This is a genomic window from Streptomyces sp. NPDC001714, from assembly GCF_042892755.1.
GTDB lineage: Bacteria > Actinomycetota > Actinomycetes > Streptomycetales > Streptomycetaceae > Streptomyces.
In genome coordinates, this window is sequence record NZ_JBIAUL010000016.1 from 112,229 (window position 1) to 169,627 (window position 57,399).

Here is a 57,399-nt window from a genome sequence, read left to right on the forward strand (position 1 = left end):
GCCTCGGACTTGCCGACCGAGGCCGCGGTGGCGGCGCTGATCTTCACGGAGCCGCCGGATCCGCAGGACGGCTGGGAGCCGACGTAGAGCGGGATGAGCTTCCAGCCGGCCGCGGTGACGGACTTGACCCAGGAGGCGGTGAGGTTGGGCTGGTTGCAGCCGCGGTTCTTGCCGCCGATGTAGACGGCGGCGGCGCCGTAGAAGCCGGTGTTCCAGGCCTTCATCGCGGCGAGCGAGGGCGCGGTGCAGGTGTCGAAGGCACGGCCGGTGAACGTCTTCTGGGCCGGCCAGGTGGTGGCCGCCATGGACGTCTGCGCGGCGATCCCGGCCCCGGCGACCACGGCGGCGCCCGCGACGCCCCAGGTGATGTATCTGCGCTTCTTCGACTGCCGATGGCTGGACATGCCGGAACCCCACCCCTGTGTCTTTGCCGTGCGGCAAGTTGTGCGAAAAGTAGGTGCAGTATGCACCGCGCGGCAACTAGCCGCGCATCTGCCCCAGCCAGTGCAGCGTCCGCCGTACCTCGCCCGCCAGGGGATGGCCGGGGCCGTGCAGCCGTTCCACGTCGAACAGCAGCCGGGTGAGCGTGTCGTGGGCGGCCGGCCGGTCGCCGAGGGCGAGCAGCAGATGCCCGATCCGGCGGCGCACGTCGTGTGCGAGCTGCGGATCGCCGCCCACGTACTGGTTCTCGTAGTACGGCAGCAGCGCGCGGTACTCCGCGAGGGCCGCCGCGGCTTCGCCGAGCTGCTCCAGGCACTGGGCGGTCTCGTAGCGGAAGCGCAGGGCCTGCGGGTCGGCCTGGCCCGCCTCGGCGGCGCGTTCGTCGGCGAGCCGGCGCAGTTCGGGCAGCGCGCGCCGGTACTGCCCGTCGTCCATCAGCGTGGCCGCGTACTGCTTGCGCAGGGTGCGTACGACCGTGGAGCGCTCGCCGTGCTGGTCGGCGGCGACGGGCAGGATCGCGCCCAGGATGTCGACGGCCTGGGTGATGCGTCCCTCCCCGAGCAGCCGCTTGACCTCGTCGACGGCGGCGGCGACATCCGGTTTGTCCGGTACGGCGGCCACGGGGGCGGCGGGCTGGGGCGCGGGCGTCCGCGCCCGGTCCGGCCAAGGGGCGTGCGGGCGCAGGAAAGGACGCGTGGGGTCCAGGGGCGCCCCGGACGGCGTCCCGCGCGCGGGCAGGAGCGAGGCCAGGTTCTCGTAGACCTCCTGCGCGGACGCCGGGCGGTGCTGCGGGTCCTTGGCGAGCAGGCGCAGCACGAGGCTCTCCAGCTGCTCGGGGACCTCGGGACGGATCCGGCGCACGGGCACCGGCGGCTCGTACAGGTGCCGGTGCAGCACGCCGAGCGCCGTGGAACCCGCGAACGGGACCTCTCCGCTGAGCAGTTCGTGCAGCAGCACACCGAGCGCGTACAGGTCGGTGTACGGGCCGACGGCGCCGCCCATCGCCTGTTCGGGCGCCATGTAGGCGGGCGAGCCGATCGGGGAGCCGGTGTGGGTGAGGCGGGTCGTGTCCGTGTCCATGACGGAGGCCACGCCCAGGTCGAGCACGGTGACCGTGCCGTCCTGTTTCACCATCACGTTGCGCGGCTTGAGGTCGCGGTGGACGATCGGCACCGCGTGCACGGCGCTCAGCACGGCGCACAGTTGCGCGGCCACCGCCACCGCCCACTGCCACGGGTACGGGTCGTGCTCCGCCAGGTGGTCCGAGAGGTCGGCGCCGTCCACGTACTGCATGACGAGGAAGAGCTCCTCGCCCTCGCTGCCCGCGTCGTGCACCGTGACGAGCCCGGGGTGGTCGACCTGCGCGGTCACCCGGCACTCCCGCAGGAACCGCCGGCGCAGTTCCTCCGCCTCGGCGCCCGCCACCTTGTCGGGGCGCAGCAGCTTCACCGCCACCCGCCGGTCGAGCCGCTGGTCGTACGCCGTCCACACCTGGCCCATGCCGCCCTGCCCGATGAGCGTGGACAGCTCGTAGCGGCCGGCGACGACACGGCCCGTCGCCACGGTCACCGTCCGCCCTCGTGGTCGCCCTCGCGGTGCCCGTCGTGCTTGCGCAGATAGTCACTGAGCTCGTCGAGTTCGGCGCGCACCTGCTCGATCCGGGCGGGCGCCGGGCGCTGGGGCGGCGCGGGTATCGGTGGCTGCGCGAGCGGCGGCCGGGTCATCGGGGGAACGGAGTGCGGGGGCGGGGTCGGCGTGTGCGGGGGCCGCGCGCCCAGGGGCGTCGCCCCCGTGACGTACGGCGAGGCGGGGGGCGCGTAACCGCCGTACGTCTGCGCCGCGTACGCCTCGCGCTGCCGCTGGAAGTGGCGTACGTCGGCCGCGAGGTAGTAGACGACGGCGCCCAGGAGCGTGCCGAACAGCAGCGTGATCCCGAGGTAGCCGCCGGCGGTGTGCACGTCGTCGCCGGGTTCGCTGCCCAGCAGCACGATGCTGAGGACGTCGGCCACCACCGCCGCCACCAGCAGACCGACATCGACCGACCTGCGGGTCACGACGGCCAGCCGCAGCAGCATCGCCCACGCCAGGAAGCCGGCGCTGAACACCCCGAGCGCCACGAACAGCACACGCAGCAGGACCAGTACGGCGTCGTGCGGCGGCCGCCGCACCGGCTGCGCATGGCCCTGGCCTTGCATGATCGCTCCTGTGTGCCTGAAAAGGGCGTACGTGAAAAGGGCGTACGTGCCCGTCCGGTGCCGTCCGCCCGCGGACGACACCGGTCGTGCGATGGTCGGATCGAGCATATGGCCCGGCACGGACAACCGGTTCGGGTTGTACCGAACCGTTGTCGGACCGACTGCCGGCACACACCGATCGGGGATCAGCCGGGCGCGACGGTCCCGTCGGTGAGGCCGTCGTACATCCCGCGCACGAGGTGCTCCCCGAGCCGGCTCGCGTGGCGCAGCGTCCGCTCGAACTCGTCGAGTGCGCGGAAACGCGCGCCGTAGCGCCGCTGTTCGTCCAGGGGGAGCCGGGGCAGTTGCAGACGGCGCACGTCCAGCCGGGTCGCCGTGGAGGCATAGCTGCTGGCCTGCCGGTTGTTGGCGGTGCCGCGCAGGAAGCCGGCGAGGAACCACGGGTCGAGGGCCGTGCGGTCGGGGCGCAGCAGCACCAGGTTGCGCCCCAGGGCGGCGCCCGCCGTCGCGTCGTCGATCACCCGCGCCACCGAGCCGCCGCCGAGGACCGGTACGACGACATCGCCCGGCTCGGTGAGCACGGCCTCCTCGTCGCTCTCGGGAAGCGTGCCCGAGGGGGCCACCGCGGCGAGGACGTCGTGGTCGGTGAGCACGGGCACGCGCGCGTGACCGCCGTTCCCGCCGGTGCGCAGCACCAGCGCGCCCGCGCGCGCGAGTTCACCGACGGTGGTGAGCGGCCAGCGCGCGGGCGGCGCCTGGTCGGCCGGCGGCGGGGTGAGGTCGACGGTCAGGCGCAGGGTCGCGCCGAGCCGTTCGCGGACCGCCGTGAGCTCCTCCGCGCCGTCGGCCGCGGCGGCCGGGGGCAGATGGCGGCCGGGGGCGAGGTCCACGTCGTCGTCGAGGAGTTCGATGACCGGCACCGAACGGGCCAGCCCCGGCCGTTCCACCGGCCCCCCGTCGCGCGCGAAGGGGCGCCAGGCGTCCAGGACGGCGTCCCGTACCGCCGCCCAGTCCGGACCGCCCCGTCCCTCCCCCGCGAACCTCCCGGTGTCCACGAGCAGCACCTCGGGCGTGGCCGGCGTCCGGTCGGGCCGGCGCAGCACCCACAGGTGCAGCGGGATGCTGTAGGGCGGCGCCGCCCCCGCCGGCAGTGCGACGAGCGCCCGGAGCGCGCCCCGGCGCAGCAGGTCGGCGCGGATCCGGCGCCCGGAACGGCGGGACGCGACGGCCGGCGGCATCAGCAGGACCGCGGTGCCGCCGTCGGTGAGCCGGGCCAGGGCGTGCTGCACCCAGGCCAGCTCGGACTCGGTGCGCGCGGGGAAGCCGTACTCCCAGCGTGCGTCGTACGCCAGCTCGTCGTGGCCCCAGTTGCGCTCGTTGAACGGCGGGTGGCACAGCACCGCGTCGGCGCGCAAATCCGGGTAGGCGTCGGCGCGCAGGGTGTCGCCGGCGGCGCCGTGGACGCCGGCCCGGGAGTGCAGCGCGAGCCGCAGCGCGGTGAGCGCGGCGAGATCGGGGGCGCTGTCCTGGGCGTACAGCTCCTGGGCGGGGCGGACGTCGACGGCCCGCAGCAGGGCGCCGGTTCCGCAGGCCGGGTCCAGCACCGTGCGGGTGGGGCCGGCCAGGTCGGCCATGAGACCGGCGAGTTCGGACGGGGTGAGCGTGTACTGGCGCGGGTTGGCATCCAGGTGCCGGCCCAGCAGGAACTCGAAGGCCTGCCGGGCCCCGGCCTCGGCGGCCAGTTCGGCGGCGCCGCGCAGGAGCGGGACGGAGGGGAGGAGCTGGGGGCCGGTGGGGGTGCGGACGGCGGGCGTGGCGAGGGGGGCAGCGGGGCGTGCGGTGTTCACACCTTCCGTACCGCTGGACCTGTTCACGCCCTCCGCGCCGCCTGGCCTGTTCACACCTTCGGCGGGGTCCGCGGCCCGGCCACTGTGAACCGTGCGCTCCCCCGCCCCGCCGAGACGAGTGGTCAGGACTTCGTCCAGCGCGGCCGGCAGCATCGCGGCCAGGCGCTCGTCCGAGCCGGCGCTCACATGGAGCCAGACGGTGGGGCGCTCGTGGATCAGCAGCAGCGCACAGCCGGCGTGCACCAGCGCTGTCAGCGCGCCGTCGGGATGCCCGGCGAGTTGCTGCCAGACCCGCTCGCGCAGCGGGACCTCGGCGAGTTTGCCCTGCTTGCGCAGCCAGGACTCGACCTCGGCGAGCGCGAAGGACGGACTGGTCTCGGTGCCGCCGACCGGCCTGGGGAAGTCGGCGTGCCGACGGCGCCAGTTACTGACGGCGGCGCGGCCCACCCCGGCGAGCCGTGCGATGCCGGCCGCGGTCACCTCTGTGGCGTTGTCCTGCACGCGGCCTCGCTCCCCTCGTCCCCTGTGTCCACCGAGCCATGTGTGCACCGAGCATACCGACGCACACAAGATCCCCCGCTTCACGGACGTGTACACCTCACTCCTTGTTTGTTGTGTTGACTCGGTTCACAGCCTCTGCTGTTATTGACCCATCGCTTCAACGACTCCCGAAGGACTCCCGATGCGTCTCCCGTCCCGCGCCGTGATGCTGATGGCCGCCGCCGCCCTGCCGCTGGCCCTGACCGCCTGTTCCGCCGGATCCACCGGCCCCACCGCCGACTCCAGCACCGGCACGAGCGCCGAGCCGGCCAAGGCGAAGAACCCCGACTCCGGCCTGCTCACGGGCACCCGGCTGAAGAAGGCACTGGCGCCCGCCTCGGCCTTCCCGTCCGGGCTCACCCTCGAGTCCGACGGCTCCGCGGACAGCGGTGGCGAGTTCCTCTCCCCGGCCGCCAGGAAGGCGGGGAAGCCCGACTGCACCAGGCTGGAGACCACGTCCTGGATCCAGGTGTCCGGCTACAAGGGCGGGGTGTCGTTCGCGCAGAACGGCTACGCGAACAAGACCGAGGAAGTGGACCAGGAGATCGACGCCTTCCAGGGCACCACGGCGGCCGCCGTGATGAAGGCCCTGAGGACCGTGGCCGCCGAGTGCGCCACGTACACGGACACCGACGCGCACGCCAAGGTGAAGCTCACCGGCAGCGCCACGGCCGGACTCGGCGACGAGGCCTACACGATGACGCTGACGAGCGGCTACTGGGAGAACGGCACCACGCTGATCGCGGCTCGTTCCGGCAGCTCCGTGGTCACCGTGCTGTCCACGGCGGGCAGCGACAACGGTGCCGCGTCCGCGCGGAAGGTGACGGCGACGGTCCTGTCGGCGCTGAAGAAGTAGCTTGTTCCGTTCCCGTGAAGGATGCCGATGCGCCTGACGTCCCGCCCCGCCGACCGGGCGGCTGCCGGCGGCACCGCCCTACGAGAACGCGGCGCACGAGAACGCGGCGCACGAGAACGCGGCGCACGAGTCGCCGGCGTACGAGAACCCGGCGTGCCCGGAACGCCGCTGCGTGCCGCGCTCGTTCTCGGTCTGCTCCTCGGGTTCTACGTGCTGGCCCTGCTCGTCCTCGTCGCACTGGCGGTCCTGGACGTCTTCCTGGCCCGCGGGCCTGGCTTCACGGTCATGGCCGTCGAGGGCTACCTCGGCTCGCTGGCGATCGCCTGGTGCGTGGTGCGGGTCGTCCTGTTCAGCCGCGGCCCCGGGGACGGGCCGGACGCGGTACCCGGTGTGTCACTGGCACCGGGTGAGCAGCCGGAGCTGTGGCGGCGCGTGCGGAACCTGGCCGAGCGGGTGGGCACCCGGCCGCCCACGGAGATCCGGGTGGTCCCGGGGGCCAACGCCATGGTGCGGGAGGACGCCCGGTGGCTCGGGCTGGTCGCGGGCGAGCGGCGGCTCTTTCTCGGCGTGGCGCTGCTGATCGGGCTGCCCGAGGACGAACTGGACGCCGTGCTCGGGCACGAACTCGGCCACTACGCGCACGACGACACCCGGCTGGGCGGCCTGCTCCGGGTACTGCACGGCAGGCTGCTGCACACCGCGCACACCTTGCGCCGGCGGGCCGCGCGCGAGGAGGCCGAGGGGAGGGCGAGGGCCGCCGCGCGGGCCGCCCGGCGCCGGGCGGCCGGCAAGCCGCCACCGCCGAAGCGGGAGCCGACGCGAGGCCCGGACCACTATCTGGCCCTGGTCTTCGCCGCGTACGCGCGGCTGTGTCTGCGGCTGACCGAGGCCGTCAGCCGCCGGCAGGAGTACGCGGCCGACCTGGTGGCCGCCCGGGTCGCCGGACGGGACACCACGGCCGCCGCACTGCGCCGCATCCCGGCGCTCGAAGCCGCCGACGACCTCTATCTGCGCGAGTACGCCCTGATGGGCCGGGATGCCGGCCTGCTGCCGCCGGAAGGGCAGTTCTACGGCGGGCTCGCCCTGCTGCTCGCGGACCCCGCACGCCGGGCGGAAGTGGAAGCGTGGGCCCGTGAGCCGCTCCCGGAGGCGACCGGTGAGGAGAGCTCTCCGTACGACAGCCACCCGCTCACGGCCGACCGCATCGCGGCGCTGGAGGCACTCCCCCAACGGCCCGAACTCCCCGAACGGCCCGAACTTCCCGTACTCCACGAACTCCCGGACGGCGGCCGCGCCACCGCGCACTCCCGGCGCCCCGCCCTCGCGCTGCTCCGGGAGCCGGACCTTCTTCTCGCGGGACTGGAACGAGCCGTGCTGAGCCGGGAGACGCTGTCCTGGCGGCGCGTGCCCTGGGCGGAACTGCCCGCGCGAACCCGGCGCGAGAGGTGGACGCGGGAAGCGGGGCCGCTGCTCGGGGCCATGGCCCAGGTGGCCGACGCGAGGGGCTTTGCCGTACCCGGCGTGAGCGCCATACCTGGCGAACCCGGAGTGCCGCACCTCGACCGCCTCCTGGAGCTGGTCGGCCGCGGCCTGCTGTACGACATCGCCGACCGGCTGCCCAGGTCGGAACAGGCCGGCCGGAGCAGCGGACGCGCGGCACGCGAGTTCGCGAGGACGGCCTTCCGCTCGGCCCTGCGCCAGCTGGCCCTGCTCACCGCGCTGGACGCGGGGCTGTGCCGATGGGAGCTGTGCTGGTCCGGGCCCGCGGTGCGGGTGGTGGCACCCGAAAGGTTCGCCGAGGCGCTGGAGGCGGCCCTGGATCGCGCGGTCGCCGAGCCACCCGGCACGGCTCCCCTGCGGGCTCTGCTGTCCGGCGGCGGCCGTGCTCCGACAACGACTTCGACAGCCTCTTCGACCTTCTCCTCGGGCGCCTCGTCAGGCGCCTCGTCGGCCGTCTCCTCCGGCGGCCCCTACCCGAAAGACCCGGTATGAACGTCCTGATCGACATAGCCGGTGCCGGCATTCTCGGCTACGCGCTCGTCACCCTCCCGCGCAATATCCGCAAGGGGCGTGCGCTCCGGGCGGAGGCGAAGGCCAAGGCGCCGGTCAACATCGACCCCGCCAAGTACGGGCTGGTGCCCGCCGCTCAGCTCGACAGCGGTTCCGCCGGCCCCGATCCGGAGGCCGACGCGGTGGCGGCGGCCGCCCTCGCCGGTGACTGGCGGCGAGCCGCCGCCTATCTGGCCGGGGCGGGCCGCGACTGGGACCTGCGGTGGTACCGGCTCGGCATCCTCGTGCACGCCGCCGCCGAGGACGACGCCTGGCTCAAGGCATGGCGGACCGAGTACCCCGGCGACCCGGCCGCCGCCCTGGTGCACGCCGACGCGCTCGTCGTGCTCGCGGGCAAGGTCCGCGGCGCGAACCTGGCGAAGCACACCACGGCGGAACAGTTCGAGGGCTTCCACCGGCTGCTGGCCGAGGCACTGCCCGCCTGCCAGGAGGCCGCCTGGATGGCACCCGAGGACCCCTGCCCCTGGATCGCACAGATCACCGTCGCGCTGGGGCTCGGCTGGTCGCACGACGACTTCCGGGCGCTGTGGGCCGAGATCACCGCACGCGACCCGCACCACTTCGGAGCCCACATGAGCGCCTTGCAGTACTGGTGCGCCAAGTGGCGTGGTTCGCACGAGCTGATGTACGCCTTCGCCGAGCAGGCCGCGGCCACCGCACCACAGGGCAGCCTGCTGCCCGTACTGCGCCTGGACGCCCTGATGGAGCACGCGGTCCGGGAGCCCAAGGCACCCGTGTACAACCAGCCGTTCGTACAGGCGGCCGTGGACGCCACCCTGGACGCCGTGGACCGGGCGCCGGCCGGGCACCACCGGCTGCCGACGGTACGGCACCTGCTGGCGGACACCCTGTTCCAGACGAAGCGGTACCCGGAGGCCGTCGAGCAGTTCCGGGCGGTCGGCGGATACGTCGGCAGCCCGCCGTGGTCGTACTCCGCCAACCCGGTCAAGGCGTTCGTCTTCGCCCGCACCAACACCTTCGTGGCGTGGGAGAAGGCGGGCCGCCCGGCCCCTCCGCCGCGCGGCCGCTCCCTGGGGCGGTGACTCACGCGGCGGGGACGGCGGTTCAGCGCGCCTTGAAGCGTGCCGGAGCGTTGGTCGGGTTGCCGCCCGAGGGGAGTTTCTGGCCCGGGCAGCCGGCCAGCACCTTCTTCATCGCCGCCTTCTCGGCGGCGGTGACCCACAGGCCGTACTTCTTCTTCACGGCGACCTGCGCGGCGACGTAGGTGCAGCGGTAGGACTTGTCGGGCGGCAGCCAGGTGGCGGTGTCGCCGTCGCCCTTGCCACGGTTGGCGCTCGCGTCGACGGCGAGGAGGTTGAGCGGGTCGTTGGCCAGGGCTATGCGCTTGCTGGCGTCCCAGTACTTGGCACCCTTCTGCCAGGCGTCCGACAGGGCGACGAGGTGGTCGATGTCGACCAGGCTACGGCCGCGCCTGTAGGTGACCTCCTTGCCGGAGTAGGGGTCCGGCTCCAGCACGCCGTAGGAGACCTTGCAGTCGCCGTCGGTGTACTTCACGTCCTTCAGGTCGCGCTTGAGTATGTCGTCCCGGGTGTCACAGGAGTTGGAGTCGGTGTCCGCCCAGGCGGAGCCGAACTTGGCGCGGGAGTAACCGGTCTTCGGGGCCCGCCCCTTGACGGTCAGCGAGTCGGCGGCCGTCAGGGCCGCTCCCCCGCCTCCCGAGCCCTGGGCTCCCGAAGCCCCGTTGTTCTGCAGGTCCTTGCAGCCGGCCACGGCGAAGACCATGACGACGGCCATGACCGCCCCGCCCCTCAGACGCGCCACGTGCGCCCCCTCTTCCTGCCCCTGTCCGCCTCCGCACGGGCGGATTTCTGCTGGTCCACGGTAACCGCCGCACGGTTCGCACCAGACAGGGCGTTGAACGACATGTACCCGCAACCCGCCCTTGTCCGCGGCCGGTTGGCACTCCGGGCGAAGCCCGGACCGTACGCCTTCGCGCCCGCTCACTCCCCGCCGCGAACGAATGCCCCCGATGACGCACCTGACACCTTGCCGTGCGCGCACGCCTGCCCGGGCCTGCCGAGAGGGACTTGACCTTGACACCGGCGGCAGTCCGACGATCCCGGCGTGAGCGAGAACATCCGCCCCCAGGACCCCCGTACCGTCGTCGTCACCGGTGCCGGCAACGGCATCGGTGCGCGCCACGGCGCGCGCGTTCGCCGCCGAGGGCGCGCGGTGTGGTTCCGGTCGCTCGCGCCGGCTCACCGATCCGCACGCCCCGCGCCCCCGTCATCCGGTCACGACCCCAGGATCGAGGCGAGGAACTCCCCCACCCAGCTCAGCAGTTCCCGCCCGACCAGCGGCTTGCCGCCCACCTTCGCGGTCTTCGGGCGGGGCACCAGCAGCTGGTGGACGGCCGGCTTGATGACGGTCCCGGGGTACAGGCGCTTGACGCGCAGCTCCTGCGACTCGCGCAACTCCACCGGTGCGAAGCGGATGTTGGTGCCCTGGAGGACGATCTCGCCGACCCCGCACGCGCGGGCGAGCATCCGCAGCCCGGCGACGAGCAGCAGGTTCTCCACCGGCTCGGGCAACTTGCCGTAGCGGTCGGTGAGTTCCTCGCGGACCGCCCTGATGTCGTCCTCCGAGTTGGCGGAGGCGATGGAACGGTACGCCTGGAGGCGCAGCCGCTCGCCGGGCGCGTAGTCGTGCGGGACGTGCGCGTCGACGGGCAGCTCGATCTTGACCTCGAGCGGCGGCTCCTCCTCGATCTCGCCGGTCTCCAGCTGCCGCCGGTAGTCCGCGACGGCCTCGCCGACCATGCGGACGTACAGGTCGAAGCCGACGCCCGCGATGTGCCCGGACTGCTCGCCGCCGAGCAGGTTGCCGGCACCGCGGATCTCCAGGTCCTTCATCGCCACGTACATGCCGGCGCCCATCTCGGTGTGCTGGGCGATGGTCGCGAGGCGCTCGTGCGCGGTCTCGGTCAGCGGCTTCTCCGGCGGGTAGAGGAAGTAGGCGTACCCGCGCTCGCGGCCCCGGCCGACCCGGCCGCGCAGCTGGTGCAGCTGGGAGAGGCCGAAGGTGTCGCCGCGTTCGACGATGAGCGTGTTGGCGTTGGAGATGTCGATGCCGGACTCGACGATCGTGGTCGAGACGAGCACGTCGAACTTCTTCTCCCAGAAGTCGACGACGACCTGTTCGAGGGCCGACTCGGACATCTGGCCGTGGGCCGTCGCGATGCGGGCCTCGGGGACGATCTCGCGGAGCCGGGCCGCCGCGCGGTCGATCGACTCGACCCGGTTGTGGATGTAGAAGACCTGGCCCTCGCGCAGCAGTTCGCGGCGGATGGCGGCGCCGATCTGCTTCTCCTCGTACGGCCCGACGAAGGTGAGCACCGGGTGCCGCTCCTCCGGGGGCGTGGTGATGGTGGACATCTCGCGGATGCCGGTGACCGCCATCTCCAGGGTGCGCGGGATCGGCGTGGCGGACATGGTGAGCACGTCGACGTTGGCGCGCAGCTTCTTCAGCTGCTCCTTGTGCTCGACGCCGAAGCGCTGTTCCTCGTCGACGATGACCAGGCCGAGGTCCTTGAACTTGGTCTCCGAGGAGAAGAGGCGATGGGTGCCGATGACGACGTCGACGGCACCTTCCCTGAGGCCCTCCAGGGTCCCCTTCGCCTCGGTGTCGGTCTGGAAGCGGGAGAGCGCCTTCACGCTCACCGGGAACTGTGAGTACCGCTCGGAGAACGTCCCGAAGTGCTGCTGCACCAGCAGGGTGGTGGGGACGAGGACGGCCACCTGCTTGCCGTCCTGGACCGCCTTGAAGGCGGCCCGCACCGCGATCTCGGTCTTGCCGTAGCCGACGTCGCCGCAGATCAGGCGGTCCATGGGGACCGACTTCTCCATGTCGTCCTTGACCTCGGCGATGGTGGTCAGCTGGTCGGGGGTCTCCGCGTACGGGAAGGCGTCCTCCAGCTCGCGCTGCCAGGGCGTGTCCCCGCCGAACGCGTGGCCGGGGGCGGCCATGCGCGCGCTGTAGAGCTTGATCAGGTCGGCGGCGATCTCCTTGACGGCCTTCTTGGCCCGCGCCTTGGTCTTCGTCCAGTCCGCGCCGCCCAGGCGGTGCAGGGTGGGGGCCTCGCCGCCGACGTACTTGGTGATCTGCTCCAGCTGGTCGGTCGGGATGTACAGCCGGTCGCCGGGCTGGCCGCGCTTGGCGGGGGCGTACTCCACGACCAGGTACTCGCGGGTGGCGCCCTGGACGGTGCGCTGCACCATCTCGATGTAGCGGCCGACGCCGTGCTGCTCGTGCACGATGTAGTCGCCCGATTCCAGGGTGAGCGGGTCGATGGTCTTGCGGCGGCGGGCCGGCATCCGGGCGCCGTCCTTGCCGGCCGCCTTCTGGCCGGACAGGTCGGTCTCGGTGAGGACGGCGAGCCTGAGCGCCGGGTCGACGAAGCCGTAGTCGATGGAGCCGCACGACACGTGCACGACCGAGGGGCCGAGTTCGCCCAGGTCGACGTCGAGGCGGGCCGCGATGCCCTCGCCGCCGAGCACCTCCACGGTGCGGGAGGCGGGGCCGTGACCCTCGGTGACGTACACCGTGCGCCAGCCGTCGGCCAGCCAGCCCTTGGTGTCGGCGAGGGCCTTCGCGGTGTCGCCGCGGTAGGTCTCCGTGGCGTGCATGCCGAGCTTGAGGGTGTCGGCGGCCAGCTCCTCGTCGGCGGCGAACGGCGACACCGACCACCACATCATGTCCAGCTCGCGCGCGCGGTCGCGGACGTCCGCGATCGACCACAGGGAGGCCGCGCCGACGTCGATGGGCGCCTCGCCGCCGCCGGCCGTGGCCGCCCAGGAGGCCTGCAGGAACTCCTGCGACGTGGCCACGAGATCGGCGGCACGCGTCCGCACCCGCTCCGGGTCGCAGACGACGGCCATCGCGCCCTTGGGCAGCACGTCGAGCAGCAGCTCCATGTCGTCGACCAGGACCGGGGCGAGGGACTCCATGCCCTCGACGGCGATCCCCTCGGCGATCTTGTTGAGCAGCTCGCCCAGCTCCGGGTGCTCCTCGGCGAGGGCACGCGCGCGTGCGCGGACGTCCTCGGTCAGCAGCAGCTCGCGGCAGGGCGGCGCCCACAGGCCGTGCTCGGCGACCTCCAGGGAGCGCTGGTCGGCGACCTTGAAGTAGCGGATCTCCTCGACGTCGTCGCCCCAGAACTCGACGCGCAGGGGGTGTTCCTCGGTGGGCGGGAAGACGTCCAGGATGCCGCCGCGGACGGCGAACTCGCCGCGCTTCTCGACGAGCTCCACGCGCGCGTAGGCGGCGGCCGCGAGGGCTTCCACCACCTCGTTCAGGTCGGCGGTCTGCCCGGAGCGCAGCGCCACCGGTTCCAGGTCGCCGAGGCCCTTGACCTGCGGCTGGAGCACGGAGCGTACGGGGGCGACGACGACGGAGACCGGGCCGGTCTCGGGGTCGTCGGAGCTGGGGTGGGCGAGGCGGCGCAGGACGGCGAGGCGGCGGCCGACGGTGTCGCTGCGGGGGCTGAGGCGCTCGTGCGGGAGGGTCTCCCAGGAGGGGTACTCCGCGACGCCCTCGGACGGCAGCAGGGTGCGCAGCGCCGACGCCAGGTCCTCGGCCTCGCGGCCGGTGGCGGTGACCGCGAGGACGGGGCGGCCGGCCTCGCGGGCCAGGGCGGCGACCGCGAAGGGGCGGGCCGCAGGGGGGCCGACCAGGTCGACGTGCATGCGGTTGCCGTCCGCGGCCGCCTTGATCGCTTCCGCGAGGGCGGGGTCCTTGACGACGGCGTCGAGCAGACCGTGCAGGCTCATTGAGGGCGGCTTTCGTCGGGGGGTGGGCAACACGAAGTACCCGGCGCGGGCTGCGACCGGGGGGTCTCCAGCGTACGACTACGCGGGCGCGGGTGCCGGGGCTGTGGATAACCTCCGTCGCCCGGTGAGGCGCCCGTGCGCTCCGGTGACCGTCCCAGGGGGCTCCGCCCCCTGGACCCCCGAAGCCTATGCCCACCCACCACCCGACTCGGTGACCCGAGAAGCGGGACTCGAAAAGCAGAAGACACACCCAAAGCAGAAGACACACCCACCACCCGGCTCGGTGACCCGAGAAGCCGGACTCGAAGGACAAAGACGCGCCCGGCGCCGGAGAGTCCCCCAAGACTCCCCGGCGCCGGGCGTTCCCCCGCAACCCCCGTATGCGGTGGTCTCTCGGGCGGTCGCGGTCAGTCGGTCGCGATCGCGTTCAGGACGTTCATGCGGCCCGCGCGGAACGCCGGGACCAGGGCGGCGAACAGGCCCACGAAGGCCGAGCCGATGAAGACCCCGATGATCGTCGGCCAGGGGATCTCCAGGACCTTCAGACCCTGCAGGGCGAGCAGCTTCTGGGCCGTGGCGCCCCAGCCCATGCCGAGGCCGAGGCCCAGCAGGGCGCCGAAGAGGGCGATCACCACGGACTCCATGCGGATCATGCGGCGCAGCTGGCGGCGGGAGAGGCCGATGGCCCGCATGAGGCCGATCTCGCGGGTCCGCTCGACCACGGACAGCGCCAGGGTGTTCACGACGCCGAGGACCGCGACGATGATCGCGAGGGCGAGCAGGCCGTAGATCAGGTTCAGCAGCTGGCCGATCTGGTCCTTGAGCGCCTTCTTGTAGTCGGTCTGGTCGCGCACGGTGTACTGCGGGTAGTCGTGCAGCGCGGACTTGAGCGACGTGTACGCGGCGTCCTGCTGCCCGTGCTCGGCGGTGGCGAAGACCAGGTCGTCGAGCGGCATCTTGGCGGCCGGCACGTACTTGGCGAGCGTGGCGATCGACGTGTACTTGGAGCCGGCGTCGATGAGGCCGTCGCTGCTGGTGATCGCCCGGACCGTCAGGTGGGCGGTACGGCCGTCCTTGAACCTGACGTCGATCTTCGAGCCGAGGTGGATGTTGTGCGCCTTGGCGAACTTGTCGTGCACGGACATCGAGTCGGGCAGGTAGGCGTCCTTGAGGTCACCGGCGACGGTCTTGGTGCGCAGGTCGGTCGCGTACGTCGGGTCGGCCGCCGTGATGTCGGTGTCCTTGAGCGTCTTGCCGTCGGGCGTGGTGTAGTCGGCCGTGGTGGTGCGGTACTCGGTGACCCTCGCGAGTCCCGGTACGTCCTTGACGGCCTTGACGGCCTGCGGGGTGATCCGCTGGCCGCTGTCGGACTGGATGATGAAGTCCGTGCCGACGGTCTTGTCGAGCTGGTCGGAGGCGGAGGCGACCATGGAGGAGCCGACCACCGAGAGGCAGGCGACCAGCGCCAGTCCGATCATCAGGGCGGCGCCGGTGGCGCCGGTGCGGCGCGGGTTGCGCAGAGCGTTGCGTTCGGCCATGCGGCCGACCGGGCCGAACATCCGCAGCAGGACGGCGCCCAGGACCCGTACGACACCGCCCGCGAGCAGCGGGCCGATGACGACGAACCCGATGAGCGAGAGGACGATGCCGAGGCCGAGCCAGGCCGAGCCCTCCTTGGCCTGCTCGGTGGCCGAGGCCAGGTAGAGGCTGTAGCCGCCCGTGCCGGTCAGCACGAGGCCGATCAGGGCGCGTATGCGGCCCGCCCGGGCGTCGGCGGGGGCGCCGGCGTCGCGCAGCGCGGCCATCGGGGAGACCTTGCCGGCGCGGCGCGCGGGCAGGTAGGCGGCGAGGACGGTGACGACGACGCCGAGGATCAGGCCGAGTACCGGGGTCGTCCAGGCGACCGTCAGGTCACTGGTCGACAGGTGCATGCCCATGGAGCCCATCAGCTTCATCAGGCCGACCGCGATGCCGACGCCCGCGCCGACGCCCAGGACCGAGCCGACCACGCCGAGCAGCAGGGCCTCGACGAGCACGGACCGGTTGACCTGGCGGCGGCTGGAGCCGATGGCCCGCATCAGGCCGATCTCGCGGGTGCGCTGGGCGACCAGCATCGAGAAGGTGTTGATGATCAGGAAGATGCCGACCAGGAAGGCGATCCCGGCGAAGCCGAGCATCGCGTACTTCATGACGTCCAGGAAGCTCTCGACGTCCTTCTGGTTGGCGTCGGCGGTCTCCTTGGCGGTCTGCACCTTGTAGGCGGTGCCGAGTTCGCCGACGACGTTCTTCTTCAGCTGCGCGTCCGTCACACCGGCCGCGGCCGTCACGTTGATGTTCGTGAAGACGCCGGTCTGCCCGACGAGCGTGCGCTGAGCGGTCTTCGTGTCCAGGTAGAAGATCGCGGCACCGGGGTTGGTGACGGTGAAGTCGGCGATGCCGGAGATCCTCGCGGTGTGCGTGCCGACCGCGCTGATCACGCCGATCTCGTCACCGAGCTTCAGGTGGTGCTTGTCGGCGGTGTCGGCGTCCACCATGACCTGGCCGGAGTTCTTCGGCGCCGTACCGGAGGTGATCTTCATGGTGCGGGCGTCGTTGCTGTTCCAGCTGCCGACGATGGTCGGGGCGCCGCTGGACGGCGACAGGCTGTCCTTCTCGGCGTCCACGACGGTCACGGAGGTCGAGAAGACCGTGCCCTCCGCCGCCTTGACGCCGTTCGCGGCGCGGACCTTGCCGACCACCGCGGCCGGCATGACCGGCGGCCTGCCGTTGTCGGAGGTGGTCTCGCCGGTGTCGGAGGCGCCCTTGGCGCTGACCGTCACGTCGGACGAGGTCGCCGCGAACAGTTTGTCGAACGTCGTGTTCATGGTGTCGGTGAACACCAGCGTGCCGCACACGAACGCCACCGACAGCAGGACGGCGACCGCCGACAGGGCCATCCGCCCCTTGTGCGCGAAGAAGTTGCGCATCGAGGTCTTCAGGACGGTCATGACGTACGCCCCCGCGCGTCGAAGTCCTTCATGCGGTCCAGGACGGTCTCCGCGGTCGGCTTGAACATCTCGTCGACGATCCGGCCGTCGGCGAGGTAGAGCACGCGGTCCGCGTAGGAGGCGGCGACCGGGTCGTGTGTGACCATCACGATGGTCTGGCCCAGGTCGTCGACGGAGCTGCGCAGGAAGCCGAGGACCTCCGCGCCCGCGCGGGAGTCGAGGTTTCCGGTCGGCTCGTCGCCGAAGATGATCTCGGGGCGGGCGGCGAGGGCGCGCGCCACGGCCACGCGCTGCTGCTGGCCTCCCGAGAGCTGGGTGGGCCGGTGCTTGAGCCGGTCCGCGAGCCCCACGGTGTCGACCACGCGCCGCAGCCACTCCTTGTCGGGCCTGCGCCCGGCGATGTCCATGGGGAGCGTGATGTTCTCCAGCGCGTTCAGCGTCGGCAGCAGGTTGAACGCCTGGAAGATGAACCCGATCCGGTCCCGGCGCAGCTGGGTGAGCTTCTTGTCCTTCAGGCCGGTGATCTCGGTCTCGTCCAGGTAGATCTGACCGCTGGTCACGGTGTCGAGCCCGGCGAGGCAGTGCATCAGGGTGGACTTGCCGGACCCCGAGGGGCCCATGATCGCGGTGAACTGCCCCCGCATGATGTCCACGTCGACGTGGTCCAGGGCGACGACCCGGGTCTCCCCGGCCCCGTACGCCTTGACGACCTGCCGCGCCCGCGCGGCAACGGCCGTACGCCCTCCAGTACCCCCGTGCCTGGGAATGGTCACAGCCGATGTCACGGTATGTCTCCTAAGTCGGTCAGCGAACGGACGGCCCTGTGCTGTGCGTTGCTGTGCGGTGGTCGGTACGACGACGAGTCTCGCGGCCGGCGGGGTCGCTCCGCGCTGGTGCGAAGCCCCGTCTTGCCCGGGGGAAAACCCCACCCCCGCCGGTTCGGTCAACCGCCCCCCGGCGGCGTAAAGCCAGGTTAAGGACGGGCGGGGTGCCGTCTCGTCCTCCGGCGGTACGAACCCTCCCCGAGCCGTAGTACGGAGAACCCCCTAGGGGACGTCCACCGCCGGGTGGAGTCCTTCTCGGGGTCGGTCTCCACCCACCGCCCCAGGAAGCGTCCACCCTCTCGTCGCGTGAGGGTCAAGTGGCCTCGCCCTCTCACCAGGTGGACGCGGACTCCCGCCGCGCCGGGGCGGGTGGGAAGCTGTTGTGCGCGACATAGATACATGGCGGACGCACGGGGAGGGGATCCGGCGTGGCGAAGGAGAACGCGGAGAAGGAGAACACGGAACCCGCGCTACGGGCAGCGGGGCGGGAGGCCGGGACAGGTCGGCGGGGGGCCGTGGTGGCCGCCCTGATGCTCGCCATGGCGCTGGCGGCGCTCGACTCCACCGTCGTCTCCACCGCCGTACCCCAGATCGTCGGCGACCTCGGCGGCTTCTCGGTCTTCTCCTGGCTCTTCTCCGGCTACCTGCTCGCCGTCACCGTGACCCTGCCGGTGTACGGCAAGCTCTCCGACACCTTCGGCCGTAAGCCGGTGCTGGTCGCGGGCGCCGTGGTGTTCCTGCTGGGGTCGCTGCTGTGCGCGGCCGCCTGGAACATGGCAGCGCTGATCGCGTTCCGGATCGTGCAGGGCCTCGGCGGCGGGGCGCTGCAGGGCACCGTGCAGACCCTCGCGGCCGACCTCTACCCGCTCGAGGAGCGCCCGAAGATCCAGTCGAAGCTGTCCACGGTGTGGGCGGTGTCGGCGGTCGCCGGGCCGGGGCTCGGCGGGGTGCTGGCCGCGTACGCGGACTGGCGGTGGATCTTCCTGATCAACCTCCCGATCGGCGCGGCGGCGCTCTGGCTGATAGTGCGTCACCTCCACGAGCCGAAGCGCGCGCCGCGCACGCCCCCGCGGGTGGACTGGGCGGGTGCACTGGCGGTCTTCGCCTGCGGTGGCGTACTGCTGACGGCGCTGGTGCAGGGCGGGGTGGCGTGGGCGTGGTGGTCCGCGCCGTCGTGCGCGCTGTTCACCACCGGGCTCGCGATGGTGGGACTCGTGGTGTGGATCGAGCGCCGGGCGGCCGAGCCGATCATCCCGGGGTGGGTGTGGCGGCGCCGTACGATCGCGGCCGTCAACCTCGCGCTCGGCGCGCTCGGCCTGCTGATGGTGGCGCCCACGGTGTTCCTGCCGACGTACGCGCAGTCGGTGCTCGGACTCGCGCCGGTGGCCGCCGGGTTCGTGCTGTCGGTGTGGACGCTGAGCTGGCCGGTCTCGGCCGCCCTCAGCCAGCACGTGTACCGGCGGATCGGCTTCCGCGACACCGCGCTGCTCGGCATCGGCGCGGCCGCGCTGATCCTGTTCGCGTTCCCGTTCCTGCCCTACCCGGGGTCGGCCTGGCAGCCGACGCTGCTCATGCTCCTGCTCGGCGCCGCGCTGGGCCTGTTCCAGCTGCCGCTGATCGTGGGCGTGCAGTCCACGGTGGGCTGGGAGGAGCGCGGCACGACGACCGCGTCGGTGCTCTTCTGCCGGCAGACCGGCCAGACGATCGGGGCGGCGGTGTTCGGCGCGGTCGCCAACGGGGTGCTGGCCGCCCGGCTCGGCGGCGCGGGCGACCTCGACTCCGTCACGCGCGCGCTGGACGACGGAACGGCCCCCGAGTCCACCCGGCACGCCATCGCGGACGCGGTCCACGCGGTGTACTTCGGGGCGGCGTGCGCGGCGGCACTGGCGTTCCTGGTGCTCCTGTCGGTCGCACCGCGACGCTTCCCGGTCCTCAAGGACTGACTCCCGTCCCGGAGTTAACGCGGGTAACACCCGAGGTCAGACACGTTCGGGTGCAGTAAGCGCATACCGACCGTCCAGTTGGTGGAAAAGGCCGCGCACCTCGGATACCTGCGAGTAACGTGCGTCCCCCGCTCCCTCCTCTCCCTGCGGTCCGCCGCCACGGACCCGAGCCACGCAAGGAGCACCGGGATGTCCTACGACCCTTCCAGTCCTTCCATCCCTTCCAGCCCTTCGCCGCCGGAACCGGCGCACCTCACCTACCCCTGGCAACCACGGCCGCCCGAGCCGCCGCTCCCCCGCCACGTGCCGCACCGGGAGCCGGTCGGCCACCACAGCGACCTGCGGGTGCTGCGCGGCGCCTACCGCCTCCAGCGGCGCACCGCGACCCTCACCGCGCTCGGCTACTTCACGCTGTTCCTGGTGCTGTCGGCGTTCGCCCCGGGCGTGATGACGAGCACGGTCGCCGACGGCGTACCCGCGGGACTGCTCCTCGCGCTCCTGCAACTCCCCGTCACCTGGCTGGCGATCGCCCTCTACGAGCACACCGCGCGCCGCCACGTCGACCCGCTCGCCGACCGCATCCGCAGGACCGCGGAACTGGACGCCAGGCGCGGGGCCGTACGGTGACCGGCTTCAGCGGCTCCGCCCAGTCCATGGCGCTGGTCGCCTTCACCGCCGTCGCCACGCTCACCCTCCTGCTGTGCGTGCTGACCGGCCCGGACCGCGACGACCTCGACGAGTTCTACACCGGCTACGGCTCCCTCTCCCCGCTCCGCAACGGCCTGGCGATCGCCGGCGACTACATCTCCGGGGCCGGCGTCCTCGCCACCGGCGGCGTGATCGCCCTGTGCGGCTACGACGGCGTCGTCCTCGCCCTCAGCACGGCCCTGTCGCTGCTGCTGCTGATGTTCCTGCTGGCCGAACCGCTGCGCAACGCCGGCCGGTTCACCATGGGCGACGCGCTGGCCCGCCGGATGCCCGGCCGCAGCGTACGGATCGCGGCCTGCGCGGTGACCATCGCCGCCCTGCTGCCGCTGATGCTGGTCCAGCTCGCCGGCGCCGGACAGCTGATGGCCTTCGTCCTCGGCTTCTCCAACGAGACCGTGCAGACCGGCTGCGTCATCGGCCTCGGCGTTCTCATGATCAGCTACGCGGCCATCGGCGGCATGAAGGGCACCGCCCTCATCCAGATCCTGAAGATCGTGATGCTGCTCGGTTCCGGCACCGTGATCGCCCTGCTGGTCCTGCACCGCTTCGCCTGGGACCCGGGCACCCTGCTCGCCGCGGCGGCCCGGGGCAGCGGCGCCGGAACCGCCTACCTGGGCTCCGGCCTCGAGTTCAGCGGCGGTCCCGCCCCCCGCCTGGACATGATCAGCTCGGAGCTGACCGTCGTCCTCGGCGGCGCCTGCCTGCCGCACATCACCATGCGCATGTACACCGCCTCCAGCGCCCGCCAGGTCCGCCGCTCGATGTCCTGGGCGGTCTCGTGCGTGGCCCTGTTCGCGCTGATCGTCAGCGTCGTCGGCTTCGGCGCCACCGCCCTGGTCGGCCGCGCCGCCATCACCGCCGCCGACCCGCAGGGCAACACCGCCTACCTGCTGGGCTCCCGCGCGGCCTTCGGGACCGACGTGTCGACGGCGGAGACCCTGCTCTTCACCACCGTCACCGCGGCGATCTTCCTGACCCTGCTCGCCTCCGTCGCCGGCATGATCCTCGCCTGCGCCAACTCCCTCGCCCACGACGTCTTCGCGACCCGCGTCCAGAACATGCCGGCCCGCCGCGAGATGATCCTGGCCCGCGTCTCCGCGCTCGCCATAGGAGTCCCCACGATCCTGCTGGCGACCCTGGTCCAGCACCACAGCCTGCAGCCCCTGATCACCCTCTCCTTCTGCCTCGGCGCCTCCGCCCTCGCCCCGGCCCTGGTCTACGGCCTCTTCTGGCGCCGCTACACCCGCACCGGCCTGCTGTGCACCCTGCTCGGCGGCACCCTCACCGTGCTGCTCCTGATGCCCGGCACGAACCTGGTCTCGGGCTCGCCGGGCGCCGCCTTCCCGCACGCCGACTTCAACTGGTTCCCCTTCACCACCACCGGCCTCGTCTCCATCCCGGCCGGCTTCTTCCTGGGCTGGCTGGGGACGGTGACCTCCGGCCGGCGCAGGGCCGCGGAACAGCGCCGGCAGTACGAGGCGGTGGAGGGCTGGATCCTGGCGGGGGCGGTACGGAGGGGGAACTGAGAGCGCGGCAGGGGCGCTATTCCGCCGCCGCGCGCCCCGTCAGGGTCATGAGGCTGTCCCGCATGTGGTCCATGTGCGCCTGTACGTCGTCCCAGGTCTCGCCGTGCTCGCGCAGCACCCGCTCGGTCTCCCGCGCGATGCGCTCCTCGTGGTTCCGGGCCTCCGCGAGGACCTCGGCGGCACGCGCCTCCGCCTCCTCCTCGGAGCGGCGCGCCGAATCCCCGGCCTCCTCCAGGGCCCGTTCCGCCTCCGCCAGGGCGGCCTCGGCGCGGGCGATGCGTTCGGCGTTGTGCGCGTCGACCGCAGCGGCCCGCGCGGCCTCCTCACGCTCCTCCGCGGCCCAGCGTTCGGCGTGCTCCTTGGCCTGTTCGGCGAGCATCGCCGTGGTGCGCTGCCGCACCTCGCGCAGGGCCGCAAGAGCCTCGCCCCGCCGCTCCTTGACCTCCAGACGGGCGCCGATGCGGATGTCGTCCGCCTCGGCGTGCGCGGCGAGGAGCAACTGGCGGACACGTTCCTCGGTGTCCGCGCGGAGCGCCTCGGCCTGTTCCTGCACCGCACAGCACTCGCTGTCGGCGCGCTCCGCGGCCTCCACGACCCCGTCCGTCAACTCGCGCCGGGCGCCCTCGCGCAGGGCCTTCGCCTCCTCCACCACGAGCCGGAACACCCGGTGCGCGCGGTCCCCGAGCGCCTCGTAGGTCTGCGGAGGGAGCTGCTCGACCACGGCACGCATCCGCTCGGCCTCCGCCTCCATCTCCTTGGCGAGCACGGTGAGCCGCGCGGCGCGCTCCCACGCCGCGTCCCGGTCCTCGCAGAGCGCCACCATGAACGTGTCGACCTGATCGGGGCGGTAGCCACGCCCCCGGACGGTCACGAACTCGTACGGCGGCATCGATGCGCTGCTCACCTGGAACCCCTCTCCGCCGGACCCGCACGAAAATGATGATTTCGCGGACATCTTGATGGATCGGACGTAAGTGTTCATAACGCGACACTCCGCATGCCGCGCCGGAAACACGCACGCCGCACCAGGGGGCGGGAAGCGCGTCAGGGGGCGTGCAGGCTCAGCCGCGCGCCCTTCGGTAGCGGGTCAGCACCGTCGCGCCCGTGCGTTCCGCGGACAGGCACTCCAATTCCGCGGGCGGGCCACCGGCCGGGAAGAGCGGCCGGCCGGTGCCGAGGACGGTGGGGAAGGTCAGCAGCCGGTACTCGTCGACCAGGCCCGCGTCCGCCAGGGCGTGGACGACCCCGATGCTGCCCATGACGATCACGTCCCGCCGCTCGGTCTTGACCGCGTCCAGGAGATCACCGTCGAGGAGCCGGGAGTTCGCCCACCCGGACACGTCGGACAGGGTGCGGGAGGCCACCAGCTTCGGTGCGGCGTTCAGGCGCGCGGAGAAGGGGTCGTCCCGGCCCGGCCACAGCCGGGAGAAGGCCTCCCAGGTGGACCGTCCCAGCAGGACGACCCCGTCGTCCAGGGTGCGGCCCAGACCGAACCTGTCCCCGGCGATCTCCTCCCGGCCGAACCGGAAGATCCAGCCGCCGTACGGCGTGCCCCCGGACCCGTCCGGATCGGACACGATCCCGTCCAGGGTGGTGAATTCGATGACGACAACGCTCATGACGGTTGTCCCTTCGCTCGATGGTCACCGGTACGTACCGGCGGCACCGGGCGGACTCATCGCGGCCGGCGGAAAACTTCGGTGGAATTTCCCCCGGCCGCCTCAACCCACGGCGGCGCCGGACCCGGGCGGCCGCGCCGGCGCGCACACCGCCAGCACGCGCGGGTCCGTGAACACCACGTTGCACGCGATCCGTCCACCGCCGGTGACCGTGAGGACCTGCACGGAGTGCAGCCGGTGCGCACCGCCCGGCCCGGGGGCGTACGCGGCGAGCGCGGGCTGGCCGCCCATGGTGAGGGAGCGCGTGCGCCAGCCGGTGCCACGGAGCCGGAACACCCGCTCCATGAACAGGCCGTAGTCGCCGCGGCCCCGGTACCACAGCGGCACCGGCGGCATCTCCAGCACCGCGTCGTCGGTGAGCAGCCGCACCAGCGCCGGCACGTCGGCCGCCTCGAACGCCCGTTGATACCTCAGGACCGCCGCCCGCACCTCGGGATCGTCCGGCTCCCCCACCTCGTCCGCCCCGCCCGCCCCCGCGAGCGCGGCACGCGCCCGCTGCAGCGCGCTGTTCACGGCCGGCACCGAGGTCTCCAACTGGTCGGCGACCTCGGCGGCGCTGAACTCCAGCACCTCGCGCAGCACCAGCACCGCACGCTGCCGCGCGGGCAGCAGCTGCAGCGCCGCCACCAGCGCGAGCCGCAGATCCACCCGCGCCTCCACGTCGAACCGCGCGTCGGGGAACGGCTCCAGCCACGGCACGTCCGGCGCGGGCGTGAGCGGCGCCTCCGGGTCCGTACCGGGCGCCCCGAGCCCCGACGGCAACGGCCGCCGCCCGCGCCCCCGGAGCGCCGTCAGGCACACGTTCGTCGCGATCCGGTACAGCCAGGTCCGCACGGAGGCCCGCGCGGGGTCGTAGCGCTCACGGGCCTTCCAGGCCCGCAGCATGGTCTCCTGCACCAGGTCCTCGGCCTCGTGGAACGAGCCCAGCATCCGATAGCAGTACGCCACCAACTCGCCCCGGTACGGCTCGAAGTCCACCCGCCCATCATGCCCGCGCGAGCCGGGCGACGCGCCCGCACGCGTGAAGACCGAGCACGGGGGCCGGTCCGGTCACCGACCCGGCCGGCCCCCGTGCGGCCGTCCTAGTCCCGCGTCACAGCAGCCCGTCCCACATCTGCTCCAGCAGCACCGACCACCAGCTCTCCGGCGAACCGAGCGCCGCCGGGTCCAGCGAGGCCAGCTGGGCCTGGAAGTCGACGGTCCAGCGGCCCGCCTGCTCCTGGTTCAGGCCGAACCTGAGCCGCCACATCCGGCCCAGCAGCGCCAGACAGCGGGCGAACTCCGGCAGCCCCGTGTTCACGAACTGCGGCGGCACCGACGCCCCGCCCGGCCCCGCCTCCACGGGCACGGCCACGATGTTCGCGGTGCCGTACTGCACACAGACCGCCTTGCCGAAGTCGGTCCCCATGACGAGGTACGACGCCGCGTCCGGCGCCGGCTGCAACCCGCGCTCCTGCGCCAGCTCCGCCAGCGTCGGCACCGGCCGGCCCGGCTGCGCCTGCGCCCAGAAGAACGGCCCCATGTCCAGCGGCAGCCCCGCCGCCACCAGCGTGTGCGCCACGACCGGCGGCACGCCCTGCCGCTCCACCGCCGCCTGCTCGAACCGGAACACGCCGGGACCGAACGCCGCCGCCAGCTCCTGCGCGATCGCCTCCGGCGGGATCGGCGGCGCCGCCTGCACCTGCGGCAACGGCGCCCGCACCGGCGCGGGCCGCGCGGGACCCGCCGCCACCTGGTGCAACTCGCCCTGGTGCACCAGCAACTGACGCATCCCCTGCTGCCGGCTCGCGTGGTCCGTGCCGTACGGCGCGATGCTCGCCAGCCGCGCCTGCGGCCACTGCTCCCGGATCATCCGCGCACAGTACGCACCCGGCAGCTCGCACGGCTCCAGCTCCGTGTGCAGCTCCAGCACCTGGTCCGGCGGCACGTTCATGGCCCGCAGCTCGTGGAAGATCTGCCACTCCGGATGCGGCGTGCCGGGCGCCGAACGCCGGATCAGCTGCTGCTCCGAACCGTCCTGCGCCCGGTAGCGCAGCACCGCCTGATAGCCGGGCCCGACCGTCGGCTGCCCCTGCTGCGGGTAGCCGTACGCCGGCGGCTGCTGCCCCGGCACGGGCGGGCCGGGAACGGGCCGGCCCGGCGGCGGCACCGCACCGGCCGGCATCGGCGGCGGCATCTGCGGGGCGCCCGGCGGCATACCGGGGGCGGGCGGAACTCCCACCGGAGGCGCGGCCAGCACCGTCTCCGCATGGTGCACCGCCGCTCCGCCCGCACCACCGGCGGAGCCCTGCACGGGAGGCGTGCCAGGGGCGCCAGGGGCACCTGGGGGCTGCGACACGCCGGGCGCGAAAGGTGCACCCGGAGCGCCCGGAGGCTGCTGCGCGCCCCCACCCATCCCGCTCGGATCGGCCAGCATCGTGGCGGCACGATGGACATCGCCCGGAGGCGGGCCACCCGGAACACCCGGCGCACCGGGCGACCCGGGCACACCCGGCGGAGTCTGCGCGCCCGGCGCCTGCACCGGCCCCTCAGGCCCCTCAGGCCTCTTGGGACCCGGCGCCGACACCAGCTGCGTCGGCGCATACCCACCCGCGGGCGGCTGAGGCGCGCCCCCGGGGTGGGCACCCGGCGCTCCCGGCGCTCCCGGCACTCCCGGGGCGCCCGGCGGCGGAGGCGGCGCACCGGCCCCGCCACGCGCCCTGCGCGGCGGAGGCGCGGCCCTGCTCGTCGCCGCGTCCGCTATGTCACTGGCGTTCGGCGCCAGAGGCCGCCTCGGAGCGGCCGGAGCGGCCGGACCCGCCGGAGGCTGGGGCGCGCCCGGAGCACCGGCCGGGGGCTGCGGATAGCCGTAGCTCGGCGCGGCCGGCGCCTGCGGGTATCCGTAAGAAGACGCGGGCTGCGTCGCGGGCGCCTCTGGGCGAGCGGGCGCACCCGGAGCCGCCGGTGCCTGCGGGTATCCGTAAGAAGACCCGGGCGGCGTCGCGGGCGCCTGCGGGCGAGCGGGCGCACCGCCGACGGCGCCCGGACCGCCCTGCACACCCGGCACACCCGGCGTACCCGCCTCGTCGAGCGACGGAGACACCGCCGTGCGCGGCAGCTGACTGCCCCCCGCCAGCAGCGCCGTCTCGGCCTCTCCCAGGGCACCGTCGTCGGCATCGCTCAGCGGCGGTGCGAACACCGTCGCGGGCAACGGTACGGAACGGTCCTCACCCGCATCGGCGTTCGTGTCGGTACCGGCCCAAGGAGTCCCACCGGCGGGCGAGTTGTGCGCGCCTGGCGCACTCGACGCACCCTGCGCCCCTGCCCCGGCACCAGCGCCCGCTCCGGCGGCCGGCCAGGAAGCACCACCGCCCCCCGCCGGACCGACCCCACCGGAAGCCACCGGCCCCCCGGCCTGCGTCTCGGCAAGCCCACCGGAGCCGGCCACGGAGCCGGCCACGGAACCCGCACCGGCCGACGCCCCGTCACCCCCCGATCGCCGATCCGGAATACCCAGCTTGTCCGCCGCCTCCTGGAGCCACTCCGGCGGACTCAACAGGAACGACGTCTGGTTCAGGTCCACCCGGGCCGCGGGCGCCGGCACCGCGTCGACGACCTCCACCTCACGGCCGTACTCCTCCTCGTACCGGCGGATCACCTCGCCCACCGGCAACGCCGGCCACAGCGTGGCCTCACCACTGTCACGGGCGATCACCAGCCGCTGCCCGCCCGCGTCCGACCGCGGACCCTCCGCCCGGTCCTCACCCCACACCACGAACCCGAGACCGAACTCCCGCACCCGCACCTCACGATGCTGATACGCCGGCACATCACCGTTGATCCACTCTTCCGCGCGCTCCTGCGCCTGCGCGAACGTCACCATGCCCGACCTCACTCCCCCGAGCCGGCCGAAGACACCGGCACGACACGCGCGAAACCACCGTCGACCATCAGGTTCGCCACCGTCTCCAACTCCGGCGGGGACCCCGCCAGCCGCGACAGGAACACATCGAAATCCTCACCGCACGGCAGCAGCAGACGCTCCACCCGCTCCGCCGGCGGCCACCCCGGATCCACGTCACGCGCGTCGTCGTACGCGCAGAACCACACCGACCCCAGCCGGTCACCCTTGACCTTCACCGCCAGCAGACCACCCTGCACGAAACCGACGCCCAGGTAGTCCTTGGTCAGATGGTCACGCAGGCACTTGTTCACGTACACGAGGTCGTTCACCGCCGCCTCGTCACGAACCGTGAAGAACGGCTGATCCACCAGCAACCCGAGACCCGCGTCCAGAGCCGTGCCCACCGGCGCACAGCCGCCCGCCGCCTTCAGGAACGAACGGTACGCACCCGGCAACCGGTACCCGAGGTCCTCCTCGACCCCCTGCACCTGCGACTCGGACACCGCCACACCCGACTTCGGCAGCCCGAAATGCGCCGGACGCGTCTCCTGCAACGGCCGCGTCCCCCGCTTGTCATGGTCCACCCGCGCCGTCGCCACCCCACCGTGGTGCCGCAGCAACGCCTTCACCTCGACCGGGACCAACTCCAGCCGACGCGACCCCACCACGTGATGCCACGTCCAGCCGTGCGGCGTCGCCACCGCCGGCACCGTGTCCCACAGCTCATGACCCGAAGCCGCCAGCACCGCGTTCGCGGACACGAAGTCCGTCAGCCGCAACTCGTCGACACCGAAACCCTCCGGCGGATCGGCGATCTCCGCCGCCGCACGCGCGTAGGGCGAGAAGTCGGGGTAACCACGCTCGTCGATCCGTACCCCTCTCGGGTGACGTGCCGCCCGAACCGGATCCGGGAAATGCACGACCTGCCCGGCATAGGCCACGTTCGGCGGCGCGGCCTGCTGCCCGAGCCGACCTGTCGTCATGACGGTTGCCCCCTGCGGCACTCTGTACGAACCGACATCACACCCCTGCGGCGCGCCACGGCCCGTATCCGGCTGTCTCTCCCACGTCCCAGACGCGTCGACCGCGCCCATCGCGGTGCCGACAGCCTATGCGGTACACGAACCCCGGTCACCGGCCCTCCGGTTCCGTGACCAGCCGTCACCCCGCCGTGACAGCCCGCCCAAACCCGGGCGTGTCGCACCGCCCCAGCTACCGCACCCGCCACGGGATTTGGCAGTCTGTGACTTTCGGGGGGATGCCCGGGAGGGGAAGACGATCATGAACACCACACAGACGGGACCACACACCGCCATGTCCGGCGCCGCCAACGGCGCCACCAACGGCGACCCCCGCATCGGCTGGAGCAGCAGCGAAACACCTCCCGCACCCACCCTCCAGCACCGCCGCGACGGCATCCTGCCCACCGTCGCCGCCGCCCTCTCCGTCCGCGGCGCCACCCTCACCGGCACCGCCGCCCGCGGCGACCAGCCGCCCCCACTGCACCCGCTGGTCCAGGAGTTCCTCGACACCCTCCCCAGCGGACAACGCGACCGCTTCACCGGCCGCTGCGCCGAGGCCATCCTCATCTCCCGGCACATCAGCACCGCCGACAGCGCCCGCAGCAAACGCGCCCTGCGCAAACCCATGACCAACGGCGAAGCCCGCAAATCCCTCAAGCAGGCCAAACTCACCGCCCGCCGCATACGCGAGGACGGCGACCCCCTGCACGGCAGCTTCGCCGCCCCCTGCCGGGCCTGCGCCGCCCTCACCGCCCACTTCGGCGTCCGCGTCGTCGACCCCACCACCGCCGACGCCTGACACACCCCCACCACCACAGACACAGAACACCCGCACACGCACACCAACCAGGACGATCGAAGGGCAGATGCACGCCGACCGCACCTCCTCCCCCAGTCTCGGCTTCGCTCGACCGGGGGGACCCCCATCGCGCTTCTCCGTGCCCGTCGACGCAGCCCTGCGCGCCGCCGGCTGGCAACCCGGACGCTGGGACATAAAACAGGCCGAGGTCTGGGCCGACACCCTGCGCGACCACACCTCACCCGCCGGACACCGGCACACCGTCTTCCCCGCCGCCGTCGAGGCCTGGGCCGAATTCGGCGGCCTCCACATCAACCCCACCGGCACCGGCCGCCAGATCGCCCCCGCCACCCTCCACCTCGACCCCCTGCACGGCCTCCACCTCGCCCGCACCCTCGGCGACCTCGGCCGCGCCCTCGACACCGAGATCTGCCCCCTCGGCGCCGAGACCGACACCCACTCCCTCCTCGCCATCGACACCGAAGGCCGCATCTACACCCTCGACCACACCGGCGACTGGTACGTCGGCCCCGACATCGACCACGCCCTCACCACCCTCATCGCAGGCGTCGAACCCCACCGCCTCACCACCCAGCACTAGCCCCTGGCGCTCACGCCGCCGGAATCACCGCCGACACCCGAAAACCCCCCGCATCCGTCGGCCCCGACACGAACACCCCACCCAGCCCCAGCACCCGCTCACGCATCCCCACCAGACCGTTCCCACCCGACGGCAGCCCCACCGCCCCCGCCGACGCCGGCTCCGGCGGCGGCTCGTTCTCCACCTGCATCGCGATCTCCGCCACCCGATGCGCCAACCGCACATGCGTCTTCGCACCCGCCGCATGCTTGTGCACGTTCGTCAACGCCTCCTGCACCACCCGGAACGCCGTCTGCTCGATCACCGCCGCATACGACCGCACATCCCCCTCGACCGACAGATCCACCACCATCCCCGCCGCCGCCGACTGCCCCACCAGCACCTCCAGCTCCGACAGCCACGGCCCCTCCTCCTCCGCCACCCGCGAAGCCACCGCCGCAGCCGCCACCCCCACGGCAGCCAACGGCACAGAAGCCGAAGCCGCAGCAGAAGCCGTACGCCGCTGAGCCGCCTCCCCCGAACGCAACACCCCCAACATCTCCCGCAACTCCGTCAACGCCTGACGCCCCATGTCCCCCACCAGCGCAGCGTTCCGCACCGCCTTCTCCGGATCCTTCCGCGCCACCGCCTGCAACGCCGCCGCATGCACCACCATCAACGACACCCGGTGCGCCACCACGTCATGCATCTCCCGCGCGATCCGCGTCCGCTCCTCACCCCGCGCCCACTCCGCACGCTCCTCAGCCCGCTCCGCGAGCAACTGAAGCTCACGCTCCAGACTGTCCGCCCGCTCCCGCAGACTCTCCATCAGCCGCCGCCGGGCACCCACGTACAACCCCCACAGCACCGGCGGAGCCGTCAGCCCCAGCGAGGTCGCCAGCGACGCGAACGGAACGAACCAGTCCCCCAGCGTCAGATCTCCCCGCGCCATGCTCTGCCGCACCCGCACGAACGTCACGATCAACGTCCCCAGGAACGTCATCCCCGCCAGCGCCACGATGATCCGCCGCGGCAGCTCCGCCGCGGCCAGCGTGTACAGGCCGACGATGCCCATCAGGAAACCCATCTGGGCCGGCGTGATCGCGATCGCGACCAGCACCACGGCGATCGGCCACTTCCGGCGCAGCACCAGCACGGAACCGGCCAGCAAACCGAACACGATCCCCGCCGACACCGGGATCCCCGCGTCCCGCGCGAACGGAATCCCCTCCGCGGCGCACTCCAACGCCGACACCAGCGCGAGCCCCACGTCCAGCACCGCACTACGCCACCGCGACCACCACCACGGCCCGGTCAAGGCCGTCGCGTGGTCTGCCCCCGTCGTGGTCATGCCTCCAGCCTACGGGCGCGGGGGTGGGCTTTTCCGGTGAGTTTCGTCTACTCGCCTACACCACACTCCGTAACCGAACAACACCGAAACCCACTGGAATCCCTCGAACTACTGAACCACCCACGTTCGCCCCCGGAACCGACCATTCCGCCCGGACGGTATGCCTATGGCACATACACCGGGCAAGTACCAGGACATCGAGGGACTAAGGGAGCGGGCAGTGGCGCTGCGGCGCGGCGGATACAGCCTGCGGCAGATCCGCGACGAACTGAAGATCTTCAACAACGACATCCTCAACCGGCTAGTGAAAGGGGAGCCCCCGCCCGAGTGGACCAAGCGACCGAACGCGAAGGACGACCTGCGGGCCAGGGCTCGGGAGTTGCGACTGCAGGGCTGGACGTACGACCAGATCGAGGTGGAGCTGGGGTGTTCGAGGAGCTCGGTTTCGCTGTGGGTCCGGGATCTGCCGCGCCCCGAGCCCCGGTACACACCTGAAGAACGGCGGGCCCTCATGCAGGAGGGACTCGCGAAGCGCCGAGCGGCTGACAACGAGGAGCGGAAGAAGACCAAGGCCGGGGCTCATCAGGAGATCGGCGAGATGACGGACCGCGAGCTGTTCATGGCGGGTGTCGCGCTCTACTGGGCCGAGGGCTCGAAAAGCAAACCCTACGACCGACGAGAGCGCGCGATCTTCGTCAACAGCGACCCGGGGGTGATCCGCGTCTACCTCGCCTGGCTCGACCTCCTGGAGGTGGACCGCCAGCGGCTGGGCTTCAGGCTGCTCATCCACGAATCAGCCGACATCGAGGCAGCGCACCGGTTCTGGGCAGGGATCGCAGACGTCGACCTGACGGTCTTCGCCAAGCCGACGCTGAAAAAGCACAACCCGAAGACCGTCCGCAAGAACACTGGCGACGACTACCACGGTTGCCTCGTGATCGGTGTGGCCCGCAGCGCCCACCTGTACAACCGGATCGATGGCTGGTGGAACGGAATCGTGGCCCAGGCGGAGACACGTCTCGGGTAAGGTCTGAGGCAGCGATCCGCCGTAGTGTAATTGGCAGCACGGCACCCTTTGGAGGTGTTAGGTCTAGGTTCGAGTCCTAGCGGCGGAGCTGCACTTCCGGGCCCTGACAGCACCGTCAGGGCCCGCTCTCATGTCCCCCTCGAAACGCCCCGGTATCCTGCGGATGTCACCCCCACCATCCAAAAGCCGAAGGGCAACCCCGTGAGCGCCATTCGCCCGGCAGCCGTCGTCGTTCTCGCAGCGGGTGAGGGCACCCGTATGAAGTCGGCCACACCCAAGGTCCTGCACGACATCTGCGGCCGTTCCCTGGTGGGTCATGTGCTCGCCGCCTCCCGTGAGTTGGACCCCGAGCACCTGGTCGTCGTCGTCGGGCACGCGCGTGAGCAGGTCGCCGCGCATCTCGGTGAGGTCGACGCCGGCGTCCGTACCGCCGTGCAGGAGCAGCAGAACGGCACCGGGCACGCCGTGCGGATGGCGTTGGAGGAGCTGGGCGGGTCGGTCGAGGGGACTGTGGTCGTGGTGTGCGGGGACACTCCGCTGCTGACCGGGGAGACGCTGAAGCGGCTCGCCCAGGCGCATGACGGTGACGGCAACGCGGTGACCGTGCTGACGGCGGAGGTGCCGGACGCGACCGGTTACGGCCGTATCGTGCGGGACGCGGCCTCGGGGGCCGTGACGGCCATCGTGGAGCACAAGGACGCCTCGGAGGAGCAGCGGGCGATCCGGGAGATCAATTCCGGGGTGTTCGCGTTCGACGGGCAGTTGCTGGCGGACGCGTTGGGGAAGGTGCGGACGGACAACAGTCAGGGTGAGGAGTACCTGACGGATGTGCTGGGGATCCTGCGGGAGGCGGGGCACCGGGTGGGGGCGTCGGTGGCGGGGGACCATCGGGAGATCGCGGGGATCAACAACCGGGTGCAGTTGGCTCAGGCGCGGCGGATCCTGAACGACCGGTTGCTGGAGCGGGCGATGCTGGACGGTGTGACGGTCGTGGATCCGGCGACGACGTGGGTGGATGTGACGGTGACGTTCGGGGCGGACGCGGTGGTGCTTCCGGGGACGCAGTTGCTGGGTTCGACGCATGTGGCGGAGGGTGCGGAGGTCGGGCCGAACAGCCGGCTGAAGGACACGCGGGTCGGTGCGGGGGCGCGGGTGAGCAACACGGTGTCCGATTCCGCTCATATCGGTGCGGAGGCGAGCGTGGGACCGTATGCGTATCTGCGGCCGGGGACCCGGCTCGGGGCGAAGGGCAAGATCGGTACGTACGTGGAGACGAAGAACGCGTCGATCGGGGAGGGGACGAAGGTTCCGCATCTGTCGTATGTGGGTGATGCGACGATCGGCGAGTACTCGAACATCGGTGCGGCGAGTGTGTTCGTGAACTACGACGGGGAGAGCAAGCACCACACCACCGTGGGGTCGCACTGCAAGACGGGTTCGGACAACATGTTTGTGGCGCCTGTCACGATCGGGGACGGTGCGTACACCGCTGCCGGGTCTGTGATCACGAAGGATGTGCCGCCCGGTTCGCTGGCCGTGGCCCGTGGTCAGCAGCGGAATATCGAGGGTTGGGTGGCTCGGAAGCGTCCGGGGAGTTCGGCGGCGAAGGCTGCCGAGGCGGCTTCCCGGCGGGGCGTGAGCGAGGACTGACCGGAAACAGGTGCGCCGAAGACGTCGTACCGTGATAAGTGCACACCCGCACCTAACCAGCTGTTTCGCCCTTCCGTGCCAGGCGTTCGGGGCGCGGAAGATCCAGCTGTACGGCTGAGACACCTCTGAGGAGACAGTGCTGTGACCGGGATCAAGACGACCGGCGAGAAGAAGATGATGTTCTTCTCCGGCCGCGCCCACCCCGAGCTTGCCGAGGAGGTCGCCCACCAGCTGGGTGTCGGGGTCGTCCCGACGAAGGCCTTCGACTTCGCGAACGGCGAGATCTACGTCCGTTACCAGGAGTCGGCGCGTGGGGCCGACTGCTTCGTGATCCAGAGCCACACGGCTCCGATCAACCAGTGGATCATGGAGCAGTTGATCATGATCGACGCGCTGAAGCGTGCGTCGGCGCGGTCCGTCACGGTGATTGTGCCGTTCTACGGTTACGCGCGGCAGGACAAGAAGCACCGGGGTCGTGAACCGATCTCGGCGCGGCTGATCGCCGATCTGATGAAGACGGCGGGTGCGGACCGGATCCTGACCGTGGATCTGCACACGGATCAGATCCAGGGCTTCTTCGACGGTCCGGTGGACCATCTGTTCGCGCTTCCGCTGCTCGCGGACTACGTGGGCCGCAAGGTGGACAAGGACAAGCTGACGATCGTGTCTCCGGACGCCGGCCGGGTGCGGGTGGCGGACCGGTGGTGCGACCGGCTCGGGGCGCCGCTGGCGATCGTGCACAAGCGGCGTGACAAGGACGTGGCGAACCAGGTGACCGTCCACGAGGTCGTGGGTGAGGTCGAGGGCCGGGTGTGTGTCCTGGTCGACGACATGATCGACACGGGTGGCACGATCTGTGCGGCGGCGGACGCGTTGTTCGCGCACGGTGCGGAGGACGTCATCGTGACGGCGACGCACGGTGTGCTGTCGGGTCCGGCGGCGGACCGGTTGAAGAACTCGCGGGTGAGTGAGTTCGTGCTGACGAACACGTTGCCGACGCCGGGTGAGCTGAGCCGGGATCTGGACAAGATCACGGTGCTGTCGATCGCGCCGACGATCGCGAGTGCGGTGCGTGAGGTGTTCGAGGACGGTTCGGTGACGAGCCTGTTCGACGAGCAGTGAGCTGTAAAAACGCTTCTGCATGATCGCTCGCGTCCGGGCGGGCGCTGATCGATTTCTCTGTGGCCTCTCGCGCCGAGTAGACTTCTCCAGTTGCTCGGCGAGGGAGGCCACGCCTCCGTTATCGACGCGCTCTTCGTAGCAGGCCGTTCGTGGCCGGGTGACCACGTCCGTATCTACCTCTACGAGGAGTGATCACCATGTCCGAGGTGAAGATCGCCGCCGAGACGCGCACCGAGTTCGGCAAGGGTGCCGCGCGCCGTATCCGTCGTGACAGCAAGGTCCCCGGCGTCCTGTACGGCCACGGTTCGGACCCGATCCACCTGACCCTGCCGGGCCACGACCTGCTGCTCGCGCTGCGTACGCCGAACGTCCTGATCTCCCTCGACATCGACGGCAAGTCGAACGAGCTGGCGATCCCGAAGTCCGTGGTGCGCGACCCGATCAAGGGCTTCCTGGAGCACGTCGACCTGCTGCTGGTCAAGCGCGGCGAGAAGGTCACGGTCGAGATCCCGGTGCACGCCGAGGGCGAGCTGGCCCCGGGCGGCAACCTGCTCGAGCACGTGCTGAACGCGCTGCCGGTCGAGGCCGAGGCCACCCACATCCCCGAGGCCGTCACGGTCTCCGTCGAGGGCCTGGAGGCCGGCGCCTCCGTCCTCGCCAAGGACATCACCCTGCCGTCCGGTGTGACGCTGGCCGTCGACGAGGACGCGGTCGTCCTCCAGGTGCTGGCCGCGCAGGCGGAGGAGTCGGCCGAGGGCGCCGAGGGCGGGGCCGAGGAAGCGGCCGAGGCCTGAGCCGTCGGTTCAGGTACCGTCTGCTGAGCAGGCATCCGGCGCTGGTGGCTGTGCCCACTCTCCCCCACGCTCGGCTTCGCTCGCGCGGGGCGGGGACCCCCATCGCCCTGCGGAACGCCTGCCCACAGCCGTAGCAGTGCGGTGGCCGCCCGCCCACAGCGGTAGCAATGCGGTGAGCCGCGCGCGGCAAGCAGTCAAGCAACCGTCAGCCGCCGTTCCCCCGGGAGCGGCGGCTGGCGCGTATCAAGGAGACATGGACGTGACCACCCCCGCGGGCGCCCCCGCCAACGCCCCCTGGCTGATCGTCGGGCTGGGTAATCCCGGGCCCGAGTACGCGATGAACCGGCACAACGTCGGGTTCATGGTCGCGGACCTGCTCGCCGGGCGGATCGGCGGGAAGTTCAAGCGGGCCGGGAAGGCGCAGGCGCAGGTCGTGGAGGGGCGGCTGGGGGCGCCGGGGCCGGGCAGCCGGCGGGTGATCCTGGCGAAGCCGATGTCGTTCATGAACCTCTCCGGGGGCCCGGTGAACGCGCTGCGCGACTTCTACAAGGTGCCGGTCGCCAACATCGTCGCGATCCACGACGAGCTGGACATCGACTACGGCGTGCTCCGCCTCAAGCTGGGCGGCGGCGACAACGGGCACAACGGGCTGAAGTCGATGACGAAGGCGATGGGCCCGGACTATCACCGGGTGCGGTTCGGGATCGGGCGTCCTCCGGGTCGTATGCAGGTCGCGGACTTCGTGCTGAAGGACTTCTCCTCGACCGAGCGCAAGGAACTGGACTACTTCGTGGACCGGGCCGCCGACGCGGTGGAGGCGCTGGTCACCGAGGGGCTGGAGCGGGCGCAAAGCTCGTACAACTCCTGACTTGTCCCCCGCTTGTCCCTTGCCGCAGTTGACCGGTCGTAGGGAGATGGCCAATGATCCCGGCCATGCCTGCTGCCTCCGCCGCTTCCTCCCGTACGGCCCCGGTCGACGCGTTGCGTGTCGTGTCGATGGGCGCGGTCGCCGTGCTGATCCTGGTCGCCGGGGTGTGGGGGTCCTGGGGTACCGCTCAGGACGTGATGCTGACGAAGGGCAAGGAGCGGGGCACGGTGACGGTGACGGCGTGCGGTGGCGACACCTGCACGGGGCCGTTCGCGCCCGCCTCGACCGGTGCGTCGAAGCGGGCGAGTGTCGTCCTCGGCAAGTCGGTCGGGGTGCGCAAGGGGCAGACGTACGACGTGATCGTGAAGCCCGGTACCGGGGATGTGGTCCGGTCGGGTCCGGCGGGGGTCCTGTACGCCTGGGTGCCGCTGGGCGGTGCGCTGCTGCTGGCGTCGGTGGTGGTGGCCGGGGGGCTGCGGCTGAGGCGGGTGGCGTGGGTGCTGGGGGGTTCGGGGATCGCGTTGCTGACCGCGGCGTTCGCCGCGTTGCAGTGAGCTGTGCCGAAGGCGAGCGGTGCCCCGGGGTGTACGACCCCGGGGCACCGTCATGTCCGACAGCGGTCAGCCGGTGTTGCGCAGGCCGGCGGCGACGCCGTTGACGGTGAGGAGCAGGGCGCGGGCGAGGAGTGGGTCGGGTTCGGCGCCCGCCGCTGCCGCGTCGCGCTGGCGCTTGAGCAGGGTGACCTGGAGGTAGGAGATCGGGTCCAGGTAGGCGTCGCGGATGGTGAAGGTCTGCTTGAGGACCGGGGTGGCGTCCAGCAGTTCGGTCTCACCGGTGATCTTCAGGACCTCGGCGACGGTCAGGGCGTGCTCTTCGCGGATGGTGTCGAACACGTGCTTGAGCTCGTCGGGGACGAGGGTGTCGACGTAGTGCTGGGCGATCCGCAGGTCGGTCTTGGCGAGGGTCATCTCGACGTTGGAGATGAAGTTGCGGAAGAAGTGCCACTGTTCGTGCATCTCGTCCAGGACGCCCTCTCCTCCCAATGTTGCGGTCAGGCCGGCCTCGCGCAGGGCCTTGAGGCCGGAGCCGACGCCGAACCAGCCGGGGACGATCTGCCGGGACTGGGTCCAGCCGAACACCCAGGGGATGGCGCGCAGGCCGTCGAGGGAGACGCCGGAGCCGGGGCGGCGGGAGGGCCTGGAGCCCAGGTGGAGGTCGGCGAGCTGGTCCACGGGCGTGGATGCGAGGAAGTACGTGGGCAGGTCGGGGTCCTCGACCAGGCGGCGGTAGGCGGCGTGGGCGGCGTCGGAGACGACGTCCATGGCGGCGTCCCAGCGGGCCAGGGCCTCCCCCGACTGGCGGGGGGCGGTGTGCAGGGCGGAGGCCTGCAGGGTGGCGGCGACGGTCAGTTCCAGGTTCTCCCGGGCGAGGGAGGGGATCAGGTACTTGTCGGAGATGACCTCGCCCTGTTCGGTGACCTTGATCTCGCCTTCCAGGGTGCCCCAGGGCTGGGCTAGGATCGCGTCGTGGGAGGGGCCGCCGCCGCGGCCGACGGTGCCGCCGCGGCCGTGGAAGAGGCGCAGCCGGACGCCGTAGCGGTGGGCGACGTCGCGCAGCCGGCGCTGGGCGCGGTGGATCTCCCACTGGCTGGTGGTGATGCCGCCGAACTTGGAGGAGTCGGAGTAGCCGAGCATGACCTCCTGGACGTCTCCGCGCAGGGCCACCAGGCGGCGGTAGGAGGGGTCGGAGAGCATGTCCTCCAGGATGGTGTCGGCGGCCTTGAGCTCGTCGGTGGTCTCCAGGAGGGGCACGATGCCGATCTTGGCCCAGCCGGCGTGCAGGTCGACCAGACCGGCCTCGCGGGCGAGGACGGCGGCGGCGAAGACGTCGTCGGCGCCCTGGCACATGGAGATGATGTACGACTCGACCACCTCGGGACCGAAGACCTCCAGCGCCCTCTTCACGGTCTCGAAGACGCCGAGGGTCTTGGCGCCGGCCGCGTCGACGGGTGCCGGGGTGGGGGCGAGCGGCCGACGCGAGCGGAGCTCCTTGGCGAGGAGCTTGGCGCGGTACTCGCGGGGCATGTCGGCGTAGCGCCAGGATTCCTCGCCGAGGCGGTCGAAGAGCTGGCCGAGGGCGTGGTGGTGGGCGTCGGCGTGTTCGCGGACGTCCATGGTGGCGAGCTGGAGGCCGAAGGCGGCGAGCGTGCGGATGGTGCGGGCCAGGCGGCCGTCGGCGAAGAGGCCGCCGCGGTGTTCGCGCAGGGAGGTCTGGATCAGGCGCAGGTCGGCGAGGAGTTCGGCGGTGCCGAGGTAGTCGCGGCCGGGTTCGTGCGGGGTGCCGGTGGCCAGGCGCTGCTTGGTGTTGGTCAGCTTCTGCCGGATGCAGGTGGCCTTGAGGCGGTAGGGCTCCTCGGCGTTGAGGCGCTTGTAGCGGGGGCTGATCTCGGGCAGCAGCTCCAGGTCGGCCTGGAGGGACTGAAGGAGTTCCTCGGTGGCGCCGGTGTAGCGGATGGAGTTGGAGAGGAAGCCGCGCAGTTCGTCGATCATCTCCAGGGCGTCGTTGATGCCGTGTTCGTGCTGGAGGATGAGGACGTCCCAGGTGACCTGGGGGGTGACGTTGGGGTTGCCGTCGCGGTCGCCGCCGATCCAGGTGCCGAAGGTGAGGGGGCGGGTGTCGTCGGGGAGCTTGACGCCGACCCGCTCCAGTTCCGCGGTGAGGTCCTCCAGGACGTCGCCGACGGCGTCGGCGTGCAGCTCGTCGAGGTAGTAGATGGCGTTGCGGGCCTCGTCGGCGGGCTCGGGGCGGACGACGCGCAGTTCGTCGGTCTGCCAGACGAGGTCGATGTTCTCGGCGAGGCGGGTGTCGGTGCGGCGGCGGTCGGACTCGATGACGGGCGTGTCCAGGAGCGCGGCGATGCGCCGGAGCTTGTTGAGGACCGAGCGGCGTGCGGCCTCGGTGGGGTGGGCCGTGAACACCGGACGGACGTTGAGGTTCTGCACGGTCTGGCGCAGGTGCTCGGGGTCGGCGTCCTTGAGCCGGTCGGCGGTGCGGGCGAGCAGGCCGCCCTCGGCGGCACGGCGGGCGCGCAGCTCGCGGCCGCGGTGGACCTGCTCGGTGACGTTGGCGAGGTGGAAGTAGGTAGAGAAGGCGCGGACCAGCTTGGCGGCGGTCTCCAGTTCGGTGCCGCGCAGCAGTTCGGCGGCGGCCTCGCCGTCCTCGCGGGTGAGGCGGCGGACCCTCTCGACGAGCTCCAGCAGCTCGGGACCCTCCTGACGGACGAGGGTCTCGCCGAGGAGGTCACCCAGCCGGCGGATGTCGGCGCGCAGCTCACTGCTGGTCGTGGTGGTCTGGTCGTCGGCACTGCTCACAGGTGCGGCTCCTTGCAGTGTTGAAGCTCGTCTGGAGGGAACCCTTGCGTCGGCCGGGCGGCAGGTGGCGCCTGTCCGCATAGCGGCCGGACATCAGGGAAGGAAACAGAGCGGACCGCGCTGTCCGACCGACTCCAAGGATAGGTGTCCATGAGGACGCGCAGGTGCTGGGGCTCTTGCTGTGAGACGCCCCGCTGCCATACTTACGTCGCCGTAAGTTACGGAACCGTAGGGAAGCTCCTTTGTCGTCCCGTTCGGTCGCCGCGGATCGGCGCATCTCTCAACCCTCGACCCCACAGGGGACGCGCATGACCTCGTCTAGTTCCGATGTGATCGAAGACCCCCGGAAGGCGGCCGACACCGCGCTCCCGTCCGCCACCCTGGGTGGTGAGCGGAAGGGTTCGCTGGAGCAGATCACCCTGCTGCTGTTCATCGTCGTGCCGTTCCTCGCGCTGCTGGCGGCGGTGCCACTGGCGTGGGGATGGGGCGTGAGCTGGCTCGACCTGGGCCTGATGGTGTTCTTCTACTACCTGGGCTGTCACGGCGTGACGATCGGTTACCACCGTTACTTCACCCACGGTTCCTTCAAGGCGAAGCGGCCGCTCAGGATCGCGCTGGCGATCGCGGGGTCGATGGCGGTGGAGGGCCCGCTGGTGCGCTGGGTGGCCGACCACCGCAAGCACCACAAGTTCTCCGACGCGGAGGGCGACCCGCATTCGCCGTGGCGGTACGGCGAGACCGTGCCGGCGCTGATCAAGGGTCTGTGGTGGGCGCACATCGCCTGGATGTTCGACGAGGAGCGGACCCCGCAGGACAAGTACGCGCCGGACCTGGTCAAGGACCCGGCGATCCGGACGATCTCCCGCCAGTTCATCTACTGGACGGTGCTCTCCCTGGCGCTGCCGCCGCTGATCGGCGGGCTGGTGACGATGTCCTGGTGGGGTGCGTTCACCGCGTTCTTCTGGGGTTCACTCGTCCGGGTGGCGCTGCTGCACCATGTGACGTGGTCGATCAACTCGATCTGTCACGCGGTGGGCAAGCGGCCGTTCAGGTCGCGGGACCGGTCGGGCAACGTGTGGTGGCTGGCGGTCCTGTCCTGCGGCGAGTCCTGGCACAACCTGCACCACGCCGACCCGACGTCGGCGCGGCACGGGGTGGAGCGCGGCCAGATCGACTCGTCGGCGCGGATCATCCGCTGGTGCGAGCAGCTGGGCTGGGCCTACGACGTGCGCTGGCCGTCACGCTCACGTATCGATTCGCGCCGTAACACCGGGGAAGGCGGCTCCCCGCAGGGGGCGGAGGCCGCGAAGGCGGCATGATTGACGCCGTGGCGACCGACTCGAGCACCCCCAGTACCGACAAGCAGCGGCGGGCGCGTCGTACCCGTATGACCGGTGCGGAGCGCCGCCAGCAGTTGTTGGAGATCGGTCGCACCCTCTTCGCGGCGAAGGGTTTCGAGGGCACCTCGGTGGAGGAGATCGCGGCGAAGGCCGGGGTCTCCAAGCCGGTGGTGTACGAGCACTTCGGCGGCAAGGAGGGGCTGTACGCGGTGGTGGTCGACCGGGAGATGCGGCGCCTGCTGGACATGGTGACCGGTTCCCTCACGGCGGGTCATCCGCGTGAGCTGTGCGAGCAGGCCGCGTTCGCGCTCCTCGACTACATCGAGGAGTACACGGACGGGTTCCGGATCCTGGTCCGGGACTCCCCCATCCCGCAGTCGACGGGTTCCTTCGCGTCTCTCATCTCGGACATCGCGACCCAGGTGGAGGACATCCTGGGCCGCGAGTTCAAGAGCCGCGGCTTCGACCCCAAGCTGGCCCCGCTGTACGCGCAGGCGCTGGTGGGCATGGTCGCGCTGACCGGCCAGTGGTGGCTGGACGTGCGCCGCCCGAAGAAGGCGGAGGTCGCCGCCCACCTGGTGAACCTGGCCTGGCACGGCCTGGACGGCCTGGAGCAGAAGCCGCGGCTGATAGGGCACCGCAAGGCGTGAGTCGGCGTGCCTGGGTGCGCTCAGCGCCTCGGTGCTTCCTCAGTGCTTGAAGATGTCCTTCATCTTCTCCTTGGCCTGGCGGGCGTCGCCCTTCGACTGCTCCAGGCGTCCTTCGGCCTCCATGGGCACGTCACGTGTCGCGCGCCCGCCGACTTCCTTGGCCTTTCCCTTGATCTGTTCCTTCTTGCCCTTGGCCTTCTGGTGTCCTGACACCGTCGATCCCTCCTGAAGCGGATAGGTACGTGGGGTCATTGCCCCGGGTAACCAGGAGCGGGCCGCGGCAAACGGTGGCTCAGCGCACCGGTTCCAGGAACTCCAGGCGGTTGCCCACGGGGTCCTGGGAGTAGAAGCGGCGGTGTCCGGGGAGGTCGTGGTCCCAGGTGACGAGGGCGCCGCCGGCTTCGAGCCGTTCGGCGCAGGCCTCGATGTCCGTGACCCGCAGTCCCGGGTGGGCCTGCAGGGCGGGGCGGAAGGCCGCCTCGACCCCCAGGTGCAGGTGCACGGTCCCGGCCCGGAACCAGCAGCCGCCGCGCGCCGCGAGCACGGGTGGTTTGGGGATCTCGGTCATGCCGAGGAGGTCGACGTAGTAGGCGCGCAGCAGGTCCTCCGAGCCCGGCGGTATGGCGAGCTGGACGTGGTCGACGGCGGCGAGCATCAGCCCTCCTTGCGGGCGACGGCGAACAGGCGGCGGAAGGGCAGGACCGTGCCGTAGGGGGCGCTCGGGTAGGCCTCCCGCAGCAGGTCGCGGTAGTCGGCGACGAAGGCGTCCCGGGCCTCGGGGTCGTCGCCGAGGGCGGTGAGGGCGGGGCGCAGCCCGGTGCCCTTGACCCAGTCCAGGACGGGGTCCTCGCCCGCCAGGACGTGGAGGTAGGTGGTCTCCCAGACGTCGGTGGCGCAGCCGAGGCGGGCGAGCCGGTCGAGGTAGGCGGCCGGCGGGTGGACGGAGTCCTCGTGGCGCAGCACGTCGGCGAGCCGGACCTTCCAGCGGGGTGTGGCGGCGAGTTCGCGCATCAGGGCGTGCAGGGGTGCGTCGATGTTGTTCGGCACCTGGAAGGCGAAGGTGCCGCCGGGAGCGAGCGCGTCGAGCCAGTCGGCGAAGCGGTCGAGGTGGCCGGGGACCCACTGGAGTGCCGCGTTGGACACGATCAGGTCGTACGGCCGTTCGGGCATCCAGGTGCGCAGGTCGGCGTGGGCGAAGTCCATGCGGCCGCCGCCGGGGGTCGGTCCGGCGTGGTCGACCTCGGCCTTGTCGAGCATCGCGGTCGAGTTGTCGTAGCCGGTGATGTGCGCGGTGGGCCAGCGGTCGGCGAGGACGGCGGTGACGTTGCCGGGGCCGCAGCCGAGGTCGGCGACGGCCGGGGGGTCGCCGGGGAGGGCGGGGACGTGGGCGAGGAGGTCGGTGAAGGCGCGGGCGCGGTGACCGGAGTGACGGAGGTACTGGGCGGGGTCCCAGGCAGGAGTCGTCATGTCCTCCACCTTCCCCGGCGAGATATCTCGATGTCAAGAGACTCGATATCAAGAGACTTCATGTCGACACAACCACTACACTGATCGCCATGGAGGACGAGGTCGATCGGCTGGTCGCTGCGTGGCGCCGGGAGCGCCCGGACCTCGACGTGGAACCGCTCGAGGTGCTCAGCCGGGTGAGCCGGCTGGCGCGGCACCTGGACCGGGCACGTCGGCTGGCCTTCGCCGAGCACAGCCTGGAGCCCTGGGAGTTCGACGTGCTGACCGCGCTCAGGCGCGCGGGTACGCCGTACCAGCTCTCCCCCGGGCAGCTGCTGACCCAGACCCTGGTCACCTCGGGGACGATGACCAACCGCATCGACCGGCTGGCCAAGAAGGGCCTGGTCGAGCGGCTGCCGGACCCGAGCGACCGGCGGGGTGTGCTGGTCCGGCTGACCACGGAGGGCCAGGACCGCGCGGACCAGGCCCTGGCGGGCCTCCTCGACCAGGAGCGCGCCATCCTCGGCGAACTCTCCCCCGCTCAGCGAACGGAACTCGCGGGGCTGCTACGGCAGTTGACGGCGCCGTTCGACAACATCCCCGGCTAGGCGCTCCGCTGGCAGTGCCGCAATATGTCGTCTGCGGCGCCGTCGTGGCTGGTCGCGCAGTTCCCCGCGCCCCTTCGGGGCGCTGCCGGTCAGGCGCTGCTGCTCTCCTCAGGGACGATCCGTCCGCTGGGCCCCAGGTCCACCGGCCCCACCCCGGCCCTGCGCGCCAGCGCCACCGCGGCCAGGGTGGAGTGGACGCCCAGTTTGCCGAGGACGTTCTGCATATGGGTGCGGACGGTGTGCGGGGACAGGAAGAGGCGTTCGGCGACCGCCTTGCGCCCCAGGCCCGCCACCATGCACCTGAGCACTTCGCGCTCCCTCGGCGTGAGGGACTCCACGAGGCGCTCGCTCTCGGTGCGGTGCTTGCGGGCCGCCGTCAGCTCCCGCAGGACACCGGTCAGCAGCGCGGGCGGCAGATGCGTCTCGTCCCGCAGCACGCCCCGGATGACGTTGAGCAGCCGGGACAGCGAGCAGTCCTTGGCGACCCAGCCGCAGGCTCCGGCCTGCAGGGCCAGGGCCGCGCGCCGCGGGTCGTCCTTCTCGGCGAGGACGACGACCCGCACGGCCGGATGGGCCGAGCGGACGCCGGCGACCAGCGATATGCCGTCGACCAGCCCCTCCGCGTTGGCCTCCTGCACCGGCACGGCCGCCCGGCCGCCCGGCAGCTGACCGCCCAGGTCGGCGTCGACGAGCAGCACGTCGTAGCGGCGGCCCTCGGCGACCGCGCGCTCCAGGCAGCGCAGCGCGGCCGGACCGCTGCCGGCCGCGGACACGTCGACGTCGGGCTCGGCGGCCAGTGCGGCGGCCAGCGACTCGGCGAAGATGCGGTGGTCGTCGACGACCAGGACTCGGATGCGAACCACGAAACCCCCTTCCCCAGTGCTCTTCACGAGCAGGGGACACCCCAAGGTCCGGAGAACGACGAACCACGCGGACACGACACCCACGGGAGGACGGAACCGCACGGCCGCCGCCGTGCCTGAACTGCTACCCCCACCGCGGGCGTCGTATCCGACTTGTCTCGCCCCCTGATCAGCGCCGGCCCCCACCGGCACCGCTCATCAGAGTACGACCGGTCGCCGAGAGCGGAAGGCAATTTGCAGAACTGCCCGGCCGACGCGTTTATGGTGTGCCGCATGTTTCGTATTGAGGCGGAAGTCGACAAGGAACGACGCGATCTGCTCCGCGCACGGCTGCTGGCCACCAACACGGCGGCCTCTCCGGTCCTGGCCGCCCTGCGCGGCACCCCGGCCGAACGCGAAGTGCCGCTGCACCTCTGGGCGATGGACGAGAGTTCGGGCGACCTGGCGGGCGGTCTCGTCGGGCACAGCTGGGCGTCCTGGCTGCACGTCACCTACCTCTGGGTGGACGCCCGCCACCGCGGCACCGGCCTCGGCGGCACCCTGCTCGCGGAGGCCGAACGCATCGCCCGCACCGACCGCGCCTGCACCGCGGCCCGCCTGGAGACCTGGGACTTCCAGGCCCCGGAGTTCTACAAGAAGCAGGGGTACGACGTGGTGTGCGTGATCCCCGACTATCCGCCGGGGATCACGGAGTACACGCTGACGAAGCGGCTGGGCTGAGCCTCAGCTCTCCCGGCGGGCGCCCGCCGACGGCACCGCCTCGAAGACCCGCGGGGCCTTGAAACCGGCCGCCGCGAAGGCCTCCTCGACCGCCTTGGTGATCGTGTCGACCTCGGACGCCTCCGCGAGGACGATCGCCGAGCCGCCGAAGCCGCCGCCGGTCATCCGGGCACCCAGCGCGCCGGCCGCGTTCGCCGCCTCCACGACCAGGTCCAGCTCGGGGCAGGAGACCTGGAAGTCGTCGCGCAGCGAGGCGTGGCCCTCGGTGAGGACCGGCCCGATGGCGCGGGTGTCGCCCGCTTCGAGGAGGGCGACGACACGCTCGACGCGGTGGTCCTCGGTGACGACGTGCCGGACCAGGCGCCGTACCTCCTCCTCGTCGCCCAGCTGTTCGAGCGACGCGTCGAGGTCGGCATAGGCGATGTCCCGCAGCGCGTCCACGCCCAGCAGGGCCGCGCCCTTCTCGCAGCCCGCGCGGCGCTTGCCGTACTCGCCGCCGCTGTGGGCGTGCTTGACCTGGGTGTCGACGACCAGCAGGCGCATGCCCTCGGCCGCGAGGTCGAAGGGGATCTGCTTCTGCGACAGGTCACGGGTGTCCAGGAACAGGGCGTGGCCCTGCTCGCAGCAGGCCGAGGCCGTCTGGTCCATGATGCCGGTCGGCGCCCCGACGTAGACGTTCTCCGCGCGCTGGCACAGGCGGGCCAGCTGCCAGCGCTGCAGGCCCAGTTCGAAGAGGTCGTTGAGGGCGAGGGCGATCACCACCTCCAGGGCCGCGGAGGAGGACAGGCCCGCGCCGGTCGGCACGGTGGAGGCGAGGTGCACGTCGGCGCCGGTGACCGGGTGGCCGGCCTCGCGCAGCGCCCAGACCACGCCCGCCGGGTACGCCGTCCACTCCTGGTCGGTGCCGGGTTCCAGGGCGTCGAGGGTGAGCTCGACGACCCCGCCGTCGACGTCCGAGGAGTGCAGCCGCAGCACGCCGTCCGTGCGGCGGGCGACGGCCGCCGTCGCCACGTGCGGCAGCGCGAACGGCATCACGAAGCCGTCGTTGTAGTCGGTGTGCTCGCCGATCAGGTTGACCCGGCCCGGCGCCGCCCAGACCCCGTCGGGAGCCGTGCCGTACAGCTCCTCGAAGGCGTCTCTCACCTGTGCTGGTGCCCCCACTTACTGCTCCCTTGCTGCGCTGATGTGCTGCGCGAACTCCCAGGCGTCCGCGACGATCCCCGCGAGGTCCGCGCGGGTCGGGTTCCAGCCCAGCTTCTCGCGGGCGGTGGCCGCCGAGGCGACCAGGACGGCCGGGTCGCCGCCCCGGCGCGGGGCCACGACCTCGGGGATCGGGTGGCCGGTGACCTGCCGGACGGTCTCGATGACCTCGCGGACCGAGAAGCCCTCGCCGTTGCCGAGGTTGCAGATCAGGTGCTCGCCGGGCTTGGCGGCCGTCAGGGCCAGCAGGTGGGCGTCGGCCAGGTCGGCGACGTGGATGTAGTCGCGGATGCAGGTGCCGTCGGGCGTCGGGTAGTCGTCGCCGAAGACGGAGATGGCCTCGCGCCTGCCCTGGGCGACCTGGAGGACCAGGGGGATCAGGTGCGACTCGGGGTTGTGGCGCTCGCCCTGCGCGCCGTACGCCCCGGCCACGTTGAAGTAGCGCAGGGAGACCGCGCCCAGGCCGTGCGCGGCCGCCTCGCCGGTGATCATGTGGTCGACGGCGAGCTTGGTGGCGCCGTACGGGTTGGTCGGCTGTGTCGGCGCGGTCTCGACGATCGGGACCTGCTCGGGCTCGCCGTAGGTGGCCGCCGTGGAGGAGAAGACGAGCTTGCGGACGCCGGCCTCGCGCATCGCGCCGAGCAGCGCCATGCTGCCGCCGACGTTGTTCTCCCAGTACTTCTCGGGCTTCACGACCGACTCGCCGACCTGGGAGGACGCGGCGAAGTGCAGCACCGCCTCGTAGGAGGGGTCGAGCCACTTGGCGGCGTCGCGGATGTCGCCCTCGACGAAGGCGGCGCCCGCCGGGACACCCTCGCGGAAGCCCGTGGAGAGGTTGTCGAGGACGGTGACCTCGTGGCCCGCCTCCAGCAGGTGCTGGGCGACCACGCTGCCGACGTAACCCGCCCCGCCCGTCACCAGGTACTTCATCAACTCGCTACCTCTCGCAGTCGCTCGGCCGCGCGCTCCGGCGGCACGTCGTTGATGAACACGCTCATGCCCGACTCGGAACCCGCGAGGAACTTCAGCTTGCCGGACGTTCGGCGGATGGTGAAAAGCTCCAGGTGCAGCGCGAAGTCGTCGCGCGTGACACCGTCGAACTCCTCCAGCGTCCCGAACGGCGCCTGGTGCCAGGCGGCGATGTAGGGCGTGGGAGGCTCACCCTCGCCGAAGATACGGTCGAAGCGCCTCAAGAGTTCCAGATAAACCTGGGGGAACTCTGAGCGTGCCGCCTCGTCGAGCCCGAGCAGGTCGGGGACGCGGCGCTTCGGGTACAGGTGGACCTCGTAGGGCCAGTGCGCGGCGTACGGCACGAAGGCGACCCAGTGTTCACCCTCAAGGACGACCCGCTCGTCGGCGAGTTCACGCGCCAGCACGGCGTCGAAGAGGTTCTCCCCGCCGGTCGCCTCCTTGTGGGTCGCGAGCGAACGCAACATGAGTGCGGTGCGGGGGGTGGTGAAGGGGTAGGCGTAGATCTGGCCGTGCGGGTGACCGAGCGTCACGCCGATCTCCTCGCCGCGGTTCTCGAAGCAGAACACCTGCTCGACGGAGGGGAGATGCGACAGTTCCGAGGTCCGGTCGGTCCACGCGTCGAGGACGAGACGCGCCTGCTCCTCGGTGAGGCTCGCGAAGGACGCGTCGTGGTCCGAGGTGAAGCAGACGACCTCGCAGCGCCCGGAGTCGCCGGCCAGCGAGGGGAAACGGTTCTCGAAGACCACGACGTCGTACGACGAGTCCGGGATCTCGCTCAGCCGGTCGCCCTTGGTCGGGCACAGCGGGCACTGGTCGGCCGGCGGGTGGTACGTGCGGCCCTGCCGGTGCGAGGCGATGGCGACCTGGTCGCCGAGCAGCGCGTCCCGGCGGATCTCGGAGGTGGTGTGCGTCCGCTCCAGCGGGCGGCGGTCCACGGCGTCCCGCACGGTGTCGTCGCGCAGGTCGTAGTAGATGAGTTCGCGACCGTCGGCCAGCCGGGTCGAGGTCTTCTTCACTGCGGACTCCCATTGATCGAGCCAGCCAACCATCAAACAGAACCGAACACACCAAAACACAACTCACCACGCCAGTCAACATCGCAATCAATCAAGGTGAGACAACGAAAGTGTTGAATTACTGGGTGCAGAACCCCACAGATGCCCCCACAACCCCCACATCGGCTGTGCGGCTGGCGGCCGAGCTGCGGTTGCCGACCAACGGCCTCGACTACACGATCCTCGCGATCTACTTCGTCGTCGTCCTCGGCATCGGCTTCGCGGCCCGCCGCTCGGTGAAGACCAGCCTCGACTTCTTCCTCTCCGGACGGTCGCTGCCCGCCTGGATCACCGGCCTCGCGTTCATCTCGGCCAACCTGGCCGCCACCGAGATCCTCGGCATGGCCGCCAACAGCGCGCAGTACGGCGCGTACACCGTGCACTGGTACTGGATCGGCGCCATTCCGGCCATGGTCTTCCTGGGCCTGGTGATGATGCCCTTCTACTACGGCAGCAAGGTCCGCTCGGTCCCCGAGATGCTGCTGCTCCGGTTCGACAGAGCCGCACACCTGCTCAGTTCGATCCTGTTCGCCTTCGCGGCCATTCTGATCGCCGGTGTGAACCTGTACGCGCTCGCGATCGTCGTGGAGGCGCTGCTGGGCTGGCCGCAGTGGGTGGCGATCGTGGTGGCCGGCGCGTTCGTGCTGGCGTACATCACCCTCGGCGGCCTCTCCTCGGCCATCTACAACGAGGTGCTGCAGTTCTTCGTGATCCTGGCCGCCCTCATCCCGCTGTCCGTGCTGGGCCTGAAGAAGGTCGGCGGCTGGGACGGCCTGGTCGACAAGCTCACCGCCACCCACGGCCACAACTTCACCACCGCCTGGGGCGGCACCGGCATCGGCTCCGTCAACCCGCTCGGCGCGAACTGGCTGACCATCGTCCTCGGCCTCGGCTTCGTGCTCTCCTTCGGCTACTGGACGACGAACTTCGCCGAGGTGCAGCGCGCCCTGTCGGCGCGGAACCTGTCCGCCGCCCAGCGCACCCCGCTGATCGCCGCCTACCCGAAGATCTTCATCGTCTTCCTGGTGATGATCCCGGGCCTGGTCGCCGCCGCGCTGGTGCCGGGCATCGGCAGGCCCGGCTCGGACCTGCAGTACAACGACGCGATCCCGTACCTGATGTCACAGCTGCTGCCCAACGGTGTCCTCGGCATCGCGGTGACCGGGCTGCTGGCCGCCTTCATGGCCGGTATGGCGGCCAACGTGTCGTCCTTCAACACCGTGTTCACGACGGACATCTGGGCGAAGTACGTGGTGAGAGGCCGGGAGGACGGCTACTACGTCCGCTTCGGACGGCTCATCACGGCGATCGGCGTGTGCGCGTCGATCGGCACGGCGTTCCTCGCGTCGTCCTTCTCGAACATCATGAGCTACCTCCAGACGCTGTTCTCCTTCTTCAACGTGCCGATGTTCGTCGTCTTCATCGTCGGCATGTTCTGGAAGCGCGCCTCGGCGAAATCCGGCTTCTGGGGGCTGCTCGCGGGCACCGTGACCGCGATGGTCAACTACTTCGTCCTCTACAAGAAGGACATCATCGGCATCCCCTCCGACCAGGGCGCCAACTTCGTCTCCGCGATCGCCGGCTTCGTCGCCGGCGCGGTGGTGATGGTGATCGTGTCCCTGTTCACCGCGCCCAAGCCGGAGGCGGAGCTCGCGGGGCTCGTCTACGGCACGAGTTCGCCCGGCATGGCCGAGGCGCCCGCGCCCGGCGACGAGGCCTGGTACCGGCGGCCGGCGCTGCTGGGGTGGGGTGCGGTGATCCTGGCCGCGCTCTGCTACGTGCCGTTCTCGTTCTGATCGCCGTCGCTGGAGAATGGAGAGACCATGACCGACGACTCCGGGCACTCCGGGTTCCACTACTCCGAGCAGGACGTCCAGCGCGAGGTCACCGAGCTGGAGGGCAGGTCCGCGACCGCCGCGAGGATCTTCGATCTGCGGCGGATCATCGGCGGGCTGTTCGTGCTGTACGGGATCATCGTCACGATCACCGGGATCACGGACTCGCAGGCCGAGATCGACAGGGCACAGGGGATCAACATCAACCTGTGGACCGGGATCGGGATGCTGTTGCTGGGGGTGTTCTTCCTGGTGTGGCTGTGGCTTCGGCCCACCCCGCCACCGGTTCCTCCGGTGGAGGAGGCCGACAACTGATTCGGTTGTGCTTCGGCCGCGGATGCGTGGGGGCTGGTCGCGCAGTTCGCCGCGCCCCTAAAGGGGCGCTTCTGTGCCGCCGTTCAGAGGTCCCGCCCGATCCAGCAGGCCCGTCCGTGCCGCCAGAGCCGCCGCTTCCAGGCGCGACCCCACCCCCAGCTTCATCAGGACCCTCTGCACATGGGTGCGGGCCGTGCTCGGGGCGATGCCCATGCCGGCGGCGATGAGGCGGGTGTCCTCGCCGTCGGCGACGCGGACCAGGACCTCCACCTCCCTCGGGGTGAGCATCTGGAGGAGGCGCTGGCCCTCGTCGTCGGGCTGGGCGGCCGGGTTGAGGAGTTCGCCGAAGGCACCCTGGAGCAGGGCGGGTGCCACGGCGGCCTCCCCGGCCCGCGCCTTCATGATCGCCCGCTCGACGCCCTCTATCCGCTCGTCGTGCCGTACGTACCCGGAGGCGCCCGCGGCGAAGGCGGCCGCGATGCCCCGCGGCGACGGCACCGGGCCCAGGACCAGGACGGCGACCTGCGGCCGCTCCCGCTTGATCTTCACCACCGGGTCGAAGATCCCCGGCTGGGCCGGTGTCGCCGTACCGAGCAGGCACACCTCGGGTGCCCGTGTGATCACCAGCTCGGCCGCGCCCGCCGCCGGTGCCGCCGCCGCCAGCACCCGGTGGCCGCGCAGTTTCAGCGCCGAGGCCAGCGCCTCGGCGAGCAACCGGTGGTCGTCGACCACCATGAGCCGCACTCCCATAGAGCAACCCCCCAGTCCCCCCAATGGATGCCCCACTATGGATGCCCACTGGTCCGCATGGACAGAGGGCCCCCCGGCACCCCGTCCTTCATGCCCCCGGAAGCTACACGCTTGTTCGACGTTGCGCTGCCCCTACTGATGAGAAGTGCCCCGGATCGGAGGAATCTCTGGGTTTTCTCTCATTCGCGGGTGGAGAGCGCGTATCAGCCACCCGCGCCGAAGGCAGTGACCAGGTACTCCTTGGCCGACGAGGAGGGACTGGGGGCGTGGGCGTACGCGGCGGACAGGTAGAGGTGCCCCTGGGAGTAGAGGACTTCGGCGTAGTCGGGTGACATGGCGGTCTCCACGGCCTTGACCGCCGCGGTCGCCGGGTTCTCCAGCAGCCTGGTCTCCTTGAACGAACCGCCGTCGATGCTGATGACCTGAGCGCCCTTGTCGTACGGCGCGTTCTTGTACGCGATCACATCGGGGCCGTCCATGCGCAGGGGTGTGATCGTGTAGTTGTCCCCGGCGTCGGCGCGCTGGCCGGTCTGCTTGCCGGTGCCCAGGTCGAAGGCGACGATCTCGTTGGTCTTCGTGTAGTCCCCGTCGCCGTCGTGCTGCTCGGTCGCCAGGTACAGCCGGTCGTTGCCGACCACCACTCCCCTGCACTTCTCCAGTTCGTAGATGCCGTCGCAGCGGGCCGCGTAGGAGCTGCCCGGCGTGGAGATACGGGTGCGCAGGGCGCCGGTCCTGTTGTCGATGGAGAAGACGTCCGAGAAGCCGCTGCCGTCGCCGGCGCTGTCGTTGACGTCGGCGGCCACCACCAGCGGGTCGGTCGACACCACGCTCGCGTAGTCGATGCCCGACGTCATCCTGTACTCGGAGAGCACCTTGCCGGAGACCGGGTCGAGGGTCTGGATGTGCAGCTGGCCCGCGTCGCCGCTGCCGCACCTGCGGACCGCGACCAGCTTGGCGCCACCGCCGTAGCCGGCGTCGTAGCAGCTGTCGCCCGCCTTCGGCTGCCAGCGGACCTTCCCGGAGGCCAGGTCGAAGGCGGCGCCACCGCTGGAGCCGCCGACCGCGACCGTCTGCTGAGCGACCGTCACATTGTCGAAGTTGACCGGGACGTCACCGGACTTGATCGTCTTGGTCCACAGTTTGTTGCCCGCGTTCAGGTCGATCGCGGCGACCCGGGTGCAGCCGGCCGTGGAGCCCTTCGCGGGCATCCTCGGCTGGAAGACGACCGCGGTCCGGCCGTCGGCGCTGACGTGCCCGGTGGCGCGGCAGACCGGGCCGGACAGCGGGATCGTCCACAGCTTGGCGCCCGTGTCGGGGTCGTAACCGGTGATCCGGGCGATGCCGGTCTTCGCGTACACCTTGTCGGTGAGCCAGGAACCCGCGGTGACGGTGGTGTCCTTCGCCGTGGGCAGCGGGACCTGGAAGAGGACCTTGGAGGTGGTGTCCGCGGGCACCTTCTCGGTGCCCTTGCCGTTCTTGCCGCCGTTCGCGTCCCGGCCGCCGGTGCCGCCGCCGCTGGAGTTCGCCGTGTCGTCCTTCTTGCCGTCGCCGCCGGAGGACTTGGCGTACCAGATGCCGCCGCCGACGATCAGCGCGATGGCGACGACCGCGGCGACGACGATGAGCAGCGCGGCGTTGTTGCGGCCGGGGCCGGAGCCGGGAGCGGGGCCGGGGCCGGCCGGTTGGCCCGGTTGGCCGACCGGGTAGCCGTAGCCGTAACCGGGCTGCTGGGCGTACGGGTTCGGGGCCGGGGGCTGCTGCGGGTAGCCGTAGCCGGGCTGCTGGGCGTACGGGTTCGGGGCCGGGGGCTGCTGCGGGTGGCCGTGACCCGGCTGTGGCTGAGGTGCGCCGAAACCGGGCTGCTGCGGGGGCTGGTGGGGCGGGGGCGGGGGCGGCTGGGTCATGACGGGGGTACCTCGGGGGACGGCGCGCGAGACGGCTGGGGACGGCGTGGGCTGCGGGACGGCACGGGACGGACTCCGCTCAGTTGCCGAAGGCCATCATCAGCTTCTCCTTCGCGTCGTCGCTGCCGGTCAGCCGCGTGGAGGAGAGGTAGAAGCGGCCGCCGACCCAGTCCACCGCGCCGTCGTAGAAGCCGTCCTCGATGTCGGCGGTGTGCTGCGGGTTCTGCAGCAGCCTGGTGGTGGAGTGGGCGGAGCCGGTGGTGGGGATCGACACGACCTGGCCGCCCGCGTCGTACGACGGCCGTACGTAGGCGACGAGTCTGCCGCCCTCGACCTTGACCGGGTACATCGACTCGTCCGTCGGGGACTTCACACGCCACTTCGCCTTGCCGTCGGCGAGGCTGATCGCGACGATCTCGTTGGCGCCGCTCACGTCCGTCGGCAGGTAGAGGGTGTTCGCGTCGGCGGCCACGCCCTGGCAGCCCTGCAGGTCGCGGGCGAGGAGCGCCCAGCCGCACTGGGGCGCGAACTTCTCGTCGACCTTGACCTCGGAACGGAACGCGCCCTTGCCGTCCAGGACCGAGATGTTCCAGGCGTTCTTCTCCTCGTTGGTCATGTAGACCACGAGCGGGTCGACGGAGTAGGTGCGCTCGACCTGCCAGCCCTTCTTGACCGGCTGGGTCCACTCGACCTTGCCGGTGGCCGGGTCGAGCTGCGAGATCTCGTCGTGCTCGGCGCTGCCGCCGGCGCCGCAGGACGCCACCTCGACCAGCCGGTCCGTGCCGCCCGCGAACGCCGTCGGGAAGCAGGACGCGCCGTACTTCTCCTTGTCGTACAGCTTGTCGCCGCTGCCGAGGTCGTACGCCGTGCCGGACTCGGAACGGCCCACCATCAGCGTCTTTCCGCTGATCGTCAGCTCGATGCTGAGCGCGCTGTCGAACAGCCCGCCGTCGGCGACGGTCGCGGTCCAGCCCTTCCTGCCCGTGTCGAGGTCGATCTCCTGCAGCTGGTTGCACTTGGCGCGGTCGCTGGTGCCGTTCATGTAGGCCACGACGACCTTGTCGTCCGCCGACTTCTGCGAGGTGACCGCGCAGATCTTCTGCGGGAACGTGATCGGGGCCCAGGCCGGGTCGCCGCTGCCCACCCGGTAGGCGAAGACCTGCTTGTACGCCGCCTTCACCGCCGTCTTCCCGGTGATCCACATGCCGGGCGCGTCGGCGCCGGCGGCGGGGGCGTCGGGTGCCGACTTGTACCAGAGCACCTTGGCCTCGCCGGACTTGCGGCCCGCGTTGAGGTTCTCCGGGTCCGCACCGCCGCCGCTGCCGTCACCCGGATCGACCGGGGTGCCGGAGGCCTTCGGGTCGTCGGACCGCTGGGCGACCGGCTTCCTGCCGTCGTCCCCGCCGCGGGTCACGGCGTACACCGTGCCGCCGACGACCAGCAGCCCGGCCACCGCGGCCGCGACGATCAGCGCGGGCCTGCCCTTGAACGGGCCGCCGCCTCCGCTGCCGGCAGGCGGGGGCATCCCCGGCCCGCCGAGGTACTGCGGCTGCTGGGGGTAGCCGTACCCGGGCTGCGGTCCGTACGGCCCCGGTACGCCGTAGGGGCCGGGCGGCTGGGCGTAGGGGCCGGGGGCGGACTGCTGCGGGTAGCCGTAGCCGGGCTGGGGCTGGTGGGGCGGCCGGGGAGGGAGCGGGGGCGTGCCCTGGGGTACGCCCTGGGGTGCGCCGAAAGCGCCCTGCGCGGGCGGCTGTTGCGGGGCGCCGAAGCCGCCGCCCGGCGGCTGGTCCTGCGGTGCTCCGAAAGCGCCCTGCGGCGGCTGGCCGGGCGGCTGGGTCATCAGCGTTCTTCCCCCTCGTTCACTGATTTTGAGCCATGCCCGAGGCTGGTGACGGACCCGCGGTCGCACTCAGGCAGTTCTCAGGCTGACCTTTCTACCACCCGGCACCGACAGCCCACGGGCCCGCATGTGCCGCTGTTCCCAAGGGAGAACCGGCCCGTGATGCCGCCGTTACGCGCCTTCACGCCCCCTTCACCCGGCCCGCGCAAGGGGGTTGCGCGCGGGCCCGCTGAGGACTGATACACGCCGGTCGGACTACGCGTCCTCCGCCAACTCCAGCCAGCGCATCTCCAGTTCCTCCCGCTCACCGGCCAGGTCCCGGAGCTGCGCGTCGAGTTCGGCGACCTTCGCGAAGTCCGTGGCGTTCGCGGCGATCTGGTCGTGCAGCTTGGTCTCCTTCTCGGAGACGCGGTCCAACTGCCGCTCGATCTTCTGGAGTTCCTTCTTGGCGGCGCGCTGGTCGGCGGCGCTCCGATCGGTCGTGGCGGCCTTGGGGGCCGCGGCGCCGGTGGTGGCGGCGACCGCCTCCTCCATGCGCTGCCTGCGCTCCAGGTACTCGTCGATGCCGCGCGGCAGCATCCGCAGCGTGGCGTCGCCGAGGAGGGCGAAGACGCGGTCGGTGGTGCGCTCGACGAAGAACCGGTCGTGGGAGATGACGATCATCGAGCCGGGCCAGCCGTCGAGGACGTCCTCCAGCTGGGTGAGGGTCTCGATGTCGAGGTCGTTGGTGGGCTCGTCGAGGAAGAGGACGTTCGGCTCGTCCATGAGCAGGCGCAGCAGCTGGAGCCTGCGGCGCTCACCGCCGGACAGGTCGCCGACCGGCGTCCACTGCTTCTCCTTGTTGAAGCCGAACGTCTCGCACAGCTGCCCGGCGGTCATCTCGCGCCCCTTGCCGAGGTCGACGCGCTCGCGGACCTGCTGGACCGCCTCCAGGACCCGCGTGTTCGGGTTCAGTTCGGCGACCTCCTGGGAGAGGTAGGCGAGCTTCACCGTCCTGCCGACGGCGATCCGGCCGCCCGCCGGCTGCGCCTCGCCCTCCGTCCGCGCGGCCTCGGCCATGGCGCGCAGCAGCGAGGTCTTGCCGGCGCCGTTGACGCCGACCAGGCCGATGCGGTCGCCGGGGCCGAGCTGCCAGGTGACGTGCTTGAGCAGCACCTTGGGCCCGGCCTGGACGGTCACGTCCTCCAGGTCGAACACGGTCTTGCCCAGCCGCGACGAGGCGAACTTCATCAGCTCGGAGGTGTCGCGCGGCGGCGGCACGTCCTTGATCAGCTCGTTGGCGGCCTCGACCCGGAAGCGCGGCTTGGAGGTACGGGCGGGAGCGCCGCGGCGCAGCCAGGCGAGCTCCTTGCGGACCAGGTTCTGCCGCTTGGTCTCCTCGGTGGCCGCGATCCGCTCGCGCTCCGCGCGGGCGAAGACGTAGTCGGAGTAGCCGCCCTCGTACTCGTAGACGGCGCCGCGCTGCACGTCCCACATGCGGGTGCAGACCTGGTCGAGGAACCAGCGGTCGTGGGTGACGCAGACCAGCGCCGAACGGCGCTCGCGCAGGTGCCGGGCGAGCCAGGCGATGCCCTCGACGTCGAGGTGGTTGGTCGGCTCGTCCAGGACGAGCAGGTCCTGCTCCTCGATGAGCAGCTTGGCGAGCGCGATACGGCGCCGCTCGCCACCCGACAGCGGCCCGATGACGGTGTCGAGCCCCTTGGGGAAGCCCGGCAGGTCGAGCCCGCCGAAGAGACCGGTCAGGACGTCGCGGACCTTGGCGTTGCCGGCCCACTCGTGGTCGGCCATGTCGCCGATGACCTCGTGCCGGACGGTGGCGGCCGGATCGAGGGAGTCGTGCTGGGTGAGGACGCCGATCCGCAGCCCGCCGGAGTGCGTGACGCGGCCGGTGTCGGCCTCCTCCAGCTTGGCGAGCATCCGGATGAGGGTGGTCTTGCCGTCGCCGTTGCGGCCCACCACGCCGATGCGGTCGCCCTCCGACACGCCGAGCGAGACGCCGTCGAGCAGGGCACGGGTGCCGTAGACCTTG

The 57,399-nt window shown here is 71.5% G+C and carries 46 protein-coding genes and 1 tRNA gene (2 of these 47 only partly in view); 21 read left to right on the forward strand and 26 right to left on the reverse strand.

The features are described from left to right. From ACFY0P_RS35525 to ACFY0P_RS35540, 4 genes are all read right to left on the reverse strand, one after another. Window positions 1-404, reverse strand: partial view of a glycoside hydrolase domain-containing protein gene (locus ACFY0P_RS35525; protein ID WP_388922721.1) — the start only. Its footprint begins 421 nt before the window's first position; only the first 404 of its 825 coding nucleotides appear in the window; its start codon is at window positions 402-404; its stop codon lies off the left edge, out of view. 76 nt (window positions 405-480) lie between these two features. After that, window positions 481-1,968, reverse strand: coding sequence for a serine/threonine-protein kinase (locus tag ACFY0P_RS35530; protein WP_388923194.1), 1,488 nt, complete (start codon window positions 1,966-1,968; stop codon window positions 481-483). A 38-nt stretch (window positions 1,969-2,006) separates the two neighbouring features. Further along, on the reverse strand, window positions 2,007-2,636 hold the full coding sequence (locus tag ACFY0P_RS35535) for a hypothetical protein (RefSeq protein WP_388922724.1): 630 nt from the start codon (window positions 2,634-2,636) through the stop codon (window positions 2,007-2,009). A gap of 185 nt (window positions 2,637-2,821) precedes the next feature. Continuing rightward, entirely contained in the window at window positions 2,822-4,984 is a 2,163-nt protein-coding gene (locus tag ACFY0P_RS35540; RefSeq protein WP_388922727.1) for an N-6 DNA methylase, read from the reverse strand. 181 nt (window positions 4,985-5,165) lie between these two features. On the opposite strand from ACFY0P_RS35540, the gene ACFY0P_RS35545 reads away from it, so the two are divergent. The 3 genes from ACFY0P_RS35545 (at window position 5,166) to ACFY0P_RS35555 (ending at window position 8,992) form a co-directional block, all read left to right on the forward strand. After that, window positions 5,166-5,879: a hypothetical protein gene (locus tag ACFY0P_RS35545; RefSeq protein ID WP_388922730.1), complete on the forward strand. Its 714-nt coding sequence runs from the start codon at window positions 5,166-5,168 to the stop codon at window positions 5,877-5,879. A 153-nt stretch (window positions 5,880-6,032) separates the two neighbouring features. Continuing rightward, window positions 6,033-7,871 carry a M48 family metalloprotease gene (locus ACFY0P_RS35550; protein WP_388922733.1) on the forward strand — a complete coding sequence of 613 codons (1,839 nt, stop codon included), beginning with the start codon at window positions 6,033-6,035 and terminating at the stop codon, window positions 7,869-7,871. Further along, window positions 7,868-8,992 (forward strand): hypothetical protein, encoded by a 1,125-nt coding sequence (locus tag ACFY0P_RS35555; RefSeq protein ID WP_388922736.1) that lies wholly within the window; start codon window positions 7,868-7,870, stop codon window positions 8,990-8,992. Before ACFY0P_RS35550 ends, ACFY0P_RS35555 begins: the two co-directional genes overlap by 4 nt. A gap of 22 nt (window positions 8,993-9,014) precedes the next feature. Here ACFY0P_RS35555 and ACFY0P_RS35560 read toward each other — a convergent pair whose 3' ends face one another. The 4 genes from ACFY0P_RS35560 to ACFY0P_RS35575 all read right to left on the reverse strand — a co-directional run bounded on the left by ACFY0P_RS35560 (window position 9,015) and on the right by ACFY0P_RS35575 (window position 17,510). After that, complete coding sequence (locus tag ACFY0P_RS35560; RefSeq protein WP_388923198.1) at window positions 9,015-9,692, reverse strand: HNH endonuclease family protein; 678 nt, start codon at window positions 9,690-9,692, stop codon at window positions 9,015-9,017. Window positions 9,693-10,204: 512 nt separating this feature from the next. Beyond that, on the reverse strand, window positions 10,205-13,738 hold the full coding sequence (gene mfd / locus ACFY0P_RS35565; RefSeq protein ID WP_388922739.1) for a transcription-repair coupling factor: 3,534 nt from the start codon (window positions 13,736-13,738) through the stop codon (window positions 10,205-10,207). A 407-nt stretch (window positions 13,739-14,145) separates the two neighbouring features. Further along, window positions 14,146-16,725 (reverse strand): ABC transporter permease, encoded by a 2,580-nt coding sequence (locus ACFY0P_RS35570; protein WP_388922742.1) that lies wholly within the window; start codon window positions 16,723-16,725, stop codon window positions 14,146-14,148. Further along, complete coding sequence (locus ACFY0P_RS35575; RefSeq protein WP_294004041.1) at window positions 16,722-17,510, reverse strand: ABC transporter ATP-binding protein; 789 nt, start codon at window positions 17,508-17,510, stop codon at window positions 16,722-16,724. The genes ACFY0P_RS35570 and ACFY0P_RS35575 overlap by 4 nt, the downstream gene beginning before the upstream one ends. A 467-nt stretch (window positions 17,511-17,977) precedes the next feature. Here ACFY0P_RS35575 and ACFY0P_RS35580 point away from each other — a divergent pair, with 467 nt between their 5' ends. The 3 genes from ACFY0P_RS35580 to ACFY0P_RS35590 all read left to right on the forward strand — a co-directional run bounded on the left by ACFY0P_RS35580 (window position 17,978) and on the right by ACFY0P_RS35590 (window position 21,726). Beyond that, window positions 17,978-19,492, forward strand: a complete 1,515-nt coding sequence (locus ACFY0P_RS35580; RefSeq protein WP_388922745.1) for an MFS transporter — start codon at window positions 17,978-17,980, stop codon at window positions 19,490-19,492. Window positions 19,493-19,681: 189 nt separating this feature from the next. Continuing rightward, a complete protein-coding gene (locus ACFY0P_RS35585; protein WP_388922748.1) occupies window positions 19,682-20,119 on the forward strand; it encodes a DUF485 domain-containing protein in 438 nt (145 codons plus the stop codon). Then, a complete protein-coding gene (locus ACFY0P_RS35590) occupies window positions 20,116-21,726 on the forward strand; it encodes a cation acetate symporter (protein WP_388922750.1) in 1,611 nt (536 codons plus the stop codon). Before ACFY0P_RS35585 ends, ACFY0P_RS35590 begins: the two co-directional genes overlap by 4 nt. Window positions 21,727-21,742: 16 nt before the next feature. Here ACFY0P_RS35590 and ACFY0P_RS35595 read toward each other — a convergent pair whose 3' ends face one another. The 5 genes from ACFY0P_RS35595 to ACFY0P_RS35615 all read right to left on the reverse strand — a co-directional run bounded on the left by ACFY0P_RS35595 (window position 21,743) and on the right by ACFY0P_RS35615 (window position 28,271). Beyond that, the gene (locus ACFY0P_RS35595) at window positions 21,743-22,630 is read right to left on the reverse strand and encodes a cellulose-binding protein (RefSeq protein ID WP_388922753.1); all 888 of its coding nucleotides are present in this window, start codon (window positions 22,628-22,630) and stop codon (window positions 21,743-21,745) included. A gap of 157 nt (window positions 22,631-22,787) precedes the next feature. After that, the gene (locus ACFY0P_RS35600; RefSeq protein WP_388922756.1) at window positions 22,788-23,345 is read right to left on the reverse strand and encodes a dihydrofolate reductase family protein; all 558 of its coding nucleotides are present in this window, start codon (window positions 23,343-23,345) and stop codon (window positions 22,788-22,790) included. A 102-nt stretch (window positions 23,346-23,447) separates the two neighbouring features. Further along, the gene (locus ACFY0P_RS35605) at window positions 23,448-24,383 is read right to left on the reverse strand and encodes an RNA polymerase subunit sigma-70 (protein ID WP_388922758.1); all 936 of its coding nucleotides are present in this window, start codon (window positions 24,381-24,383) and stop codon (window positions 23,448-23,450) included. Window positions 24,384-24,498: 115 nt separating this feature from the next. Beyond that, window positions 24,499-27,267, reverse strand: coding sequence for an SUKH-4 family immunity protein (locus tag ACFY0P_RS35610; RefSeq protein ID WP_388922760.1), 2,769 nt, complete (start codon window positions 27,265-27,267; stop codon window positions 24,499-24,501). Between the two features lie 8 nt (window positions 27,268-27,275). Beyond that, entirely contained in the window at window positions 27,276-28,271 is a 996-nt protein-coding gene (locus ACFY0P_RS35615; protein ID WP_388923202.1) for an SMI1/KNR4 family protein, read from the reverse strand. A gap of 298 nt (window positions 28,272-28,569) precedes the next feature. On the opposite strand from ACFY0P_RS35615, the gene ACFY0P_RS35620 reads away from it, so the two are divergent. After that, a complete protein-coding gene (locus tag ACFY0P_RS35620; protein WP_388922762.1) occupies window positions 28,570-29,109 on the forward strand; it encodes a YwqJ-related putative deaminase in 540 nt (179 codons plus the stop codon). A gap of 67 nt (window positions 29,110-29,176) precedes the next feature. Then, window positions 29,177-29,710 (forward strand): SUKH-3 domain-containing protein, encoded by a 534-nt coding sequence (locus ACFY0P_RS35625; protein WP_388922764.1) that lies wholly within the window; start codon window positions 29,177-29,179, stop codon window positions 29,708-29,710. A 10-nt stretch (window positions 29,711-29,720) separates the two neighbouring features. Here ACFY0P_RS35625 and ACFY0P_RS35630 read toward each other — a convergent pair whose 3' ends face one another. Next, the gene (locus ACFY0P_RS35630) at window positions 29,721-31,040 is read right to left on the reverse strand and encodes a sensor histidine kinase (RefSeq protein WP_388922767.1); all 1,320 of its coding nucleotides are present in this window, start codon (window positions 31,038-31,040) and stop codon (window positions 29,721-29,723) included. A 166-nt stretch (window positions 31,041-31,206) separates the two neighbouring features. Here ACFY0P_RS35630 and ACFY0P_RS35635 point away from each other — a divergent pair, with 166 nt between their 5' ends. The 7 genes from ACFY0P_RS35635 (at window position 31,207) to ACFY0P_RS35665 (ending at window position 37,055) form a co-directional block, all read left to right on the forward strand. Further along, window positions 31,207-32,067: a hypothetical protein gene (locus tag ACFY0P_RS35635; RefSeq protein ID WP_388922770.1), complete on the forward strand. Its 861-nt coding sequence runs from the start codon at window positions 31,207-31,209 to the stop codon at window positions 32,065-32,067. A 15-nt stretch (window positions 32,068-32,082) separates the two neighbouring features. Then, window positions 32,083-32,155 (forward strand) — tRNA-Gln (locus tag ACFY0P_RS35640). A 113-nt stretch (window positions 32,156-32,268) separates the two neighbouring features. Next, window positions 32,269-33,717: a bifunctional UDP-N-acetylglucosamine diphosphorylase/glucosamine-1-phosphate N-acetyltransferase GlmU gene (glmU, locus tag ACFY0P_RS35645; RefSeq protein WP_388922773.1), complete on the forward strand. Its 1,449-nt coding sequence runs from the start codon at window positions 32,269-32,271 to the stop codon at window positions 33,715-33,717. Window positions 33,718-33,858: 141 nt separating this feature from the next. After that, a complete protein-coding gene (locus tag ACFY0P_RS35650) occupies window positions 33,859-34,839 on the forward strand; it encodes a ribose-phosphate diphosphokinase (RefSeq protein WP_388922777.1) in 981 nt (326 codons plus the stop codon). A gap of 197 nt (window positions 34,840-35,036) precedes the next feature. Then, window positions 35,037-35,633 (forward strand): 50S ribosomal protein L25/general stress protein Ctc, encoded by a 597-nt coding sequence (locus ACFY0P_RS35655; protein WP_388922780.1) that lies wholly within the window; start codon window positions 35,037-35,039, stop codon window positions 35,631-35,633. Window positions 35,634-35,886: 253 nt separating this feature from the next. Further along, window positions 35,887-36,501: an aminoacyl-tRNA hydrolase gene (pth, locus tag ACFY0P_RS35660; RefSeq protein WP_388922783.1), complete on the forward strand. Its 615-nt coding sequence runs from the start codon at window positions 35,887-35,889 to the stop codon at window positions 36,499-36,501. A 53-nt stretch (window positions 36,502-36,554) separates the two neighbouring features. Further along, window positions 36,555-37,055, forward strand: a complete 501-nt coding sequence (locus ACFY0P_RS35665; RefSeq protein ID WP_388922786.1) for a hypothetical protein — start codon at window positions 36,555-36,557, stop codon at window positions 37,053-37,055. A 66-nt stretch (window positions 37,056-37,121) separates the two neighbouring features. Here the strand turns inward: ACFY0P_RS35665 and ppc are convergent, their stop codons facing one another. After that, the gene (gene ppc, locus ACFY0P_RS35670; protein ID WP_388922789.1) at window positions 37,122-39,872 is read right to left on the reverse strand and encodes a phosphoenolpyruvate carboxylase; all 2,751 of its coding nucleotides are present in this window, start codon (window positions 39,870-39,872) and stop codon (window positions 37,122-37,124) included. Window positions 39,873-40,180: 308 nt separating this feature from the next. Between ppc and ACFY0P_RS35675 the strand changes: the two genes are divergently transcribed. Both ACFY0P_RS35675 and ACFY0P_RS35680 read left to right on the forward strand, forming a co-directional pair. Beyond that, window positions 40,181-41,191 (forward strand): acyl-CoA desaturase, encoded by a 1,011-nt coding sequence (locus ACFY0P_RS35675; protein ID WP_388922792.1) that lies wholly within the window; start codon window positions 40,181-40,183, stop codon window positions 41,189-41,191. Further along, window positions 41,188-41,862, forward strand: a complete 675-nt coding sequence (locus ACFY0P_RS35680) for a TetR/AcrR family transcriptional regulator (RefSeq protein WP_351957297.1) — start codon at window positions 41,188-41,190, stop codon at window positions 41,860-41,862. The genes ACFY0P_RS35675 and ACFY0P_RS35680 overlap by 4 nt, the downstream gene beginning before the upstream one ends. Before the next feature lie 39 nt (window positions 41,863-41,901). On the opposite strand, the gene ACFY0P_RS35685 is transcribed toward ACFY0P_RS35680, so the two are convergent. The 3 genes from ACFY0P_RS35685 to ACFY0P_RS35695 all read right to left on the reverse strand — a co-directional run bounded on the left by ACFY0P_RS35685 (window position 41,902) and on the right by ACFY0P_RS35695 (window position 43,329). After that, window positions 41,902-42,075 carry a CsbD family protein gene (locus ACFY0P_RS35685; protein WP_388922795.1) on the reverse strand — a complete coding sequence of 58 codons (174 nt, stop codon included), beginning with the start codon at window positions 42,073-42,075 and terminating at the stop codon, window positions 41,902-41,904. A gap of 79 nt (window positions 42,076-42,154) precedes the next feature. Next, a complete protein-coding gene (locus ACFY0P_RS35690) occupies window positions 42,155-42,517 on the reverse strand; it encodes a VOC family protein (RefSeq protein ID WP_388922798.1) in 363 nt (120 codons plus the stop codon). Further along, window positions 42,517-43,329, reverse strand: a complete 813-nt coding sequence (locus tag ACFY0P_RS35695; protein ID WP_388922801.1) for a trans-aconitate 2-methyltransferase — start codon at window positions 43,327-43,329, stop codon at window positions 42,517-42,519. The genes ACFY0P_RS35690 and ACFY0P_RS35695 overlap by 1 nt, the downstream gene beginning before the upstream one ends. Before the next feature lie 89 nt (window positions 43,330-43,418). On the opposite strand from ACFY0P_RS35695, the gene tamR reads away from it, so the two are divergent. After that, window positions 43,419-43,916, forward strand: coding sequence for a MarR family transcriptional regulator TamR (gene tamR / locus ACFY0P_RS35700; protein ID WP_388922804.1), 498 nt, complete (start codon window positions 43,419-43,421; stop codon window positions 43,914-43,916). A gap of 89 nt (window positions 43,917-44,005) precedes the next feature. On the opposite strand, the gene ACFY0P_RS35705 is transcribed toward tamR, so the two are convergent. After that, window positions 44,006-44,779 carry a LuxR C-terminal-related transcriptional regulator gene (locus ACFY0P_RS35705; RefSeq protein WP_388922806.1) on the reverse strand — a complete coding sequence of 258 codons (774 nt, stop codon included), beginning with the start codon at window positions 44,777-44,779 and terminating at the stop codon, window positions 44,006-44,008. A 261-nt stretch (window positions 44,780-45,040) separates the two neighbouring features. On the opposite strand from ACFY0P_RS35705, the gene ACFY0P_RS35710 reads away from it, so the two are divergent. Further along, window positions 45,041-45,499, forward strand: a complete 459-nt coding sequence (locus tag ACFY0P_RS35710; RefSeq protein WP_388923205.1) for a GNAT family N-acetyltransferase — start codon at window positions 45,041-45,043, stop codon at window positions 45,497-45,499. A 3-nt stretch (window positions 45,500-45,502) separates the two neighbouring features. On the opposite strand, the gene galK is transcribed toward ACFY0P_RS35710, so the two are convergent. The 3 genes from galK to galT are packed head-to-tail and all read right to left on the reverse strand — an operon-like array spanning window position 45,503 to window position 48,687. Beyond that, window positions 45,503-46,660 carry a galactokinase gene (galK, locus tag ACFY0P_RS35715; RefSeq protein ID WP_388922808.1) on the reverse strand — a complete coding sequence of 386 codons (1,158 nt, stop codon included), beginning with the start codon at window positions 46,658-46,660 and terminating at the stop codon, window positions 45,503-45,505. Further along, window positions 46,661-47,629, reverse strand: coding sequence for a UDP-glucose 4-epimerase GalE (gene galE, locus ACFY0P_RS35720; RefSeq protein WP_388922811.1), 969 nt, complete (start codon window positions 47,627-47,629; stop codon window positions 46,661-46,663). Further along, complete coding sequence (galT, locus tag ACFY0P_RS35725) at window positions 47,629-48,687, reverse strand: galactose-1-phosphate uridylyltransferase (protein WP_388922815.1); 1,059 nt, start codon at window positions 48,685-48,687, stop codon at window positions 47,629-47,631. Before galT ends, galE begins: the two co-directional genes overlap by 1 nt. A 125-nt stretch (window positions 48,688-48,812) precedes the next feature. Here galT and ACFY0P_RS35730 point away from each other — a divergent pair, with 125 nt between their 5' ends. Beyond that, window positions 48,813-50,522, forward strand: coding sequence for a sodium:solute symporter family protein (locus tag ACFY0P_RS35730; protein WP_388922818.1), 1,710 nt, complete (start codon window positions 48,813-48,815; stop codon window positions 50,520-50,522). Window positions 50,523-50,549: 27 nt separating this feature from the next. Continuing rightward, window positions 50,550-50,876 carry a hypothetical protein gene (locus ACFY0P_RS35735; RefSeq protein WP_388922821.1) on the forward strand — a complete coding sequence of 109 codons (327 nt, stop codon included), beginning with the start codon at window positions 50,550-50,552 and terminating at the stop codon, window positions 50,874-50,876. 57 nt (window positions 50,877-50,933) lie between these two features. On the opposite strand, the gene ACFY0P_RS35740 is transcribed toward ACFY0P_RS35735, so the two are convergent. From ACFY0P_RS35740 to ACFY0P_RS35755, 4 genes are all read right to left on the reverse strand, one after another. Then, complete coding sequence (locus ACFY0P_RS35740; RefSeq protein WP_388922824.1) at window positions 50,934-51,626, reverse strand: LuxR C-terminal-related transcriptional regulator; 693 nt, start codon at window positions 51,624-51,626, stop codon at window positions 50,934-50,936. 203 nt (window positions 51,627-51,829) lie between these two features. Continuing rightward, window positions 51,830-53,530 (reverse strand): PQQ-binding-like beta-propeller repeat protein, encoded by a 1,701-nt coding sequence (locus ACFY0P_RS35745; RefSeq protein WP_388922827.1) that lies wholly within the window; start codon window positions 53,528-53,530, stop codon window positions 51,830-51,832. Between the two features lie 79 nt (window positions 53,531-53,609). After that, window positions 53,610-55,370, reverse strand: a complete 1,761-nt coding sequence (locus ACFY0P_RS35750) for a proline-rich domain-containing protein (protein ID WP_388922830.1) — start codon at window positions 55,368-55,370, stop codon at window positions 53,610-53,612. Window positions 55,371-55,625: 255 nt separating this feature from the next. Continuing rightward, on the reverse strand, window positions 55,626-57,399 hold the 3' portion of the coding sequence (locus ACFY0P_RS35755) for an ABC-F family ATP-binding cassette domain-containing protein (RefSeq protein WP_388922834.1). The gene runs 35 nt beyond the window's last position; only the last 1,774 of its 1,809 coding nucleotides appear in the window; the start codon falls outside the window, past its right edge — the gene reads right to left on this strand; its stop codon occupies window positions 55,626-55,628.

What these genes read in the sequence shown, in the direction of transcription:
- ACFY0P_RS35535 (WP_388922724.1), bottom strand. Translation starts at nt 2,636, where the DNA reads ATGCAAGGCCAGGGCCATGCGCAGCCGGTGCGGCGGCCGCCGCACGAC.
- ACFY0P_RS35545 (WP_388922730.1), top strand. Translation starts at nt 5,166, where the DNA reads ATGCGTCTCCCGTCCCGCGCCGTGATGCTGATGGCCGCCGCCGCCCTG.
- ACFY0P_RS35555 (WP_388922736.1), top strand. Translation starts at nt 7,868, where the DNA reads ATGAACGTCCTGATCGACATAGCCGGTGCCGGCATTCTCGGCTACGCG.
- ACFY0P_RS35560 (WP_388923198.1), bottom strand. Translation starts at nt 9,692, where the DNA reads ATGGTCTTCGCCGTGGCCGGCTGCAAGGACCTGCAGAACAACGGGGCT.
- mfd (WP_388922739.1), bottom strand. Translation starts at nt 13,738, where the DNA reads ATGAGCCTGCACGGTCTGCTCGACGCCGTCGTCAAGGACCCCGCCCTC.
- ACFY0P_RS35570 (WP_388922742.1), bottom strand. Translation starts at nt 16,725, where the DNA reads ATGACCGTCCTGAAGACCTCGATGCGCAACTTCTTCGCGCACAAGGGG.
- ACFY0P_RS35585 (WP_388922748.1), top strand. Translation starts at nt 19,682, where the DNA reads ATGTCCTACGACCCTTCCAGTCCTTCCATCCCTTCCAGCCCTTCGCCG.
- ACFY0P_RS35600 (WP_388922756.1), bottom strand. Translation starts at nt 23,345, where the DNA reads ATGAGCGTTGTCGTCATCGAATTCACCACCCTGGACGGGATCGTGTCC.
- ACFY0P_RS35610 (WP_388922760.1), bottom strand. Translation starts at nt 27,267, where the DNA reads ATGGTGACGTTCGCGCAGGCGCAGGAGCGCGCGGAAGAGTGGATCAAC.
- ACFY0P_RS35615 (WP_388923202.1), bottom strand. Translation starts at nt 28,271, where the DNA reads ATGACGACAGGTCGGCTCGGGCAGCAGGCCGCGCCGCCGAACGTGGCC.
- ACFY0P_RS35620 (WP_388922762.1), top strand. Translation starts at nt 28,570, where the DNA reads ATGAACACCACACAGACGGGACCACACACCGCCATGTCCGGCGCCGCC.
- ACFY0P_RS35625 (WP_388922764.1), top strand. Translation starts at nt 29,177, where the DNA reads ATGCACGCCGACCGCACCTCCTCCCCCAGTCTCGGCTTCGCTCGACCG.
- ACFY0P_RS35630 (WP_388922767.1), bottom strand. Translation starts at nt 31,040, where the DNA reads ATGACCACGACGGGGGCAGACCACGCGACGGCCTTGACCGGGCCGTGG.
- ACFY0P_RS35635 (WP_388922770.1), top strand. Translation starts at nt 31,207, where the DNA reads ATGGCACATACACCGGGCAAGTACCAGGACATCGAGGGACTAAGGGAG.
- ACFY0P_RS35655 (WP_388922780.1), top strand. Translation starts at nt 35,037, where the DNA reads ATGTCCGAGGTGAAGATCGCCGCCGAGACGCGCACCGAGTTCGGCAAG.
- pth (WP_388922783.1), top strand. Translation starts at nt 35,887, where the DNA reads ATGGACGTGACCACCCCCGCGGGCGCCCCCGCCAACGCCCCCTGGCTG.
- ACFY0P_RS35665 (WP_388922786.1), top strand. Translation starts at nt 36,555, where the DNA reads ATGATCCCGGCCATGCCTGCTGCCTCCGCCGCTTCCTCCCGTACGGCC.
- ACFY0P_RS35675 (WP_388922792.1), top strand. Translation starts at nt 40,181, where the DNA reads ATGACCTCGTCTAGTTCCGATGTGATCGAAGACCCCCGGAAGGCGGCC.
- ACFY0P_RS35680 (WP_351957297.1), top strand. Translation starts at nt 41,188, where the DNA reads ATGATTGACGCCGTGGCGACCGACTCGAGCACCCCCAGTACCGACAAG.
- ACFY0P_RS35690 (WP_388922798.1), bottom strand. Translation starts at nt 42,517, where the DNA reads ATGCTCGCCGCCGTCGACCACGTCCAGCTCGCCATACCGCCGGGCTCG.
- ACFY0P_RS35695 (WP_388922801.1), bottom strand. Translation starts at nt 43,329, where the DNA reads ATGACGACTCCTGCCTGGGACCCCGCCCAGTACCTCCGTCACTCCGGT.
- tamR (WP_388922804.1), top strand. Translation starts at nt 43,419, where the DNA reads ATGGAGGACGAGGTCGATCGGCTGGTCGCTGCGTGGCGCCGGGAGCGC.
- ACFY0P_RS35710 (WP_388923205.1), top strand. Translation starts at nt 45,041, where the DNA reads ATGGTGTGCCGCATGTTTCGTATTGAGGCGGAAGTCGACAAGGAACGA.
- galE (WP_388922811.1), bottom strand. Translation starts at nt 47,629, where the DNA reads ATGAAGTACCTGGTGACGGGCGGGGCGGGTTACGTCGGCAGCGTGGTC.
- ACFY0P_RS35735 (WP_388922821.1), top strand. Translation starts at nt 50,550, where the DNA reads ATGACCGACGACTCCGGGCACTCCGGGTTCCACTACTCCGAGCAGGAC.
- ACFY0P_RS35740 (WP_388922824.1), bottom strand. Translation starts at nt 51,626, where the DNA reads ATGGGAGTGCGGCTCATGGTGGTCGACGACCACCGGTTGCTCGCCGAG.
- ACFY0P_RS35745 (WP_388922827.1), bottom strand. Translation starts at nt 53,530, where the DNA reads ATGACCCAGCCGCCCCCGCCCCCGCCCCACCAGCCCCCGCAGCAGCCC.
- ACFY0P_RS35750 (WP_388922830.1), bottom strand. Translation starts at nt 55,370, where the DNA reads ATGACCCAGCCGCCCGGCCAGCCGCCGCAGGGCGCTTTCGGAGCACCG.